Genomic DNA, 57,671 nt, shown 5'->3' on the forward strand with positions numbered 1-57,671 from the left:
AAACGCCGAGCTGCACGACGGGATGCTCAAACAGTCTCGGTTGAGGACTTCCCCACTCCCGAAGAACTCGATGCTATGACCGAAGACATTCGCCCTAGACCGACCTCCGGCGTCGATCGCTCTGATGAGGACGAATCTTTCTCGGAGAACGTATTCGACGACGACTCTACAGTCGGTTTTCAGTAGATTTTGGTAGCCGGAGTCCGTGAGCGATATTCTCCCCAGAGTTACCCCACTAAGTAGAAGCGCCTGAACACTGTGGGGTAACTTTCTGTATCGTCATCGTCGGATAGCCGAATCACTCACCGATCAGGACGTGGGGCGGTCTCGTAGCGCTCGATCTCGGCAGTCTTCTCAACCCGGTCGTAGATCTCTCGGAGCGTCTCCTCGGCGCGCAGCAGCTTGTGGTCCTCGAGGAATCGACGTCCATCCTCGCTGAGTCCGTAGAACGTGTACGGGAGATCGTTCTGCCGCCGGTCCTCGGGGAGCTCGACTTTCTCGACGATGCCCGCGTCGACGAGGCGCTGCAGATGCTGGCGGATCGTCGTCTGACTCCGGCTCGGATTGACGTAGTCCAGCTCCTTCAGCGTCGGCAGCCCCGACGGATGCCCGAGGATGTCCTGGATGAGCGAAAATCGCGTCTCCTGGGTGACGACGTTGAGTCGCTCGCGAACCGTGTCGAGATCGCTCGTGGCCTCGTCGGGGGTGCTCATCACACGCATCTTCGAGGAGTACGGGCTAAAGCGTTTCGCCGAAATACGAATCAGTCTGAAGCGATACGCTGACCGACTCGGTCGGCACACTGAAATCCCCTCGACGAGAGGCACGCCATATGAGCGAGGAGACGGAGACGGTGGAGGACCTCGTCGAGCGCGCCGAGGCGTACCTCCACGAGACCTCGCTCACTCCCGAGGAGTACGAAGCGCTGAAAGGGAGTGTCGCCGAACTGTCGCCGATCTTCTCGGCCGACCGCGCGTATTTCGTCCTCGGGAGTTACGGCCAGCCGGAGATCCGCCGGCTCCAGCTCGTCAAAGACCGGCTGAATCGACGGCCCGACGCCTACGCGTTTCTGATGGTCGACATCCGGAGCGAGTGGGTCAACACCTATCTCAAGTTCCGCCTACTCGCCGATTACACTGACTACATCGTCGGCGTCGCCGAACACGCCCAGGGCGGCTTCCTCGTCGAACAGGGCTACTTCACTGCCCTTGAGGAGTACTTCGCGAAAACACACGTCTGTCAGCGCGAGTACGACGGCATCGATCCCGACGACATCGAGACTGGCGTCGACGTCGAAAACCCGTATAGCGGGATGCAGACGGCAATCTTCGAGATGCTCGAGGACCACGGCCGACTCTATCGGTGGACTACCGAAGAGGATCTCGTCGAGTGTGTCGATAACATCCCCTGAGCTAGAAGATAACTGGAGCAGGCAGTACTGGCCAGAGTTACCCCACACAGTACATTGATTGTAGCTCGTGGGGTAAACGCTGAATCTCGAACCGCCCTGAGTACCTCAGTCGATCCAACAGTTCCATTCGACGAGGAGTGATGAAGTGAGGTATCAGTGTTCTGTCCGACGTCGTCGAAGATCGAATATCGGTTTTTCAGCCGTATCAAGGCGTATCAAGCCAGCTTACACTTCGATGACGGGGGGTGAACATCGTCAAATCTCAAAGTTACCCCACAGATTGATATAATACGCCACTCGTGGGGTAACTATGGCCGAAGACGTCCCGGAGAAACCGCCCGCACCGGAGTTGCCGAAGTATCTTCGCGAACCACTCGAAAACCAATCTCCGGAACGGCTGGAAGCAGTTGCGACGTACGCGGCTGATCTGGCGGAATGGAAACGACGACAGCGACACGAGAAACTCGAGCGTCGACGAGCCGAGGAAGAGGTCGATGAGGAAGAACTCGAGGAGCTCGACGAGCGCGAGATCTCGACGGATCCAGACGATTACGAAGACGTCCCGACGAGTGGCGCGTACATCACGGTGAAGGAGACGAAGCCCGGCTATCACTACTATTATTTTCAATGGAGGGAGGGCGATACGTGGAAAAACGAGTACATTGCACCAGTCAACCCAAAGCAGTGAGAGTCACTTCTTCAGTGTTTCCTTAGCGCGTTGGACGAACTCATCGGGTGTGGCATCTTGCCACAGTCCCTCAAATGACATGTGGCATCCCCAACAAAGCGTAATCAAATTTGACGGGTCATTCATTCTGGCGTAATCAACACCGTCATCAGATACGAAGGCACGAGCAGGTCGAATATGGTGGACGTTCAGCTCTATTTTCGCATCCTCACGTGATATTCCACAGACTCTGCACGAATTCCGATCGCGCTGGATAATGCTTTCGCGTCGTGATCCCCAGCCGGGGCCATAGTAATTGGTCCAAGATTCTTTGGCGCTCCGAGGAGGTTTGAATCCGGCTAAGCGAATTGCTTGGTTCCACGAGTCAAAACGTGCCCAGTAGGTTCCCGAGGAATACAAACCACAGTCGTCCATATCGCTGCAAGAAGGCACGTGACCGAGTTCATCATGCAGTCGCTTCAGTTCGTGTAATAGCTCGTCGGGTGTAAGATTTCGAAAGGTCGTCGGTTCAAACCCGGCAGCTCGAAGCGCCTGATTCCATGAGCCGAACTGCTCCGTGTAGGATCGAATACTATGCTGGCTGTGTGTTATCACGTCTTTAGAGGTCGGTGTCCGATCAACCCTGGCGGCCACGTTGTGAACATCGTCGATAAGATCGGACTGCTTCAAATCACGGTTGCGGTGAGGTTCTAGCCCTGCCGACTGTACAGCGTCAGTCCACGTCGAGAAGTAATTCTGATAGGTCGAAACGCTAAACGCCCCCATAGCGTCCATCTCGCCAGTTGTCGGAGGTCGACCGAGATCGTCGTTCAGCTCACGGAGTGCGGTGAGTAGCGCTTCTTGTTTCTCATCAGCAGGATGGTACCGGAAGTGGACACGGGCACCGTGCTTCGTGTCGAAGACCTCATCGCAGCTATCGACAGGACACTACGTCGAAGTTGTGACCTCACGAGTGTCGGTATGGTTAATCTCCATCCGGGTCAGTTAGAGCGGTATGTGATATGAAGCACAAGATGTGGCGGGAGGGCGATTCTTGGAAGAACGAGTATATCGCCCCCGTGAATCCACGAGAGTAGCGAGTGATCACGAAGGGGGTGGACACGATCCCTTGTCGATTACTCGGAACCCTCCCCCCCCGTCATCGATGTGTAAACTCTCGAGGGCGGAAGGGGGTCAGAGACGAGAACAGCCGAGAGAGGTCGGAAGCGCCACGAACAGGACGAAGAGACGCCGAGACAGGAGAATTATCACATATTCTACGACTATCACTAGTCTGACGAAGTTTTATATGCCACCCATCAGTACCATAACCGCAATATCGCTTACTGCGAAGGTTCGGAGGAGTGGAACTCCGACGTACCGAGCGGGGAACAGCTTCCTAATCGTGTTTGTTTTAGTGTCTCTTTCCCGTGAGACTGGGGCTCTCGTGGCCTCTCTGGCCGATCCGCCTCTTGCTCCTCGTCCTCTGTACCCTCCCTCTGGTGAGGATTTACACATCGATGACGGGGGGAGGGGGTTCACGCCCTCCCCGTAATCAAAATTCATCCGTGGATCGACCACCCGAGAACAATCTCGTCCAGTTTGATGGGGCCTTGCCGTGATTCGAGCGCTATCGACGTGTAACCCCGAGAAAATAACCGATTACACTTCGATGATGGGGAGTGCTGTATCCATAGAAACACCGTCACGACGTTGGAGATGGCTCTTACTTCTCGTGGAATTCGTTCAACTGAGCATTGACGACCGACTGGAGGAGCTCATCCTGGCCACCGATGGTTTCCAGTCTCGTGTCCTCGACGATCCGATCCATAATCGCTGTTGGATCACCCGTGAACGTGAACTCCATGTACATCCCACCACCACGTCCGCGGCTCTTCCTTGACGTCGAAATCAATCCATACGTGGAGAGCTCCTTCACGTACTTGACGTAGGTTTCTCGGGTCATTTGATCGGCATCAAGTTCGTCAGTGACCCACTGATAGACTTTGAACCCGACTGGACTCGGAACTGAACTCCCCGATCGTCTGGAGTGCCGGGCGACCGCTGCTGTCGCATACAGGGATATCTTCTTCTGGGTCGTCAACCCCTCGACGAGTTTCAGTGATCGGTCCTTGTCGATCTCCTCCTGAGATTCACGGACGTGTTCCTCGCGAACTTCCTCATCCCCGCGTTCGTCAGCGAGATCACCAGCACCGCGAAACAGATCGATGGCCTTCCGAGCATCACCGTGGCTTTGCGCTGCGAACGCCGCCACCAGTGGAATCACATCATCTTCGAGTGCATCTGGCCGGAAGGCGTCGCGCCGGTTTTTGAGAATCTGGCGCAACTGATTGGCGTCGTAATCGGGAAAGTAGACGTCTCGTGGATTGAATGAACTCTCTGCACGCCCGTCGATGTTCTCCATGAACTTCGGATCGTTCGTCAACGCCGCAACTGAGACCCGTCCCTCGATATCGTTCGAATTGCTCGCACGGGAGAGCTGGTAGAGAAGTTTCGAGTAGGCCGGCTCGTCGTTTGCGCGTCGACCGACTAGGAGGTCAATCTCGTCGAGAATGAAAATGACTGAGTCATAATTCTCGTTGATAAGTTCGTATAGGCGGCGGTACTTGCGTTTGGTCGACACTCCCGTCTCAGGAACACCGACCTCTGCGCCCACGTTCTTCGCGACGGTCTGAACGAGTTCGTAGACCGCTTGGTCGAGCGTATTGATCGGTTGGCAATTGATCGAGATGACGCCGAAGCGCTCTCCCTTCGATTTACAGAGATCGATGATTTGCTCTGTAACAGCTCCAATGATGAGGGATTTTCCGGTGCCTGCTGGACCGTACAACAGCATATTCGGCGGCCGATTCCCCTGCAGGGTGGGTTTCAGGAACGAGACGACAGACTCGAGCTGGTCATCACGACCAACGATCCGTTCCTCGTCGATGATCGTATCCGGCTCGACGAGATCCCTGTTGTCGAAAACCGATGCACCACCCTCCTCATCGAGCATATCGCGGATGGAGCGTTGCGTGTTCTCCGCTGAATCTCCTTCATCGCGTGCTGAAGCGGAGTTATCGGCGGCATCCACTTCGACGGCGTCGGTTTCAGTTTCTGCCGGCTGAGAACGTGTTTCTTCTTCTCCAAGGGTAGATTGATCCGTCCCACCCTGATCGCTACCGGCCATACGCTTGCTGCATTCTGAAGGCATAAAAAGATTCACCACCGTCGATGTCTATCCTGCCGCTACGACGAGTCTATTCCTCACATTCCACATCTTCGGTCCTACCGTGTCTGAACCGACGACGATGTACTATTCAGCCGTCTCGTCATCCGAGACCCCCCGTCGTCGATGTGTAACCGGTTTTCGCTACTCTGAGGTCGAATCTGCTCCTGATTTCACTAACCTGTCTGGTACACCCCCCGTCATCGATGTGTAAGCCGTGCGTCTGACGCCCCGTCATCGAAGTGTAAATCGTGCTCGACCACACCCCCCGTCATCGATGTGTAACGCCGCCGTCTTGCCATTAGATCTCACAGTCAGGAGAAATTGAATGATTGGCTACTCTTCATCAACGTGCCAGCGTCGCTCTCGCGCGTGGAATGAACAACGGTCTGGTTATGATTTGATGAGAGGGCCGCTTCCATCATGATATCTTCAGGTAGCATTATGTGGTAAAGCCGACACACTCCTCAGAAGGAATGTCTCGGCTTCTCTGTGGCCCGGATGCTGTTGCGGTCGATCGGGCAGCGTTCAACTGGGCCGCGACCCAATCGGGAGAAAATCCCGAAAGCGTCCTCTACATCGCGAATCAACCTCATCGCCTCCCAGAAATCGAAACGCAGTGGGAAGACATCGGTCGCCCGCTTGAACTCACTGCGCTCACACTTGATGAGTTCGTCGACCGGTGTTACGACCGCGAAGCGATCGGCGGTACTGCTTCGCGGATGGACCAGCCAACCCGCCTCCGACTCGTCGAACAGTCTCTCTCAGACTTATCCGCCAAGTGGTCGCTCATGGAGGGGGACGGACTGCCTCCGACCGGTCTCATCGAGCAGATGGAGGACCTCCTGAGCCTTGTCGAATTCGCCGGACTACTCTCACCAGAAGCCGTCCGCGACCGCCTGAGTGACGAAGGGCTGGTCAATCTGAGCGCCGAACTCGAGGCCATCACCAAGCGGTTCTACGATGGACGCGAGGGACTCCCCGATGGTTCAGCTACGACTCTCTGGGCCGAGCGGTACCGACGGGTGGCGAATTCCAATCCTGCTCAGTGCTTCCCACACACTGACGCCGTCATCATCGGTGGGTTCGACACGTTCTCTGTCCTCGCATCGCGCGTAGTCGAGACGATCTCGGAAACTTGGCCGACAGTCGCGACCTTCTCCCGGTTGACCGGAACGGACTCTCCGGGCGGTGTCGACGTCGCAACGGCCCCTGCATGGGAGTTCTTCGTCAACGACCTCGAATTCGAAACAGATGCAATCACAGCCCGTGAGTCTCGCCCACCCGCGAATCGACGGTTAGCGTCGGCACCCTTCCGTCCTGATGCCACCACACTCTCGCTTGACGAGACGACCGTCGAGACTGTCGTCCCGTCATCGCGTCCAGGAGAAGTACGGTATACGGGACGGCAGGTACAGGAACTCCTGGGTGACGGCGTTGACCCGAACAACATCGGCGTTATCGTGACCGCGCCATCGGCGTACGCCCATCGTCTCGCCAGTGAGTTCTCTGCGCGATCCGTTCCATATGCTGTCGCCCGGGACTACGATCTCGATGGAACGTCGGTCGGAGCTGCTCTCCTGACCGCGCTGGAGCTACTTGATGAGACAGAGATCACTGATGACCTTCGCAGCCTCCTCGATAACCCACTCGTAGAGCCGGTGCTGCCGAGTTGGGAGAACGTCGATAGCGAACAGGCACACGATGCGATCGCGGACGTGGAAGAATTCAGCGACGTCGAAGAGCCGTACCGAGCGGCTATCGACGAGCTTCTCGTCGAAGCAAAAACCGTGGCAGATGACGGGAGCATCGAAGCCTATCGCCACTTCGTTGAGTGCCTCGGAATCGAGGACACGGTAGAAGATCGAACGACGACCGGGTCGCAACGGGTCGTCTACCGTAGTGCCGAGCGAGTCCTTGACGCAGTCGAACGGACGGGAGACGGAGACGCCCTCAAACGCGCTCGGCATGCACTCGGTGCCGTCTCCGTCACCGACGATCCAACAATTCGCGATGGGAGAGTCGAAGTCCTCGGAGCGGCGGAACTCGGGATGCGAACGTTCGACCACGTGTTCGTCCTCGGTCTGACAGCGTCTCACTTCCCAAGTTCAGCGAATCGACTCGCACTTGTGAACGCCGTAACAGACGCACATCCGGACTTTGCCGAAGCCGACCAGGCTCGACGAGCAGAGTACCGCATCGCAAGTCTCGTCGCCGCCGCTGAGACCGTCACGCTCTCGCGGCCGAAACAACAACTCGACGGGACAGCGTACATCGATGCTGGAATCCTGGCCGAGTTCCGTCGAATCACCGAAACGGTGCCACAGCGACGGGATGAGTTCGGCCACCTCGTCGGGCAGACCCCGACCGGTCGGCGGGATAAAATCGGTGCGCGAGCTGACGCACAGCGAGCGTTCGCAACTGCTGGCGCTCGAGTCAGTCTAGACACACTCGGCGAGTACGCGACTACCGCGTCGGCGACGGGACTGTTCGTAGACACGGCGGGCAGCAGTGATCGACTCGATACAGAGGCAACACCAGGAGAGACAGCGATTGATGGCATTCGTACGGCCGCCGACCGTGGGTTGGCGCGTCCATCAGAGAATACGGGCTGGCTCACTTCGGGGACGGCGCAGGACCTCTCGTTCCACCTTGACCGACTCTCGCCGACGCAGGTAGAGCGATACGCCAGTTGCCCGTTCCGCTTCTACGCAAAGGAAGTTCTCGGGTTAGAGGAAGAGGACCGAGACGAGGGACCAATCAATCGTGGGCACTACGTTCACGAGATTCTGGAGCGGTTCTACACGGAACTCCGAGACGAGGTTGGGTCTCCGGTTTCGCTCGCAGGGTTCGATCAAGATGATCTGGAGACGCGACTCCTCCGTGTCGCGGTCGACGAACTCCAAGCCGTCGACGACGAGTTCGACGACCGCTGGCTCTTCGAACTACTGGCCGGTCTCGGTGATGCTGATCAAAACGAGTACTACAACCGGACCGCTGTCGATGGGCGACCTGCGGGTATCCTCGTGCGGTTCCTCGAAGAAGAGCTCGCATTGTACGTCGACCCGGACAATCGGCTTCAGAACGGTCCACTGACGGCAGCGCCGGCCTGGTTCGAGACCAAGCTCTCCTTCGAAGTGGACGGAACCACGATCAGCGGTGTTCTCGACCGCGGCGAAATGACGTCCGATGGGAGAGCCATTGTCCGTGACTACAAGACCGGGTACACTTCTTCCGAACGCGACACGCTGGACGGACTGAGCTTCCAGCTCCCGATTTACGCGAAGATGCTGGAGGCGAACGTCGACGAGGTTACCGAGGCCGTCGGAGGTGGATACTACCGGCTCAAGGAACCCGGGAAGGTGAGCAGCACCGCTGGTCAAATCGGGTTCGTCGGTGATGACCCGAAGAACGCGAGCTGGCGCGGTAACTCATATCGTGACGGATACGGCGGAACACCGATGGTCTACCAGAGTTCGGACAAACCTAGCATCGAGACTCGAGCAGGCTTCCGGGAGTTCCTCGATGACGTCGTTCCGCAACGACTCAGCGATATCGTCTCCGGCATCGAAGCCGGAACGTTCCATCCGACAATCAACGACCCCGACGACGCCGGGTGTTCAAACTGTCCCTTCCGCGATGCCTGCGACGTCCGGTCGTACCGGCGCCAACTATTCATGGAAAATATGGAATCCGAGGGACGAGATGCGTACGTCTCACCGATTGCTCGCGGCGTAGAGTGGGCTCCTGCGGTTGAGGAGGGGAACTGATGCGCCGAGACGACCTCACTGACCAGCAGGACGACGCCGTCACAGCGCTCTCACAGAACTATCCACTCACGGCCGGTGCCGGGACCGGGAAGACGACGACGCTCTCGTTCCGGTATCTAGCGCTTCTGGAGGATCATCCCGACGCCCTCCCCGAGAACGTTCTCGTGACGACGTTCACGCGACGGGCTGCGCGTGACCTCACAGAGACCGTCCGCGAACGCGTCTTGGACCGACTCGCCACCGCAGACGCCGACCACGAACGCTGGCGCGACGTTCTCAACGGGCTGGACGACGCATACATCCACACGCTGCACGCATTCTGTCAGCGCATCCTGTCCGAACACGCGACCGCAGTCTCCGGACTCGACCCCGGATTCGATACCCTCGACGATGTCGAAGCGAGTAGACTCCAGCGGGACATCGTCGACGAACTCATCGAAGAAGAACCCCGAGAGGTCGAGCTCCTCCTGGACGCGTTCTCGGAATACTCTCTCCGCGAGGTTCTCGAGGACCTGTTCGGTGAGCGCCCTGGCAGCGAAGCCTGGGCCGACATCTGGAGCGCACCCGCTCGTACTGTCGACGACTACGTCACCTACGTCGAAGAGGAACTCCACCCCTTCCCCGCCGACGAGGTGGATGCACTCTGTGCCGACGAGGAACTCCGAGTGCTCGTAGAGGACCTCCAAGAACTCGTTGCCGACCTTGACGAGACTGACCCCGGCGGACGGACCGAGCGCGTCTGGACTGCAGTCAAACTCTTCGATGAGCCCGACGGACTAGACGCTCTGGATTCCGTTCGTGACCGCCGAGATCGGATCTACGACGTGTGTGACGAACTCACCAAGTCCGGGCACGACGAGTACGCGAACTACTCCCCGGTGAAAGGGGACTGGAGCGGGACCGACGAAGACGCTGACCGTATCGGCGACATCGTCACCGAGATCGTTGAACGACTCGATGCGACACATCGGTCTGCGGAGGGTGACGGTCTCGACATGGCCGTCGACCGCGAGGGCGCGCCGTACTACTTCGCGTTAGCTCGTCTGTTCGATGAAGCTGCCCGCAGATACGCCGAGCGGAAACACGAGCGAAACGTACTGGATTACACCGATCTGGTCCAGCAGACACGTAACCTTCTCCACCCGGAGCGTGGGAACGACGCCGTTCGGGAATCGCTCGCTGACCAGTTCGACTTCGTCATGATCGACGAGGTTCAGGACACCGACCCGAACCAATGGGACATCGTTCAGTCACTCACCAGCCTCGCCGCCGACGATACGCCGTACAGCGCGCAGAACGTCTTCGCGGTCGGCGACGAGAAACAGTCGATCTACCGCTTCCGGAACGCCGACGTCGCTGTCTTCCAAGAAGCGCGGAGCGCACTCGTCGGCGCGAACGGGAGCGAGAACACCGCAACGACAGACGGAGGAGACGATGTTGTCGGCTACCAGCTTCAGGACAACTTCCGAACACTCCCACCTCTACTCCGGTTTCTGAATAGTCTCTTCGAGGATGTCTTCGACGACGACGCGGACGACGCCTTCGAGGCAGCACCACAGCCTCTCCGTCCCCGACGAGACAATCCTCACGACGTAACGCCGACGATGGAGTACCTGTTCGTTCCTGACGACGACCTCCGACCGAACGTCCTCGCTCCTGATCACCCGCTGAACGACGCACCCCCCTCCGCGCGACGGTGGGCGGAAGCTCAGTCCGTGGCAGCGCGCGCTACGCGCCTCGTCGACGACGAGACACAGGTCTACGAGCCTGATTCGGACGACGGCCTGGAAAGTCGGCCGGTGACGTACGACGATATTGCGGTCATCATCCGGAAGCGAACCCATCTCGACGAGTTCAAGCGTGCGTTCGACGATCACGAGGTTCCCTACACCGTCGTTCAGGGAGAGGGATACTTCGAGACGCCAGAGGTTCGGACCCTCACGAACCTGTTCCGCGTCCTCGCCGACCCAACCGACGACATCCGCCTGTTCGGACTGCTTCGCTCCCCGATGTTCGGCTTCACTGACGACGAACTCGCCCCAGTCGTGGAGGGTGGCAACGTCTGGGCGTCACTCAGTGAAACGGACGACACCGCGCTTACACGCGGTCATTCTTTGCTCGCCGAGTTGCGAACGCTCGCCGGTGCCTCTGAGGACGCCGCCGGTCCCCAGGTTGACTCGTGGGCAGAACTCCTCGACATCGCGCTTGACGCGACCGGTTACCTCGTGAGTCTCAGTGCGGATGAACGGCCGCAACAGGCACTTGCCAACGTCGAACAGTTCGAAGAGTACCTGCGTGAAGCCGTCAGCGACGCCGGTAGTCTGCGCTCACTCGTCACGCGCCTTGACGAACGTCAAGAGTTCACTAACTACGACCCCGAAGCGGCGATCCCGGACGGCGAAACCGGCGTCCAGATACTCACTGTCCACGCCGCAAAAGGCGAAGAGTTCCCCGTCGTCATCGTACCCGGCCTCGGTGACAAATTCAACACTGATCCACCACTTGCCGGCGGAACCGAGTTCGAAGACGTGAACGACCGCCCAGCACTCGGGCTCTCTGTTCCCGACAGCGATGACCTCTTCGACACTACCGACACCGTCGCTAAGAAAGGGCTCCGGTCACGCCGTCTCGCCAAGCTCTGTGCCGAAGAGAAGCGGACCCTGTACGTCGCCTGTACGCGCGCTCGGGATCATCTCATTCTGGCCGGCACACACGGAACCGAAGACGACGAATCACTCACGACGCTGGAAGACCCGGAGACGGACGAACCCACACGGTGGAGCGACTTCGTCCAGGAGTCACTGCTCGGTGACGAAGAGTTACTCGCCGCCCTTGAGGCAAACGGGGAGGTGACCGGTCAGTTGCACGTTGATTCGCTCACCCGGAGCGAGGACCCCGAACAGGGTGGCCCCAGCTACTCGGTTCGGTTCCCACAGCAAGCAGTGATACAGGACGAGGACGTAGATGTCGAGGCCCCTCCCACGGCTGTCGAAATACCGCAGCGACAGCCCGCCCCCATCCAGTATCGCCTCTCGCCGTTCCAAGTCGCGGACGTTCTGAGCGACAACCAAGACGGCGAACTGGTGTTCGACGAAGCGAACCGTATCGTCCACTACCGACGGGGAGCTGACGACGACACCGAGTGGGACGAAGAGGACGACACGCCTGCCGAAGAGGGAGACGGGTCGACCGGGCTGTCGGGTCGGTTCTTCGGCGAAGCGGTCCACCGAATCTGCGAACTCCAGCATCCTCCCGAGCGCTGGGCCGACATTATCCATGACGCGCTCAGATCGATGGACTATGAGGGAGCGGTGACTGCAGACGACCGCGACCGCGTCGCTGAACACGCCCAACGTGCGAACGGCTACGTCCGTCATGTGGCTGACAGCGACGACGTCGTCTATCGCGAACTCGAAGCAAGCGTGGAACTGGCCCACGGCTCCATCTCCGGTATCATCGATTGCCTCGTACTTGGTGACGAGACAGCTACTGTGGTCGACTACAAGACCGGTCATGTCGACGAAACGAAACTGGAGCAGAAGACCGAATACTATCAACCACAACTCGAGGCGTACGCTCTGATGGTCGCGGCCTTCGACGACGACCGTCCGGTTACGACGAGCCTCTACTTCACCGAAATCGAAGCCGACACCGGCGTCGAATTCAGCACTGGGAGTGGCGACGGGTCGCTCGGAGAACTCAAATCCAGTCTAGACCGGCGACTTCGTGAGGAAATCGAATCGCAGACACAGGCAGAGTTCGACACAGAGGACAGGACGCCAGACCTCTGATCGATGACGTGGAGAGAGCAGTGGCCGGGTGAGCCACGCGGGACGGAGCTCGACGAGGGGGATGAAGAGGGCTCAGGTCCTTTCCGTATTGCTCTCAAGCCCTCTGCTTGTGAAGCCTCCCCAGAGATTGCGGCACTCCGAGAAGAGTCGGGGGAGGTACTTACGTACGAATCTGAAGGGGAAGCGGCGAAGATACTCGTCGACGACATCGATTGTCCCGGACTGCAATTCCAAGCAGCAGCTCCGAATGACCCCGCAGAGGTGGACGCATACTTAGTGAAGCTTCGCGATCCTGAACCGCCCTCAACGGAACGGGGACCCCCAGAAGACGGCTGGACGTTCAACATGCGTGCCCAGCAGGTCGGGGCACTCGCTGAAGCGCTGTTCCAAGCATACGGGTGGAACCCACCTCCAATCGTCACCTACGCTGCGAAGGATCTGGGCATTGACCCCGAAGAGTTCCGGGTGCAGGTAAACCCAGTACCCGATAGCGTCGGCCAGTTCGAGTTCAGTGGTGGCGACGGGACGTGGATTCCAGACTTCGAGTTCGTCGTCCACCGCCGAACTGACGACCACCCATTCGGCTATGGAGGTCCGGTACTGAAGCGATACATCGCTGAAGTCAAACACGGTTCCACCAGCTTCGAACGAAACCAGCGGGCACAGATGACCCAGTTGGCTCATGAAGGTGGGCCTAACTTGGACGTACTCATCATCCGTGTCAACCTCAAAGGTGCCCCACAAACGTACGATCTAACGATTCGATCAGTAGCTGAGGGTCTCCAGTAACAGCGACAGTCTCACCGAGTCGCTTCGTACTCCGTCGTAATCGCACGGTCGCGTCGGAGTTTCTTCTCGACGTTCTCGCTTCGACAGTCGACATCGAGGCGTTGGCGCTGCCAGTCCTCTCCGGACTTCCCGTTCCAGACACCGTACAGCGTCACCTTCGGCAACTGGAGCACGCCGAAGAGGACAGCGAGCGTGTAGAGTACGTCGCGAAGCTCGTCCCACGAGACGGTGACCTTACGCGGGATGTCAACGGGGAAGCTCACGTGTTGGGCGAGGACTCCCTGCTCTCGTGCGCGCTCTACAAAGCCGTGGTCGTTGCTGAGGAGGATCACGCGCTTGCGGCTGTCAGCGTCGTACTCTGCGTACGCGTCGACGATGGCCACGTCACCAGTGTCGCTCTCGATCGTGTCTGCGTAGCGGTGGTCACGGAGGCGACGGTACTCGTACAGCCCAAGGATACCCTCGCGGTTGGCACCCGCGGGCTGGTCATCGAGCCGAGCAAATTCGGGGCCAAACGCGTCTTGGAGCGAACGGGTTTCGTAGTGGTTGTAGTGCCAGTTGAGTTCCTCGTAGATTCCGGTCGTGAGGGCGAACCCGTTCACGGGCTTGCGTCCCTTCTCGTCGCTGTATCGTTCAGGGTCGAGTCGGAGAACATCCGGCAACCGATAGGCCATCAGGTTCGTATCGATGCCCAGCGCGACCGGCTGGTGACCAGCGTCTAGGTCTGGATATCCGTGCCGCCGGAAGAACGTCTCCACAGTTTCGTGGTTCTCGATGTCGACGAGCGTGCCGGCGACGAGAGCTCGGACGTACGTCTCCGCATCCGGAAGGTCGTTGTACGCTCGCTCGCCGTACTTCGTGTGAATCTCCTCACGAGTATCCTGGTACGTGAGGGCACCCTGAGTGAACGTGACCGTCGTGTCGACTGGGTCTGCGATGTCGATGCTGAGGAGCTCACCGATGTCGGAACAAGGGTGCTTCACACTGACTGTCGTGACTCCCTCTGTGTACAGTGCGTTGAGGAGGTGGGTCACATGATGACGAGCGAGTTTCATCCAAAAACCTCCTGGAAGTCGATGAGTTCGACCGTCGGTTTCGGAACGTCAGCGTAGATGCGTCCGTAGAACTGGCTTTCGGCGAGGTAGAGATAGAAGACGTGATTCGCCTCGAATTGAATCCCGGCTTGGAAGGCGATTGCGGACATGAATTTCCGACCCGGTGTGACGTCGACGGCCACTGTTCCACCGTCGTCGCGAACCTGGGAAATTGGTCCCCGGAAGTGATCGACGATTCGCTGGAAATCGGTCTCCTCGTCGAGGTGCGTCACGGATAGGTCCGGGTCGTCGCCCCCGTACTCGACGACCACCCGCTCCATCATGGAGGTGATCTCGTCGAACTGGTCACCGATGCCGGGATTCTCTAAGACGTAGAGCTCGTCCGGCAGAAACCCGTCCTCGCAGGCGGCAGCGAGCGGATTCACCACCGCTTCGAGGTGCGTACTCATCGTCGTTATCCAGGCCCGGGTCATACGGCATCCTCACAGTCCAACAACAAAACGATGGGCCAGGGTTCAACCCGCCGTCAGAGAGATTCCCGAACGATGTCGTCGAATGCAATCAGAATCTGCTCGGGAACGAACTGCTCGAAGATCACACAACCGTCCGGGAATCCAACCGTTACTCGAGGATTGAACGGACCCCAGCCATCCGACGTCTGAACGTCACTCGGTATAGAGATGATTCCAGTCGCAGAATCGAGTTCCGTGTCTCCACGTCGAAGTAAGTCCTCAACAATCGCATCAGCGCGAACGTCGGAGAGTTCCCCGGTCTCCGGCTCCTTGGAACGGATTTCGATCTCCCGGGTGTTGTCGTAGGAGTTCGTATTCTGGAGGCGGAGCGTGGAGTACCCATCGACGCAGGCATCTTCGAAGCGGCCTCGGAAGCCACCGTCGAGGAACGAAATCGGCGTCGACTCCTCTAACTCGAAGTAGCTCAGGAAAGCCTGCACCGTCGCATCCGCCGTACCCTCGTCAGGGGCCCGAACTGCGAGCAGTTGCGTTCTCGGTTCGAACGTCGCAACGGTCGTCGGGCGGTCTTCCTTCGTGAGCGTAAGCTGTGTCTGGGACCCAGTGTCGGGGACGTTGCAGACGACGTAGATGCGGTCGTGTTCGCTGACAACCGTCTGAACCTCGGACCCGTACACACCTGGAGACCCGACGTCACCGACACGACCAGTCGCGCCCTCAGCCGATACTTGGTGTAAGTCGCGGATACGATAGTAGAAGACTGTGCGTTCGCCCGCGAACTGGAGCTGCGACGCCGCTCGCCGTAGTTGGATTTGGGTGAGTTCGTCAAGGGCATCAGCGAAGCTCCGGTCGTCGACATCCATCGATACACCTGCTGCCTGGAGGACGCGCCTGCGGGCCGTTTGCGAGGGGAGACTCCGAATGAGTTCTTGTGGAGAGGCGTCGTTCTGTGTTGGATCGATTGGGAGTTCCATTATCTGATTACATCGAGGACAGCTATTGAGTTCTTTTCACTCAACTATCGGGACGACTGCTCATTTGGAATCCGCTGGATAGTTGGAGTCTCGCTACTCCTCGGTGCTGCTGCTCACGTAACGATTGATGAGGGCCTGTTTGATTCGCTTCTCCCGCTCTTCGGCGAACTCTGTGAAGTTTTCCGGCGTCATCTCGACATCGTCAGGATACAGATTGTCTTCACGGTACCGTCGCTGCTCGCCTTCTGAGAGGTCGTCGAGCCAGTCTTTCGGCCACTGTGTACCCTTCTCGCTGTTGTTCACCCGATGGTGGAGGAGTTGGAGGTTTCCGAGTCTGTGGATCTCGATGTCTTCTCCAGCAGCCTCTTCGACCTCGTCGTCCCTGCTGGCGGGGAAGATGTGGTCGACTTCGTAGTCACTGATGTTCCGATCCCCATAGATACCGTCGAGGAGTCCGAGCACCGCAGCAACGTTTCGGCTGGTGAACGTCACGGACCCGGTCGCGTTCGGGTTGTACCTCGCGTGTTCAACAACACGTTCGATGTCCTCGCGAGCAGGACTGACCCCAAGCGTGTTGAACAGCTCAAGCGCCGGGAACGACGAGAGGTCGCCCTTGCTATCGGACAACACCGACATCATCACGCGTGCTTTCGTCCGTCGGAGCAACCCGTGACTCTCGTTCAGGAGGAGGAGAATCGCGAAGAACTTGAAAATGTCATTCCGGATTTCCGCCGCCGTGTGGTCGACGTCCGGATTCTCGTAGAAGAACTTCGCCAAGAGCGCGATGTGGCTCTTCGAGTTCATCGTATACTCCGATAGCCCGATGTCCAAGAGGCTCTGGAGTGAGAGCTCCATCGCCCGGGGGAACCACTCAAACGGGGCATACGAGTACGCCGGCGGACCGTCCATCCACTTCGTCCGGAGTGTCTCCAAATCTGTGTCCGAGAGGTTGTTGACAGACGATTTTCCGGCGAGGTCGTCATCGAGAAGCATGTACGAGTACCGCATGAACAGGTCCCGGTCAATCTCCGTCTCGTACCCCGCATGCTCGCGCTTGAAGTCCTCGACCCAGTTCTCGACCTTCTGTCGGGGGTTGAACGGACGGTCTTCCATATACGGCCACGTGCTCATCAACTTCGACAGCATGAGCTGATACGGGCGTGGCTCCTCCCCCTGGATGTTGATGCGTTGGAAGATTTCCTTGATATGGTGGTTGTCTTTCTTGATCGTCTCGACGGGGAGTTCGCTCTTCATCACGTTGTGATAGAACTCGTCCATCACCAGCGAGGCCGCGTCTTTGAGCGCGTCGCGAGTCTCCTCGTCGGCCTCCATGGTCGTCGACCGAACTCGCTCCCGTGCGAGTGCGCGGAGGTCAGACTGCTCTAACAGGAGGCCGTCGCTCGCGATGGCGTCGGGGAGTGGGAACCAGTAACGGTGCGTCCCGGCTCTGTTCTCGTACCCAAACTCGTCGTCATCACCGAACAGACTCGACTTCTTGAACGTGAACTCGTAGTCGCCGGCGAGCCCTTCTTGATCGTGCTGCGGATGACCGAAGAGGTTCACACAGAGCTTCTTTTCGTCCCAGAATCGGGATTCGTCTCTCGTTCGACCGCTCCCACCGGTGTACGTCGTGATACTACCGTAGAGGCCGATATAGAGCGAGTTGAGACGCTGTTGGCCGTCGATGACTAACGAATCAGCGTCAGCGTCGTCGACGCCTTCGTTGTTCCGCGTGAAACCCTGATCGGTAATCGGTCGAGGGACTCGCCCGTCGTCGGCGATGTAGTTCGGGATGAACTTGTATGCGAAGTAGTCGTCTCGGGCACGGCGGATATCCCATTTGAGGAGTACGCCGATCGGGTACCCACGAATGAGCGAATCGAACAGCGTCTCTATCTGATTAGGTGACCAGACAAATTCACGTTGGAGCCCCGGGAGAAAGACATCTGAGTTGATGTCTGCGAGAAGATCCTCGATCGTTTCGGACATACTGAGTGTGTCAAATCCTACTGTTGTGAATATTTCCCTCAAGAGAAGAGATAGCAGTCTCCCGATTGCAGTTGAATTAGGCGACCCCGAGTCGGTAACGACAGTCGGGAAAGAGACAGCCTACTAACATCACCCCACTATTGACTTGGGTATCGAGGTTCGATCCTAAGTTCGACGAGTCTCTCCACCTGTTTTCGCATCGTCCGAGAACCAGATACTTCGATCCATGACCACTCTGTCCACTCCCACATCTCACCACCTTCCGTCGGCCGGTTCAACCCAGAGTCTGCTTCGACATGCTCACGAACGGTGTTACTCCCCGATCGCAGACGCGTGTGATGGTCGTATAGTCGCTGATGGACGTTTTTCGCTTCGCCAACGTAGAGGGGTTCACCAGATTCGCCATCGTAGATAACGTACACCCCTGGATGTCGGGTCAAATCCGATTCCTGCGCCAGCAGCTCTTCCGCCGCCTCCTGAACGTCGTCGGGAAACGCGATGTCCTCCATCGGTAGTCGACCTAATGTTCAGCAGACGGGATATTGTTTTCACAGTGGACATACTGGTCGCCGGTATGACGTTTTGGCTGATCAAGTCGGGGAAGCCCGATATGTGGAACTATTGGACCGACGACGAGGTAATCTCGGTCGGGTGGGACGTCGGCCCGCACGTCGACAAATCGTGGAACGATCTCCGAAGCCGGATAATGGACAAGTTCGACAAGGATGCAAACTGGGCAGGAAACGCAGTAGGGTCGGTCAAGTCTCTGGCTGGGACTCACCGGGACTCTGGACAGCAGATGAGCTCCGATGACGTCGCAATCATCATCGGGACGAAGAGCGTGTACGGTCACTCCGTAGTGCGGGGCGTCGTCGAAGTGGGAGAGTACGAGTTCGACGAGGAGGGAATCGCTCCGTCGGGGGATCACACCTACATGCGCGAGATAGACAAATGGCTGTACGGGAATCCCTCGTCCGACACACCCGACGAAGGCCCGATTCCGAAAACCCGACTCGGTGATCAGTTCCAGCAGGGCGGGGACAACAGCCTCCACATCGCCTCGACAATCAAGCGGTCCAAGTTCCACGATACCGACACGCTGGAGACGCTGGTCGAGCAGTTGCAAGAGGCCGAAGCGGTGGAGGAACCGGAGTACGATCTCAAGGTAAATTCGGAACGGGCGGTCGAGGAGTACCTCCTGGAGAACATCGGACGACTCCACGACCGGATCGACACCGGGTCGATTCACCAACAGCAATTTCTGACCGAGGAGTCTCGCGTCGACCTCTACTGTTACGACCAAGAGACGTCCGACCCCATCGTCGTCGAACTCAAGAAGGGAGAGGCGGGAGTCGGTGCGTACGATCAACTGAGTCGGTATCTGAACGCGGAACGAGACAAAGGCAAGGATGTCACGGGGCTGCTAGTCGCCGAGAGCTTTTCGCCCTCCGTGACCCAAAAAGCCGCCGAGAATCCCCATATCCAGCTTCGGCAGATAAAAATCGATCTCCGGTTCGAGCCAGTTAGTAGCGAATCAGAGATGGAAGAGTAACGTTCGGGAATACCATCGGACGTGGTTCCGGTGGCAAATCGCTCTTCGATGCAGGATTTGAACTGGTAGTTACGTATTTTTATATGGCTCCTGGGGAAAGGCTCGGTAAGGCTGACTCATGTCTAAGCAGGAACAATCTTCCGAGTCGGAGGGGCGGTCTGAACTTCCCATTGAGCGCGGCTTTCCCATTGAGCGGGTGAACGAGATCGCAGAGAAGGAAGGCCGAGCTAAACAGTGGTACCGGCCAGTATATACGATGCACAAGTGGTGGGCACGAAGACCGGGCTGTCTCTTCCGTGCAATCACTCTTTACTCTCTTCTTGATGAGAATACAGATGTCGAGGACATCGAACTGTACGAACCTGGTGCGAACCAGACACTCGGTAGTAACGGTTTAAGCAAAGAAGATCTGATCAAAGCCATCGGAGATGTCTCAATAGACGATCCTGAACCACTCTGGGACTTCTATCCTAAAGACGTCCGAATAAAAAATAAGAAAATTCTCGATCCCTTTATGGGTGGGGGAACGTCGCTCGTGGAAGCATCGCGGTTCGGTGTAGAGTCACGAGGTATGGATCTAAACCCAGTCGCTTGGTTCGTCACAAAGAAAGAATTGGAAGCTGGACAAGTAAATGTCGAAGAGCTAGAGCAGGCCTTCGAAAAACTTGAAAAGAAGGTTGCTGACGAAGTTCTTCAGTATTACCGGACACCCTGTCCAAATGGTGATCACGACGCTGACGTGATGTACAACTTCTGGATAAAGGAACTGGATTGTGTGGCTTGTGGACACACAGTTCCTTTGATGAAAGATTATCGTGTCGCTGCCGGCCGTTACGAAGATGATGGAAAATACTACGTTCTCTGTCCCGACTGCGGAACGATTACACTGAGTGACGATTGGCACGAGGCGACTCACTGCCACGAGTGTGACCACGAATTCGTCCCAGAAGACGGACAAGTTACTCGAGGAGGTTACTACAATTGTCCGGAGTGTGGTCAAAAAGAGTCTATCACAGACGGAATTGCCGAGCAGGGGAAACCGGGTCAGCGACTCTATGCTGTCGAATATTACTGTGAAGAGTGCGACAACCAAGGATTGCCGAAGAGTTCCTACAAAGGGTATAAACAGCCAGACCCCGAGGACAAAAGACTGGTCGAAAAAGCAAAACAAGAGTGGGAGACTCGAACTGATCTACATGAATATGTCCCCAAGGAATCAATTCCTGGCGGGCATATGACTTCTGAGAGAAACCCCCTTTCGGATCACGGGTTCGAAGAATGGACGGATATGTTTAATGAACGCCAATTACTGAACCTGGCGAAAATGATGAAGGCCATCGACCAAATTGATGGCGAGGAAGGCGATTACCTGCTACTTGCGCTCTCTGACTCGATTATGTTTTACAACCTTCTAACGATGTACAATTTGACGGCTAACAAGATTGAGTCTGCACTTCATCGGATGAAAGCCTTCCCGCCCCAGCATGATCTCATTGAGGGTAACCTGTGGGGTGCCGAGTTCGGAAGAGGAACCTTCCGAAATATGTGGGATATGGTAATTCGAGGCGTTGAGTACGCGAATGCTCCGACAGAGCGGTATGTCGAAAATGGAGAAAATAAGGAGACTTCCGAATTCGCACAGCCGATTGGAAGAAACTCTGAGGTATCCCAAGGAGACATGCGACTTATTAATGCAACAGATGAGTACGATGCGGTCATTACTGATCCACCGTACTATGACAATATCATCTATTCTGAGGTCGCGGACTACTTCTATGTCTGGCAAAAAATTCTTCTTGAAGACAAGTACCCTGGATTCGACCAAGAAAAAACACCACGCGCCGGCTCAATAGTTACGAATCCGTATCTCGGGAAAACTGCGGAAGACTTCGAACACGAGATGGGTGAAGCACTCGCGGTAATCAACAAGGCGCTCAAGAGTGACGGTGTTCTCGCCTTCACCTACCACCACAGTGATGAGGAGTCATGGGGCGAACTCCTCGAATCACTCTGCAATAATGGATTTGAGGTAACGGCGACTTATCCGATTAACTCCGATCTGACTAAATTCATTAGCGGGGAGGCAGTGGCTTTCGATATCGCAATTATCGCACGTCCAACGGAAGAACGAATACCGACTTCGTGGCGTCGCCTCCGAATCGACATCATGAATCGGCTTGAGGAAATCCAAGAAAGCCTCGAAGAACACCGTGACCTCACTGAGGGTGACATCGGTGTGGTCGAGATGGGTGCGTGTTTCTCCGAGTATTCGAAGCACCACGGCGAAGTCCGCCGGGGTGGAGACATCATGACCGCCAAGGAGGCCGTGCAGGAGATCTACGGCATCATCCAGGACAACGCGCTCGGTGAGCAGGACCTCTTCCTCTCGCTCCGTCGGAGTACGTCGCCCAGCTACAACGACTTCAACAAGCTCCTCCGCCGGAGTGAAGCCTCCGAGGAGGAGATGCGCGAGAAGGCGCTGTTCCGCATGGACGGGAACGACTTCATCCTCGGCGACTGGAACGACGAGAAGCGACAGGCCTACGTCCGGAGCAAGGTCTCCGAGGCGAGCAGCGATCTCAGCGTTCTGGACAAGGCGCACTTCCTGCGCTACCGCTACGAGGAGGACAAGTCGACCAAGGAGTATCTGGAGCGCTGGAACTCCGACGACCTTCAGGAACTCTGTGAAGGCCTCGCCGAGGCGACGGGAGACGAGACGTACCTGAAGATGCTCGGCGTCGACTTCTCCCTCAGCGAGTTCGAATCCCAGTAGAGTTCGTCTACGAGTTCCTCTTTTCACTCGTCTTAGGTGGAAGGTGCCCGCCGAAAAGACCCTATGAAGAGCAAACCAACATTACTATGTTTCTTATCAAGTTTTAGAAGCTCAATTGTCGAGATATTTTTGATAGACAAAATTCTCTGCCGCTTCTATTGCGCACTTTGATAAGTACTCCATCCATCGTGTCAATCATACATGAGCGCTGAAGGAACTCCCAAGTCCATCGACGACATCTTGACGCTCAGTCCGGAACTCACCGAAGGTGATGGCCTCATCAAGGGCCAGATCCGGCTGTACGATGTCGAAAGTGACACGGAAACGTTGGAATCCGACGCAGAACGGTTCTTCGACCGCACGCTGCTGACCGGCGGGCTGGAGGACTCGATGAAGCGCCTCCGGGACACACTCAACGGTGAGGACAACATCCGCATCCACGAGATGTACGGTCCGTACGGGACCGGTAAGTCTCACCAGATGGTGGCGATGTACCACGCGTTCAAGTCGCCCGACGCTGTCGCTGACTGGGCCGAGGACCGCATCGAAGGCCTCGGCGACGCGCTCCCGAGAGACGCCCTCCCCATCGTCGTCTCTCTCCAGAAAGAACAGTACGACTACCTCTGGGAGCCCCTGTTCGAGCAACTCGACTACGAGCCTGACGAAGACGAGTACGCCGAGGGAGGATACCCGACCATCGACGTCATCAAGGACGCCGTCGGTGACCGCACCGTCGCGTTCTTCATGGACGAGCTGGAGGACTTCTTCCAGTCGCTGAAAGGCCGTCGCGAGGGCGCGAACAAGGGGTTCCTTCAGGCGCTGCTCGAAACGACCTCGCGTCCGGACACCGAACTCTACGCGATCATCTCGGTGCTGCGTGAGGGCTCCGACGTCCACGATATCCTGGCTCGCCAGCAGCGCGTGGAGGTCAACATGTCCAACCAGGTGGACATCCGGGACGTCCTTCGCCACCGGCTCATCGACTCCATCGACGACCGCTCCGCGATGCGCTCGCTCGTCGACGAGTACATCCAGGCCTACGCCGACACGGACTACGTCGACCTGCCGGACGGCCTCCGCGACGAGATGTACGACACGTACCCGTTCCATCCCGTACTCATCGACTCGCTGAAGACGCGCTACTTCGCCGAGACCGAATCCGGTGCGACCCGGGGGATGCTCTACCTCTTCGCCAAGGTGCTCGTCGACCAGTACCAGGACACCGACCTCATCACCCACGGGGAGGTCGACGCCGTCGAGTACAACGACGAATTGGGTCGGATCAACGTCGAGCATTATCGCCCCGACCGGTGTTACGACGACATCACCGACCGCCTGTCGAAGACCGACATCACGTACGGCCGCCCGATCCTCAGCACCGTCCTCATCTACTCGCTCACTCCCGGCCTCGCGGAGGGTGCGACGACCTCGGAAATCGTCATCGGAACCTACCACGCTGGCGACCGCATCAACGACATCATCGTCGACCTCGAACGGCTCCAGGGCGAGGTCTACCACCTCTGGCGCTCTGACGACCGCTACGTCATCCGGGAGGACGAGAACCCGCGCTCGCTCGTCAAGAACGCGGCGCGTGACGTCGACGACGAGGACGCGATGGAACTCGTCGGTGAGACTGTCGAGAAGCTATTCGGAGGCGGCTCGTACGCGGTCGGATTCAACACCGACGGGAACCTTGAGAGCGTCGCTGACAGCCAGAACATCAAGGTCGTCGTGAAGAACGGCCCGTGGGACGAAGACAGCGTCGCGGAGATCATCAAAAATCAGCCCGCCGGGCGACAGTGGCGGAACACGCTCGTCTTTGTCCAGCCCAAGAACGGGAAGTCGATTTCTCTGGACGACCAGCGAGAGAAGTTCGTCGGTAAGGCCAAGGAGGTAATCGGTGCGGAAATCCGAAGGGGTGACGAGAACTTAGCGGAGGAAATCCGTGATGAGATCGAAGACCTCCACGAAGAGTACGAAGACGAGCTCCTAAACCGTCTGGAAAGCGCGTACGGCGAACTGATCGACGGAGAGGACCTCCTCAACGAGTTCGACTACGCCGCCGAAATCTCGCTGGAGAACATCGTCGCCACCGAACCGGTCCTGAACGCCAAGAACATCGTCGGAGCAGTCGAGGCCGACCCATACGACCTCCAGCGCCACGTGTGGGACCTCGTTCAGGACCGATTGAGCAGCCGTTCGGAGACCACCATCGACGATATCTACGAGCAGTTCCTGATGAGCCCGACGTACCCCATCCCAGGGAGCGTCCAATCAGTCGTCGATGCGGTCGAGAACGGGCTGGAGGGGAAACCCGTCCTTGCCCACGATGGAAGCGGGTTCAAGGACGAACTTCGCGGACTCACGCAGGATACGGTGCTCGTCCTCGAGAGCGATGTCGAGAAGTGGTCCACAGACGAGGTCGAATCCGAACTCCGGAGCCGGTTCGGTGCAGGGACGAAGGAAGTCGACTTAGCGTCGTTCGAACTCGACCTCACCAAGCGGACGGACGTGTGGATTCACGACCAGAGCCCCGAGGATGCCGTCAAGATGGCCGCTGGTCGACTCGCAAGCGCGGACCACTACGTCCTCGTCAGCGGCAGTGAAATCCTCGATAAGGTTCGCTCTGACGCGACGCTCCGCGACGTTTCGGACGCCGAAACCATCGGGCCGGACGAGGTTCGGTCACGAATCGAGGAGACGGTTCAAGCCGCTGGAGAGGCCGACACGAGCCAGGTTCTCACGGCGATTCGCAACGATACGGAGGTCTACCTCCCGAAGGACAACACCGAGTCGGCGTTCCGTAGCGCAGTCAGCGCGCTTCTCTCTGACGGGTACAAGCTCAAGACCGGTGGCGACTACGTCAGCACTCTCGGTGACCGTGAACCGACCTCCGTTGTCGTCGCGCCGATGGTTCCGGACGATATCGGTGACCGCATACTGAACTACATCCGCGACCTCGACGAGGAGGAGACGTTCAAGGTACAGTCGATTCAGGCCGACTGTGCGCCCGGTGAGGCAGAAGCTGCTGTCAAGCACTTCCTGCTCGCGAACCTCGGGAAGAACGACCCGCACTACGTCGTCGGGGCGACCGGCTCGGACGACCCTGCGGACTGGTTCCCCGGTGCTGGCTTCCGTATCCCGCCTGAGGAGGGGTGGACGTTCGAGTACCAGGGTGACAGCCCGGCCGAAATGCGGAATGAGTGGAGCGATACCCACGAGTCAGGCTCCGTCTCGTACGGTTCCCTCTCGTTCAACACGAACGGAGACGGTGCTGCTCCCGGTGGTCTCCAGAGCGTCGCTGAATTCCAGCTCGCACACGCTGACCTCCAGCTGGAGCTCGGCCAGTCGCACGAGGTCGTCGCGGACATCCTTGAGAACATCCCCGAGTCCGCAACGGGTATCGACATCACCATCCAGTTCGAATGACGCGCACGTTCAAATACGAAGACGAGGCCATCGGTGACAATGCCTGACCCGGACACCGACTCGCGGGAAGAGCTTCCCATCGAGCGAGGCTTCCCCATCGAACAGGTCAACGACCTCGCTGACCGCGAAGGCCGGGCCAAGATGTACTATCGGCCGCTCTCCACGATGCACAAATGGTGGGCCAGACAGCTCGGCAGCGTCTTCAGGGCGATTTCGTTGTACACTCTGGTCGACGACCCATCTGCTGTGACCGTCCAATCGCCGGGTCGGGAAGAGATGAATCTATCCGACTTTGAGGACAAGGAAAGCAAATCAGATACCACGGCAGACGTCTCTCAGCTTCTGGACTCAGTGAGTCTCAGTAATCCAGACGCGCTCTGGGAGCTGTATCCGAAGGACGTCAGAGTGAGTGATAAGGCCGTTCTCGATCCCTTCATGGGTGGGGGGACGAGCCTCATGGAGGCGATTCGATTCGGCGCAGACGTAACGGGTGTCGACCTGAACCCTGTCGCATGGTTCATCACGAAGAAAGAGATGGAGGCCCACGAGGTCGACAAAGATGAACTCCGGGATGCGTTCGAAACGGTCCGAGATGCGGTCGCTGAGGACCTCCAGTCGCGATACAAGACGACGTGTCCGCATGACCACGATCACGTCGCTGACATCGTCTATGCACTCTGGGTTCGGAAACTGGACTGTACCTCCTGTGGCGAGACGATTCCGCTGTTCAAAGACTACCGTGTCGCGAACGGCCGGTACGAGAACGACGACAAGTACAACGTCTACTGTCCCGGGTGTGACTCCGTCTTCCTGACAGACGACTACCGGACGGAGTCTTCCTGTACCGAATGCGGCCACGAGTACGTTCCAGCGAACGGCCCTGTGTCCCGAGGTGGCAATTACGGTTGTCCGTCTTGCGGACTCAAATACTCCATCGTCGACGCGATCGCAGATGGGCAGTCCTACACGGAAGACCTCTACGCGATCGAGTACTACTGTACTACCTGCGACGACGAAGGAAAAGACCGATCGACAGTCAAGGGGTACAAAGCGGCTTCCGATGAGGACCTGGCTGCGTTCAACCAAGCGAAGTCTGCGTGGGAGTCGTCAGAATCGCTTCGTGAGTACGTTCCAGATGGAGAAATTCCTGAGGGCGCGATTACGGCGGCATCACGAATCAACGGGAACGACGTCTTCAGCCACGGCTACGAGACGTGGCAGGATATGTTCAACTCTCGGCAGCTCTACTGCTTGTCCACGCTGCTTTCTGCGATAGATTCTATCGAGGATCAGCAGATCAAGGAATACCTCCTGCTGGCCTTCAGCGACTCCCTCATGTTCCAGAATAACTTTGCCCTCTACAGCATTTCGGGGACAAAGATAGAGGGAATCTTCAGACAGAATTCCTACACGCCGCTCGTTGAGTACGCTGAGAACAACGTCTGGGGAACCAGAGCTGGCCGGGGGACGTTCAAGAACACCTGGGAAAAGATCGTTAACGCAGTTGAGTTCGCTCACCATCCGACTGAACGGCATCTCGAGGATGGAGAACTCAAAGAAACCGAGCCATTCGATCATCCCGTCGGTGGGGACTTTACCCTCCACCAGGGAGACATACGGAACGTCGATCTTGACGAGAAGTACGATGCCGTCATCACGGATCCTCCATACTATGACAACGTAATCTACTCCGAGGTCGCTGATTTCTTCTACGCGTGGCAGCGGCTTCTCCTGGCTGATGAGTATCCCACCTTCACTTCCGAAGAGACGCCTCGACGCGAGAGTATCGTTGCGAATCCGGCTGTCGACAAGGACGGCGACATGTTTGAGGCCGAGCTGAAGCAATCGTTCTCCCGTATTCGCGAGGTTCTGAAAGATGACGGCGTACTGACCTTCACCTATCGTCACGGAGGGAAGGAGTCATGGGGGGCGCTACTACAGTCTCTCTGCGACGTTGGATTCGATGTCACCGCGACGTACCCCATCTCTGCGAATCTCAGTGAGTTCGTGATGGGTGAAGAACTGAGTTTCAGCGTGATTGTCGTCGCACGACCTGCGACGAGGCGCGAACCTGTTAGCTGGACCTCTCTCCGACGACGAATGCACAGAGAGGCGCGCAACGCGAGAGAGGCGATTCGCGCGAATCAAACGCTTTCAGAAGGCGACATCAGTGTTGTCGAACTCGGCCGGTGCTTCCGTGAGTATTCGAAGCACCATTCCAAGGTCCATAGAGAAGGAGCGGTGATGGAAGCCGATGAGGTGGTTGAAGAAATATATGACCTCATCACTGGTGACGTCTCACCCGACCAGATCTATCTCGACCTGTTGGCGATGGATTCACCCACGCTGGACGACGTAACACGTCTCTGTCGTGGGACGAACGTCAAACCAGACGACCTCCGTAGCCGACGACTCTTCAGTACGGATGATGGGTTTGCACTTACCCGATGGAGTGACGAGGAGCGCCAGCACTACCTCCGAAACCAAGCTGTCGAGGACCTTTCTGCACTTGAGCGCGTCCAGTTACTCCGATATGAAGCCGAGCAAGAAGTCACCACATCTGACGATGTTCGGGGGCTGGAGGTCACAGGGGAGATGATCGATATCGCGACCGAGCTGGCGAACATCACCGGGGATGAGGAATTCCGACGGCTCTTACAGGACTAACGTATTTCACAATCCCGTGAGAGGTTCGGGACAACATGAGCGATATCGATGCAGTTGCGGGTATGTATAATATCATCGTCAGCAGCGAGCGAGAATCCGCCGAATACCGAGTGCCAGTTGAGGAGTTCGTATCGAAGCTGGAAGAGAGAGATCTTCCAGAGGAAATCTGTGTTGCTGGACTCAAAGACGTCCTTACAGAAGATGAGGATCTCCGAGAAAGGCTAGTTTCGGTTATGCGCCAAGAGATGGACTACCTTAACAGCCAACGTCCACTACCAGCGATTCAATTCGTCGTAGATGGCGAATTACAAGGCTCTGGTGACTCGTTCGATTTGGAGATTGATGGAGAGTTCTACTCGTTACAGCCGGTCTTTGGGCGTCAGATCAAAAAACGTGATTCCGGATGGCTTGTGGCTCCGTTCCGTGTTTAGACAGAGGTTCTACTTACATCAGCGCCCACGGCCCTTCCGTTCTCACGATGTCCCCGTCTTCTGTTGAACGAATGAAGTACAGAGTGACAGTCCCGTGTTCAGCATCTCCGTCTGGCGAATAGACAGGGACACACGTCGTTTCGTGTTGGGGGTACCGTGGATGACCTTCCTCGTCGGACTTCTGGCACGCGTCTTTGATACGGGATTTCGTCCACCGACCTTGGTCGTCTAATTCGGGCTTGTTTGGACCGTACGAAGAGAAAACAATTGCAGAAATGACCCGGTCAGCGAACGTGGCCGCATTACTGATACTGAACGGACCACCGGTGTCGTACACCTGTGAGAGGTCGGATTCCGACGTTCCGCTGAGACACAGATGGCCAGTTGTCGCGGCATCGAACGCTAAGAGCTCCGGATAGCTCCCGGCCAGGGTGCTCAGAATGTACTCTCTGATTAGGTCCCGATACTCTTCGCAGGTGAATTCATCCTCCGGCGAAATGACCTCGATTTCCGCGTCAGTGTCTTGAACTGGCAACCGGACGTGGCGGTACTGAGGACAAAGGAACGCCATTCGGTCGCAATCGGTGAGGTAGGCGTAAGCGAACATCCGCGATCGCGAATCAGAATCATTTGCCGGGTTCTTCCCTTCCTGATAGTACTTCGAATCAAGGACTGCAAGAGTGTCCCCCGAGTTCGTGAGGAGGTGATCGGGCTCGTGCCGGGCATCGGAGTTCCCCTCAAAAGGATAAATCGGGTACTCTGGCTTGCAGTTGACTCCCGATAGCTGATCGAGATAATCGATTTTCCGAACCGACTCGATTTCTTTGTTCAGGAGGCGATGTGAGTAATCCTGAAACAGAGTATTCATACTAAGTGCATAATCGACGAGGAGTTCCTGGGGGCCACCTCCTGCCTGTCCGAGTAGGGTCGACGAGAGTAAGGACTGAGCTGTGTGAAACGCTCGCCGATAGTAGTGGCGCTGTCGCGGGAGGTCGTGAAGCGACAGCCGCCGATAAGTGCCGATATGCTTCTGGCTACTTTGAATTTCGAGCTCCTCCATCCGTTCAACCTCTTGATGGACCATCGAAAGGAGGACATCTTGACGAGGGTGTCGACGGCCTTCACGGTCCTGTTGGAGCAATCTCAGAAGGAGCTTTCCGGCCATATGAATCGCCGAATTCACCGGGTTAGAGTACTCCACTTCTGTCTCCACCCAAGACGGCGCAGGGTTGCCGGTCGCGTGGTTCATCAACGTCTGCTCAACGTCGACAGAACCGATACCCTGGAATCCATTTCGGCGACGGATGTTCAGGTCCCGGATGAACCCATTGCGACGGACTGTCCGGAGACCGTGAACGTAGTTGATTGCCAATATAGCAATTATACGAGTGGACTCGACCCCGCTTGAGACCAACTCGTCGAGAGGAACACCGTAATAAGACTGTGTCCGTTCGATGTCGTAGACTGTGAGCAACATCTCGATGACGTGGTTCCAGTCTATTTTCGGTTCGACCTGGACACTCATTCCCGGAACCAGTCTGACGATACCGACCACGTCGGATGGCTCAACGTGAAGCTTGTCGTCGACGACACGAACTGTGAGTACTTGTAGCCCTGTTGGATCCGAGTTACTTCCATTTGGTCGCGATCGGAGTCGGGGCCGTTTCTTTACGAACTTGCTCCCCTTCCGGATGAAGTTCGCTGCACGGAGTTCGTCTTTAATTGTCGTTGGATCACACTCTTCGACGATGAGCTTGCTACTCTCCTGTACCGAACACAAGGAGGTTCCGTAGTCGTAACGAACAGCCTCACTCATAGGCGCTGACGCCCATCTCGCGCTCCTCAGCTTCGGCTTGCCGATTTGCGAGGTCTACTGCCGGACTGAGATCGAACGCCTCGAACTGATCGTTGAGCGTCTCATAGTGACTCGCCAAACGGTTGATTTGGGGGAGCGCGGCGGTGTTCAACAGGCGGGGAGTGATGTACGTCGCGAATGCCTGACCAACCGCGATAGCCTCCTCTCCGGAGTATGGGCCGTCATCTCCACACGCGTTGGCGAGGAACTGGGTGACATCCCTGTAGTGCATTGGACCGAATTCCATAATTCCGTCTTCGCCACTTGTCGTGGTTCCTTCGTTGATTCCCCGGTGATGGGTCTCGAACAGACTCCGGAGTTCGTTGGAATCGATGTCGACTTCCGAACTGAGCTCACCGATCCAGCGGTCGAAGAGCTCTGCCCTCTCTTTGTCCCCATACCGACTAAGCTCAATCATAGCGAACCGCCGCGTAATCGCATTATCCAGTTCGTTTACCGTTCGGTCCGACATATTCATCGTACAGATGATTTTGACGTTGTCGTTGAGGGTGAGAGGAGTCCCATCGTCGTCCTTGAAAATCACCTGCTCTTCATCTTCGATAGCTGTGTAGAGTGGACCGAACACCTGAGAGATATCGGCGCGAGTGATTTCGTCGATGATAACGCCCCAATTGTCGTGATACTCATTTGCTTTCTGAATACCCTGAGAGACGCATCCTGCGCGACGGTGGTACTGTATTTCTCCCCCCTCAGCTTCGGGTTGAATGCTTCCCGTAATGTCTGCTGGAGTCCACGTCGGGGTGGCCGTATGGATAGAATAGTCTAAGCAGGTTTCCAGCGCGAGTTGTTTTGCGAAGTACGTCTTGCCCGTCCCAGTTGGTCCATAAAGTACAATCGGCTTGCCCACCTTAATCGCAGTAAGAGCGTTCTTACGGACCGTATCCGGAACGAGTGGGTCACCGAGGTTATAATTCCGCTGTGCGACGGTTTGCTTGACATCGAAGGGGGCGACAGTAGACGTGAGAATTGCTTGTTTTACTTCGTCTCCACTCCCGTGGACGCGAGCGTCAACTTCAAGATCAGAAACGAGGTACCGTATGGCCCCGGGGTCGGTAGTCCGATTGATGAAGTCCGTCGCGTACGTCGAATTGTTGACTATGATGTTACTGAACTCTTCGGCCTCCTTTCGATCATAGTTCTCGAAACTCGGCTTCCCACTACTCATTATCTGGTGAATATCGGGGGGCCACAATAAAACAACATGTGCAATCAAAACCACGTCTGAAATCACTCCGGATATCGCCGAACCCCACCTGAAAGAAGCATTATTATGTGTTTTACTTGCCAATATGCTGGTATCGATGACGTTTGACCCGGAGTCCATCACGTCTGGTCACACCCTGATTCAGCGACTCGATGAGTACAATCCGTGGTGGAGCACTGGGAAGAACGAACTGTCATCCGATGGGTTCTCGTCTCTCAGACAAGTCTTTCATCAGCTGTACAGTTCCATTCACGACGACGAACAGCGATTGTTGGCTCTAGCTGGTCCCGACAGCTCCGGTAAGAGCCTGCTTCTCAACCAATTGATTTCGGCCCACATCGACCCCGACTTCGTAGAGAAGTTCTTCCGAATTGAATCGCAGCGTGAGGCTGCCCACGAAAATCTGGTACCTGCCTCGAACGTCCTGTACGTCCCTCTACGTGATGATCCTCTCTTCCAGTTACGACCCGAAGAACAACTACGATCAGCCGTCGATCACTTCGGGACACACGTCCTCCGAAAGCACAAATCGGACACTCACTACTTGTTTTTCGACGACCTCCATCTCGTCGAACGACCGAACAAACGGGGAAATATCGACGTTGGTCGCTGGGAACAGTTGCTTGCGGAATTACTAGCGAACCACGACGGACGGCATATCGTATTCTCGGGGCTCTCAAGTGCTCACAGTAGAGAGCGGCTGGAAACGATTGAAGTCAGCAAACGGGCCGAATCGCCCCCAGAACCCGTCAATATCTATCCACTCGGGTTTGCCGATTTCCTTCGAATACGGTATCGCGACATAGCGCTTGCACCGGGTGAGGAACGGTTCGACGAGACCACTATTAGAGAATCACTGCGACGGAATGTGGATACGGAAGCCGCCAGCCATCTGGTTTCTACGATTCAAGAGCAGGAGATCGCATCGGTAATCGATCCATCTACCACTCGACGAGAGATCGCCAACTACTGCACTACGGGAGGAATCATCTCGCTTCAAATTGCCAGCCGAGGTGTCCGACTTGACGATGAACAGTTCTCTGATGTGATCCGTCGGCGTGGCGATTCTGTGCTGGAGTCCGTCCAACAGCAATCACTCGATCATCTCAGGAACGGTCTGCTCCGTGCGGCCGCCAACCTCGGAGGAATCAAGGATGCCTCTGGTTTGGAACGTCTCTGTGCCCTCGCCAGTCACACGCGCCCGACTGACGATGTCTTATTCGACGACCTCACCGCGGCTCTCGATGTCGACCGCCGAACCCTCCGGGACAAGTACCTCGGTACTCTCTCACAACTACACCTTCTCTCAGCAGCACCGGAGTACGACAATCAACGGCCGCGAAAGATTCGAATCTACATGCGCGACCCCGGGATAACGAACGCGTTCTGTCGGAACGATCTCAACGATGTCCTTCGACGACAACCAGGGCTGGACGAGGAACTCGCAAAAGCGGTCGCATTCGATCATACTGTCAGACTCTCCAACGAGTTCAATCATCGCTTAGACCCGAAACGTGGGGTCGTGAAATTCTGGTCTGGAACGAAGGGGAGTGTAGACTTTGTTCTCAAAATCGATGGTAAACCAATCCCCATCCTCTGGTCGTACAACCGAAGCGTGGACGAACTGCGACGGAGTATTGACACCCCGGACTTTGACGCACTCTGCGACCTCCTCACTGGTGACGCTCATAAAACAGAGCGAGACCGAATTGACGAGCTAAAGTTCAACGACGTGGATGATAACTTTGCAGCAAAACGACGTGAGTACGTTCAGAGAGAGGAATATAGCGGCCAGCTTGGTAACGACGAAACAGCGGTATTTGACGGTGAACCACCCTTTGGGATGGTACTGACGAATTCAAGAAATGCAGTGGACGAAGGGGTCTCGGTAGTAGAGGTTGAATCAAAACCAGTCATTCAGCTCCCGCTTTGGACATATTTACGGCTCTCGTCTTGAGGGAAGCGAGCACTCCCCTCGAAGAACTAACAGTGTTGTCTGTCACTTCTGCATAATCTATTTGAGCGCATACTGTTTCGCTTGACACATGGATGAACAGGACCTCGTCGACATCGAGGTCACTCACGATGATCCCGACAATCTCGTAGACGCGTATACGTCGGGCATCGCAGAGTTCTCTTTCCACCGGCAGACTGTTGTTGCTAATCGGCTGCTCTCAGGACAACCTGATACCGAACTCCGCTCTCTCGTCGGTGTTGATGAAGAGCAAGTCAAACTGCTCGAACACCAGGTCAACGCGGCTCATCGAGCACTATTTGAGATGAACGGGAAGGCACTTCTCGCAGACGAGGTCGGCTTGGGGAAGACCATAGAGGTCGGGATGATTCTAAAGGAGATGCACTACCGGGAGACCGACGGGTCAGTTCTGATTCTCACCCCGGCCCAGCTAGCCAAACAGTGGCAAGGGGAGATGCGAGAGAAGTTCGGACTCGAGTTTGTGTGCAACTACGATGACGAGTTCCAAGGCTTCGATGCACACGACCGTATTATCGCGAGTATCGACACCGCGAAGAGTGAGCGTCATCAGGCCACCGTGCTCGCAAGAGACTGGGATGTCCTGATATTAGACGAAGCCCACTACGTGAAAAACGAGGAAACAGACCGGTACGACCTCATCAAGAAGCTCAACTACGATTACGCGTTTTTCCTCACGGCGACACCGATTCAGAACGAGCTCACCGACCTCTACAACATCGTCTCTTTGCTCCGTCCCGGCCTATTCGGGAGCCGCGACACGTTCCATCACTACTTCGTGAACAACAGTCAGGAGACGCTTGTGAATCGTGACGAGCTACAGCGGCGCTTGGGGCAGGTGATGATCCGAAACAAGCGGAAAGACACGGATATCGACTTTACAGAGCGCATCATAGACACGCGAACCTTCGAACCCAGCGAATCCGAGAAGGAACTGTACGACGCTGTGACTGAGTACGTTCGGGGGGCGTACAGCCAAGACCAGGGGCAAAAGCTTGTTCTGATGCTTCTCCAGAAGGAGGTTGTTAGCAGTCCTGCTGCCCTCGAACAGACAATCCGAAAGCAGCTCGACGATCAAAATGAGCTCACACATAGAGACGAGCTCGAGACTATTATGGACAAGATCGACGCTGTCGAAACCGTCACGAAGCAAGAGCGGTTGTTCGATATCGTCGAAGAAGTCCGTGAGCGAGTTGAGATGGGTCGGGTCATCGTATTCACTCAGTTCCGACCAACACAGCGACAACTGTTGAGCGTACTATCTGATGAAGGCTACACGACCCACGCGTTCCATGGCGGGCATTCGAGCCAGGAGAAAGAAGACATAGTCGACCAATTTCGGGAGGAGGGCGGAGTTCTCGTTTCCACCGACGCGATGAATGAGGGACGAAACCTCCAGTTCTGTAACATAATGGTGAACTACGACCTGCCATGGAATCCGATGAAGGTCGAACAGCGTATCGGCCGGATTCACCGAATCGGGCAGAAGCGCAAGGTCTATGTCTTCAATATGGGGCTCAAGGGAACCATCGAAGAGTACGTCCTCGAGCGCCTCTATCACAAAATCGACCTCTTTCAACAAACCGTCGGCGAGCTGAGCACCATTCTCACCCGTCTAGAAGACTCCGGTCGTACGTTCGAGGACGAAATCTTCGAACGACTCGTCAATGCCGACTCGGAAGTCGATCTTGAGAACGACTTCGATTCGATGGCAATCGATCTAGAGGAACAGCAGGATCTCTCACAGAAGGTTGAACAGTTCAATAGTGGCGTTTTCGAAGGATTTGACCTCGGTGCTAAGAATGACTGACGCGACCCACTCAGTGACCCAATCTGCATTAGAAGCACTCACTCACGAGTATCTCAAAGGACTTGGTGGCACAATCAGGGATGACGGAAACCGATGGCACGTCCATCTACCTGCTCACGTCAACGTTTCGTTCACAGACAGCCAGGAATTCGAGATTGTACTGGGTACACGAGAGGATCCTGATGTAACAGACGAGAGGCTTCTTTCTCCTGAAAGCGACTTCGCGCAGCAGGTCCTCGACGAAGCAGCGAAAATGGCTCCTGTTGGGCAGGTTTCGTTGACCAGTGAGACTGTTGAAGAGAATTACGAGTATCCGTCTTGGGTGACAGAGAGTACTGCTACGGTAGACCACGCTTCCTTTACTCCGTACTACGACAAGACTGGCGTTTGTGTGTTTGTTCGACTCGGTGTGGAAACGGTCAGCGAATATCAGACGCAGTTTTTAGAAGCGGTCGCGTTGGATGTTGATTCTAAAACCCCTTTCCCATATGCCGCGGAGATACTACTGAGCGAGTTCTTTCAACCGAAACAGTCCCCTCCCGGTGGTAACTCGAATAGAGAGCCATCGGTTCGATCGGACGAGCTTGAGAACGCCGTATCAGTAGGACAGAAACGTGCTGTTGAGGGTCTTCAGGATGAGCTGGATTCAATCCGTGAGTCGGCATCACGCGCTGCTGACTCGGAGTTTGAAGAATACCAGCAGCTGCAAGAACAACGGATCAATGAACTCCAGAAGGAGATCAGTTCCCTTTCTGAACGTCTCCAGAAGTCGGCTAGTACTGTCGACGATGCAGACTCTCGGAAGCAACGGGTCGAAGCTCTTGAACAGCGGAGAGAACTCAAAGACGAGAAAGAGCAAGCGGAGGAGGAACTCTCCGAACTCCTCCAGCGGAAAGAGAGGGGTTACGCTCAGAAGCGCCGAAGCATATACGACAGACATTCGATCGAGATACAGACAAAACCCCTCGCAGCAACGCTCGTAAACTACGAGCGGGGAGAACTCACGCTGGAGTTGAGCGAAGGAGGTCGTACTGCAACACTCCGTGTTCCATATGCAGTTGGCGCAGGTGCGACGGGCGAAGTCGACTGCAAAAACTGTGACGAACGGTTGTCAGGCGAGAATCCGGTGTGGGTGTGTGTAGATGGGGCTCAGTGTCGAAAATGTCGCTGATGACTTGCTACCCGTGCCTGGTGATACCGTGCTTAGGAAGTCCCGAGAATCTATGGACTGGAATCTGTTAAGCAGAGATCCCACCGGCTAGCAAATGAGTAGGAATAACCAAAACGGAAGATAACAGATGCTCACATCGTCCTTCTCGACAACCAGTGACCCGTTTTCTCGCACCTCTTTCGGGAGGCTATCCGTGATGATGAAGCGGTATGGTGCTTCGTAATCGAGTTCACGGAGATCCTCACTATCGTCCTCAGTATGCTGCCCGACACTGGGGTCGAACTCCGTCGCGATTTGCTCTGCAGACTCAGTATGTGGATGGTAAGAGAGAATGAACGGCAGCACTTTCCCCTCTCGATGGAGAACGTAATCAACTAATCCCGCGTCAGTCGGACAGTACTCGACTTCGTATGCTTTCACCGCGAAGGACAGACGCATCGCGTGGTCGAACGCCACAGTCCGAGCCAATTTGTACTCGAAGTCGAAATTGAGGTCGTTCTGCTGACTGTATTCCTCGAATCCGAAGTGTTCCTGGCGCTGTGAGAGTAGCACAACGTGTCGAGGATTGCGGAGATAGAGTTGCGTTCGTCGGTGGCGCCGCAACGAATAGTCGTGAGACTCGGTTACTGCGATTCCATCGTCGAGGATGTCGAGGTAGCTATCGACCGTTCGTCTGTCGACGCCGATTCGGTCGCTTATCTCTGTATATTGGAGTTCCTCGCCCCCCTGACTGGCAGCAATCGAACTCAGCCGATGAAGGTTCTCGGGATTCTGAATGGAGCCGTATTTTGCTAGTCCTTTGTAGAGGTATAGGAGGAAGTGCGAACGGACAATCTCGTTTCTGACGGAGGAGCGATCAGTCTGGTGCAGTGTACCACCTTTTCTCAAATAATCGCGCGCAGCGTCGTGCAGATCGTCGCGTTCGGAAGAATCGAAGAAGTCGAAATAGAGCGAGCTGAGTGACTCGACTGCGGAATCAATGCCTGTGTCGGATGATTTTAGGTTGAGTTCTCTCCGAACATCTTTGATCGGATTCGGGCCAGATCTCCGATCAGATCGGAGGGATTCAAGTTGCTCTCTAAACTCGTGGTTGAAATCAACACTCAGTCCTCCCTCATCTTCTGGATGCCCGATGGTGTCGACGAATTTCATCGGAAGAACTCCCCAGGGACGTTCGACGTGATCGATCTTATCCGCCTTCGTCAGCTCACGAAGATTGACTTGGTCCCTGACGATCCCTGTCAAGAACAGATACGTGTCCTCATTTACGAACTCTAAGAGAGTCTCCTTCTCATTCTCATCGAGATTGAGAATGTCGACATCGTCGAGGAGAATATATTTTCTTCCATGCCGGGGAGCAATGTGAGAATAGAAGTAGTCTATCACCTGTTTCAGCCGTTCTATTCCCTCATTAGGTCGTTCTAGATGATATTGGGATTCCTCGAGAGGGAGATAGAGTATTTGACGTGGAGAGGTAGAAGAGACTATGTCGAATTCAGGGTCTTTTGGAGGAAATTCGGTAGTCCCAATTAACGCTGCGATGAGCTGATACAGGAGCGTCGTCTTGCCAATTCCAGTTGACCCGTAGATTGGATAAACTAAGTTGTCGGTACCCTTTTTATCCTGTTCGTGTATCGCTTCCAGAACCTTGTGGAAGTCTGAACGAGGAGTGAGGTTTGTAGCCTCTTCCAGATCTTGCCCTACCCCCTCGCTCCACCATTCGTTATGACGCTCGGCGTCGGCGATGAAATCCTCGGCTCGGGATTCCTCAGTCATGTTGTCTATACTTATTCGGCCAATCATAAGTATTACTCCATCCTGATGTCGCTATCTGCGAGAGTACGCCATTCGCCTACGAGTACGCTGTGTAAATAGCGTAGAATGGTAGAAATAAAATCACTGATTTTTGCGGATGGGACCGATCTGATGTGAATGTATCCGCGCAGCTCTCCGGGAGAGAACAGAGCTGTCTGTATTCTATTTCTACTATTCTAGAAATAGCGTAATCGAACTTCCGCTAGTGAAAAGTTATTTGTCGGTGGTTGCCCATGTCGTTAGTAGATGCCGACGCAGGCCGATATCGAGGATGGGGAACGAATCGACATCACGGTCCAGGTGGTGACTGAACTGGACCGTCCATCGAGTAAGATGGCCAAGCGACTCAAGGTCCGCGACACCGCGGACAACGAGTTCCCACTCGCCATCTGGAAAAACAACGCGCTGAGTGACTTCGCTTGGGAGTCGGGCCGCTGGTACGAACTCGAGAACGCTAGGGGAAACGAGTACCGTGGCAAGAAGAGTCTGAACGGGTCCTCACGACTACGCGCCGAAACCGTCGAACCCCCCGTGGATGACGATGAGGACAGCAGTGACTCAGAGAAGACGTCCGAGGGCCAGCTCTTCGACACGCTCCAGAACGGCCTTCCGTACCTCTCGCTTTTTCCATTCGACCGCGACTTCGAGACGCTGTCTGTCTACGAGTATCGCATTGAGGCCGACGACGCGTTCGAGGACAGTCCGATGGACGCGACGTACAATCTTGCAGCCTACCTTCGCTCGTCTAGTGACGCGGCCGTCACGCACGCAGGAGTGATGTCTCTCATCTCCACCGAGCCGTTGGAGACGTACCTCCCGGACCCGTTCACCCTCACGGACGAGACTCGGGTCATCCTCCGAGCCAACGAGACGGCTGACAACGAGACGGTGGTTCGTCTCCTTCAGCAGCTGATCAAGAAGAGCATCAACACCGACGAATACGAAACAGGGCGAGTGGATCGTATTCGCACTAAGGCTCCCATCATCAGTGGATCCGGGGGTCTCTTCGAGGCGTGCCTCGCATACCGAGTGGGTATCGAGGTGCTTCCATCCGGCGATGCCTACGTCGGAATCGAGGTCAGCCACCACGCCCGCAGCCAAGCGACTGTCGACGAGTACATGGATCGAGTGAACGCGACGGTGGACGAACTCGTCGACACGCACGTCGAACACGACCCAGAAACGTACTCGACGCCCGGGAGCGGGCGACTGAAAGGCCTTACAGACCTTCGGTTCACAGACCCGATTCAGGACTTCGGTAATCAGTCGCTCGCGGACTGGTACGAGCGAAAAGACCGCGTCTCGGACGAGATGCTGGAACAGCTCCGCTCGGAGAACCCGCGGCTCGTTGAGGTACAATACAATCCAAACGACGACGAAACAAGTGTCCACGTCCCCCAACTACTCCGGGTAGCCCCTCGAAAAGAAGTCGTCAAACAGCTGGCTCCGCGATTCCATCGAGAGTGGGACAGCCGCGCGAAGATGCTTCCCGACGAGCGATTCAAAAAGGCGACAGAGTTCGTTGCTGGACTGGATGCGCTTCCGGCAGTCGATGCACAACTCGATCCGACACCCGTCGGGCCGAGTATCTCGTTCATGTCTACGGAAGTCGACCGAACAGACAATCTTCGGTTCGGCAACGACCGAACCGCCGACCTCCCTGGTACCGGCCTGAGTCGGTACGGCGTCTATCGTCGTCCCTCCTCGTTCAGGCTCCACTATCTCGTCCCGGAACGGTACACGGACGAGTTCGGCGAATTCCGAACCCGGATAGAGAACCAACTCAAGGGCATCAATTGCTCGCCGGACGAAACGTCCTACAGCGAGTATACGTTCGGTCGTGAGATCGAGTATAGTAACGCAGCTGCTGCCATCAGCGACGTCGACGTGGTCCTCGCCGCCGTCCCATCGCCGACAAACGAGTTCATCCAGGACGGAACCATCGACGACCCGTATGGGGAGTTCAAGAAGGCGCTCGGAAAGCAGACGATCCCGTCGCAGATGGTCCGAGTGGACAACCTCGACAACAAGTGGGTCGTTCGCAATACCTCGCTCGGTATCGTTGCTGGCGCTGGCGGCGTCCCTTGGCGCGTAGACCAGATGCCCGGTAATGCCGACTGTTTCGTCGGTCTCGATGCTACCCGTGACCCAGACACTGGACAGTTCCTTGGAGCGAGCGCGAACGTCGTGCTCGCAGATGGGACCGTATTCGTCTCAAAGACGCAATCCATCCAGTCCGGAGAGACGTTCGACGAGGATGCCGTCGTCGACGTGCTCAAAGACGTTCACAGGGAGTTCGTCCGGGTGGAAGGCGACACACCCAACAGTATCGTGGTCCACCGCGACGGTCGGCTATTCGAAGATGTCGACGCCATCCTGACCCCGTTCGAAGGAACGGGAATAGATATCGACATCCTCGATATCCGAAAGAGCGGGGCCCCCCGTGCGGCGTTCCGGCGAGACGGCCAGTTCCGTGTCGATCACAAGGGTCGCATCTTCATCGCGCGGAATGACGACTACGGATTCCTCACGACCACGGGTCGGCCTGAATTCGACGACAGCGATGGACTCGGGACACCGCGAACACTTCGCGTCGTTCGGCGAGCGGGTGATACACCGATGCAGACGCTGCTGGAGCAGGTGTACTGGCTCAGTGAGAGTCACGTTGGGAGCGCCCAGCGGAGTACACGGCTCCCGATAACGACCTACTACGCCGATCGATGTGCTGAGGCTGCACGGAAGGGGTACCTCGTTAACGGCGAGATCATCAGAGGTGTCCCGTACATCTGACTACGTCCAGACAGACAATCAATACGACAAACAAGAATTCGATTCAAATGGGAAACTTCGACGAACACTTCAACGCGGGGAAGGCCGCCGGACTACTTGCTGCCGTAGTCGGAGGACTCCTCGTTCTTGACCGCGGTGGAGGCATCGAAGAAGCAATCATCGTCGCTGCCGGTATTGGTGGCGTCCTTGTGGTGGGTTCGCTACTACCGGACATCGACCATCAGGCGTCGAAACCACGACAAGCTGCTGGCAGTCTGGGGGTACTCACGATTGTTGGGGGCGTTATCGGACTCGTAATTTTCGAACCGGACAGCGTCGCGCTACTCGGAGGGATTGTGAACTCTCTCGGATTCGGTGGTAGTCCGTCAACCTTGGGTATCAGTGTTCTCGTGGTCGGCGCTGCCGTTCTTCTAGCCACCGGTGGTGACACGTTCGATTCGCTGACCACACATCGCGGATTCACGCATTCCCTGCCGTTTGTCGGCCTCGTTGGTCTCGGGGCCCTGGTCGCTAGCCAGCAGCTCGCCAACCTGGGCGGCATTTTCGGAGTCTTCCAGGGACAAAACGGTGTTTTAGTGGCTGTTGCAGCTGCTGCCGGGGTTCTCGTTCATCTCGTGGTGGACAGCTAGTTACACTACCGTGAATGATACCGTTCCACTGGAAACATCGTACCAAATCAGATGAAATTCGATATACCACTCAACACGGACGAAACAGACGGCAGCCACGTGGAGATCTTCAAGAGCTGGCGGTCGTTCTCGGATGTCTTCGAAGGTGCAAAGCGAATGCGCGTGGTCACCTACTGTGATTCGCCTGAGTTCATCCTCGATCTCTTCGAGGACTTAGAGAACCTGGAACGGCTGGAGGTTGTGGTCGGCGATGTCGACGACTATCGCGAACGCCTCATCGATAAACCGGATCTCGCGGACCGACTTGAGCAACTACGTCGGGACGACAAACTGGTCATCTACCTCTGTGAGAACAAGGAGGTCCACTCGAAGCTCTATTTGATCGAATACCCGGATGAGGACCTGACCGATGAGGAAGCCGGAGACGACGACCAGATGACTCTCGGCGGAGAAGCGACCGCGGAGTCGGACCCGACAGACCAAGTCAGTGCAGCACCGGCAAAGGTCGTTATCGGGTCTCCGAACCTGTCCCGCAACGCTTGGTCGAATCAGACGAACGTCGGGGTCGTGTACGACACGACGATAGAGAGCGACCTGTACGCACGGTTCGAAGACCTGTACCAAGACCACAGGGACTCCTACAACAAGGGTGGTCCTTTTCTGGAGGACCTCTCCGAGCAGCTTGAACAGTCGGATGACGACCGCGAGGAGGTCATCAAACTGTATACGGAGGGACGGGTCGGGACACAAGATGAACTCGGAGAGGTACATGGCCGTCTCGCTGACCATATCGACGCTGAGGTAGAGGCGGTAGATCTCGCGCTCGATGGCGGGACTCCTTCCGAGGATGAATGCACTCAAGTAGCAGATGATGTCGAGGGCACCGATGAGTCGCCAGAGGACGGAGATCCAGGATTAGCTGACGCACCGCAAGACCGTATCACGCTGTCACTCAGGGGGTACGACGAGTCGACGGTGAGCACACTGTCTCAGATGACCGACTTCGACGCGACGGTGTCGAACGATACGTTGACCACAACCCCAGACGCGTTCCAGCGGTACGCCCAGCAGGTCTTCGACGTTCCGACGATGCACCTGAACGAGGATAACGATCAGCTCAAGTTCCACTACGACGGCACGGTCTACCGCGTCACGCAACCACCGAAGAGTCCGGAGAAGGTAGACGAGGCACTTGCGGAGATTGAGAACTACTTCGCGACCGTCGACGACTACGGGAATTCCAATAATGCCACGGCAGTCAAGGCACATATGTACGAAGCGCTCCTCTGGTTCTTCTGGGCGCCCTTCGCGAACCGTCAAGCAGCTTTCTACCGTCAGCACGGTATCAACCTCGACAAAGCACTCCCCTATCTCTACATCTTCGGGGAGTCGAACGGCGGGAAAGGCACGTTCTGTCGGTTCGCTCTCTCACTAATTAGTGGAAACCGCGTCGAAGCACCGGTAGACGCCGATGAGATTGGAAAACGGAAAGTCCGGAATCTCCGGTCGGCACACACGTCATTCCCCGTAGTTGTCGACGACATCACCAAGCAGAAAGTGAACTCATTAGATACACTCCGGAACTACTGGAGCGGATGGATTGGGGAATCCTCATATCCAATGTTTGCGTTCATATCCAACGACAAACGGCCCGGTGAGTGGTTCCGGAACCGAGCTAAGATCCTCCGGTTCGACGTCAATTTCATGACTTCCCACCAGGGCGAGGCAGAGGTAAATCGCCTTATCGACACGGAGAATCCGATCTTCCAGTGGTTCGGGCACAAATATCTGAACCGTGACCTCATACTGGGAGAGGATTCGGACGCACTCCGTGAGGTCAGAGAAGCGATGCTGGACCTTTACGAGTTTGCTGATCGGTCCGTACCGGACTACTTCCCGACTGAGCCAGCCGAACAGGCATACGACACCGGTCGGGAGCGATGGCACAATCTTATCGATCGGGAAGACGTCGAAATTAGCAAAGACGGAGACACGCTTCAGGTGACGTTCCCGGAATCGATGAACTTCGAGCTACACGAGTACAAGCGTGATCCGCCGATGACGGTTCGGATTGAAAAGCGAGGACTCGATTTGATTATTAAGACGCCGGACGAGTTCTTCGACTGGCTTGGTGAGACGACTACCGACGATCCACGCGAAGGATTCCTCTCACGCGCTCGTAACCTTCTGAGTCGGTAGCCAGGAAACAGCCAATCACAATATACGATCATATGAATCGAGAATCGTCCGTGGAGCAGACAATCGAGTGGCTGAGGGATCGTCCCTACTACGAAGGCCAAATCACCTATCAAGAGCGAACGCCGGGGAACTCTGCCGAAACGCCACCAGTCGATATTGACCCTCGGTTGGCGAGCGCACTTTCGCGTCGCGACATCAACGAACCGTTCCAACATCAAGCGGACGCAATCGAAGCCGTCCGTGACGGCGACCATGTCGTATTCGCTACTCCATCGAGGGTGTCATAGAAGAGTTCTCACACCGTGATCACGGTACTTCCTGGATTGTCTCCTCGTTCGTAGTTGGTGATAGCGACGACGAGGCGAAGGCACAGCGCGAGGAACACCTGCGCTCGTGCGTGGACGCGGCCTCGGGCGTGCCCGCCGGGGCGAACGCGTCGAACTCTTCGAGAAACTCTAAGCAGAGGTGCTCAAACAACGCTAGCGTCTCGGTCTTCGCGACATCGAACAACGTCTCTACCGAAGGATCGTCTTGCAGGGTCGCTGAACTCATTCCACCTCAGCGTTCATCCTGCTCTTTGGTGTGGTAACCGTTCTATGACACCCTCACTACGAACCTACACGATGATGTCCATCACATTTTATGCACTTTCCGCCCCCCACTCCCGTGCTGCTTCTGCCAACAGTTCTGGCTGATGATAAGCAAGAATGAGTGCCAGCTCCCGGAGATCGGTCAGAGGAACGTCTCCATCGAGTATCTCATTAACCTCCTGCGAGCAGGCTGCCTCGAGATCAAGCACGCTTGATTGCAGGAAAAACGTCTTCTTCTCCGCCCGCCCGTCGTTCACGCCATCGCGTCCGAGTGCCCAGGCGTGGGGCTTTTCGTAAGTCTCGGGGACGAACTCACGGGCCAGTCGCGCTGCGTCGATCTCCGTCTCGGATTCGACCTCGAGCATAACCCCGTCGTCTGAGCCGGCGGCCTCATCCGTCTCGCCCGTCCTACTGCGTGCACTGCTTGCTCCAGTGCTCCCGTTACTGTCCGACTCGGTACTCGTCACCGGCTCACTCTCTGCTTCCTGTACTTGCTCCGACCGGCCTTCTTCCGCCTCTTCGTTCTCCTCCTCGTCGCTCGCGAAGAGGTCGTTCGGATCATCGCCGGCGCCGGATTCGAAAGATCCACCCATCTCAGTTCACCCCCGCAGTCTGGTCGATCGTCCCATCGGTGACGTCGGCGTCTGCGAACGGAATCTCAACATCTCCCCAGAAGTCGTCGCCCGTGAACAGCTTCTCGCCGTCCCAAGCCTCCTCGAGAAGCGGGTTGCCGAACGTCGCACAGATCGTCGCGACCAGCGTCCGATACTTCGGTAGGATATTGCGCTCGGACTTCCGGATTCGGCTCCGGTGTTCGTTGAACAGCTGGAAGATGGAGACGTACTGCTCCTCGGCCGATTCGAACGCGCTCAACGATTTGAAATAGACCGGCGCGTCGTACTCGTCGCGGAGTTTCCGTGCGTAATCCTTGTGATCGCCCTTGCGAGTATCGACCATTGTGGGGATGACCGCTGTACGTCCGATGTTGATGTCCTGATTCTCAGCGAAGCCTTGTGCGCTGTCGGCAACCCCATCGATGCTCTCGTAGCCCGACCTGGTCGGCACGGCGGGAATGACTACGTTCCGGGTAGCGTATAGCGCCATGTAATATACAGTATCGGCCTTCGCGTTTGGATCGACGATCACCACGTCGTACTCACTCGGTACGCCGTTCTCCTTGAGAACGGTCAGGAGCCGTTCGTATCGGGGATACTCCCAGTCGTCGGGCTTCGTCTGCCCGATGTAGTTCTCGTGGGAGTCGAGGAACTCGTCGACGCGGTTGAGCCGCTTGTGCGATGGAAGGACGTCGACGTTGGGCTCGGCCGTGCGGATTAGATCGCTGAACTCTCCCTGTCCCTGCTCAACGAGGTGGAAGGTGAGATCGTCGGCTTCTGGATTCCGTTTGTTGTCGTCGACTCCGAGGTAATTGCTGAGGCTACCGTTCTGTGCGTCCATATCAATCAGCAACACGCGCTGACCCACCTCGGCGTGGGCCGCTGCGAGATCGCGAGCGACTGTGGTTTTCCCTTGGCCGCCCGACTGGTTGTAGACGGTATAGGCTTGCATGGCCAAGCGTTCGGCACAGTCACTCATAAAGTTCCGTCAGACAAATCATCCTGTCTAACTACATGTGATGGTCGATAAGAGTGGGTACTAAGACTGACTGATTGGTCTGACCAATCACTCTTAGTCATTAGTCCTAGTAGACAGTCTCAGTAGTTGGTCTGGTTGATTAGTGCTTATATACGGTATGATGGGTCATTATGATCCAGCAGACTGATCGGAAAAATCGGCATACGGAGGCGGATTACCAACCAGCTCGAACTTGGTTCTCAGTCTGCCGGCGCGATGTCGACGGACGCCAGCGGGGTGTTATCGAGGTGCGGCCCGACCTCGCGTCTAGCGATCTTTTCGGCGGTATCTGGATCCTCGGCATCGACTACGACCTCGAGGAACAGTCCGACGAGCGCGGTTTCTGAAACCAGTAGGAGTGCTTCAGATCCGGTGCCACAGCTGTGGCATCCGATCTGCTGGACACTGATATCGACGCTGCGCGTCCGTTCACCCGGCGCTCCAATACGTCTCCCGACCTCACTGACGGCGATATTGATCGCGTCCTGCCCGGTTTCGGCTCCTCGGACGACCCAGCCGAAGGAGAGCACGACGGTATAACCGCCAGGAAAGCCATTCTCGGTAGTCGATTCGTGATCTCTCTCGTCGTCTCGGTCGTCCCCCTCACTCTGGTCGGTGGAGTTGAGGTTCCAGGCCGGGGCAGTTTTTGGACTTCGTTCGGCCATGTCTGCTCACATGGCAACTGAGTTGAATTATGTATCTCCCTAAACACTGTAACGAGTCGTGCAACGAATTTTCCACAGTTGATCCCCTGTTCGTACAGCTTCTGAGAACCGCTCGGACTCGTTCTGCTCTACGTTAGTTGTGAGTACTGCGGCCTTTCGCTTGCTTTACAGAAGGCGCATCGGGAGGATTTCCCTCAGCGTACTTTGTATCGAAGAGTGCTGTCGCCCACCTCACCACTGCTGAATCGGTCGATTCGAGTCCTGCTGCCGTTGCATCCGTCATCTCTGTTGTCGGTGCCGGGGCGAGAATTACGCGCGTCTCATCACAGATTGCGAGGTGGACCGAGAGTGGGCCAGTGACGCACCGAATCGTTCCCCTCTGCCGTGTTGCCTCTTTTTCGACGTACGAGCCGAACTCCTGCAGGGCTTGCACGGTAGCGCTTCCCCCGGTGAACGCGGCTAAGACGGGTTCGGTGAAGACGACTCTCGCGTCAGTACCGCTGTTTTGGAATAATGGCCAATATGCGGCTACGAGAGCCGGGCTCGCGATCGTAGACATCCAACGGAAGATTTCGATATCCGTGTCGACACACTGGGTGAGCGCGCTAAGCACGTTGTGTGGTTGATCCGGTGCGTTCCGGATGACTCTCGCTCCATCGAAGGCCTCGATCGGGAGGGTATCGAGCGTCGACGGTAGCCACCGCAGGACGTCCCGTTTCTCGAGTGCTTGGGTGATCACGCCACTGAATTTCGTATACGCGTCTAGGAGACGATGTCCTGCTCTCGTCAACTCGCACGCACCAGCCTGCTCACGGACGTATCCCCCGGACGTGAAGAGGTTGAGTATTCGATGGATCGTCGTTCGTGAGGGCCCGTTTTCTCGCGTCGCCGTTGTTGCGAGCGTCGCTTTTCGGGCTGGGGTGCGTTTGAGCGCTCGGAGAACCCACTGTTTGTGTGGTGACCGAGCGAGTTGGACGAGACCGTTGCTATCGGTTTCGTTGCAGAGGTCGTGGTAGGTCCGTCTCACGACCTCACCAGAACACGTAAGCGCGAGTCTTGCAGGCCCAGAACGAATTAATCCGGCTTCTTCGAGCGGCTCGCAGGCTCGATATGCTGTTTGACGAGTTACGCTGATTCGGTCTGCGAGCTCTCGAACTGAGAGTTCCTCTTTGCGGAGCGCATCGAGCGTTCTGATACGGGTCGGGTCAGGTATTTTATCCGGAGAGCAAATACCCGCTTTCCCCCGCGAGTCGAGGAGTGAACGGAGTAACTCGTCGGGGGTCATCGTCGATCACTGCCTACGGAGAGGATGTGAGTGCGAATAGCCGTTGCGCCGAGAGCAGGTGAGACTACAGTGGGTTTCGTGGGCTTACCTACCGACAAGTCAACGGTGGCATCTATTCCGGAATTTCGTACCAGCAGAATTCGGTCGCGTCGCACTCGGGACAGGTTTCGACCTCGGGAGTAACCGTCATCCCACAGTGACGGCACTCGACTACAATAGTCGGCCCAGCATCACCGAGTAGTTGAGCGAGTACTGTCCGGATGCTCATCGCCGGGATTCGAGTTGCGAGGGAGTTAGTTTTGGCGGACACTCAGGTACTAGTCCACACAAAGCTTACACCAGAAGATAGCTCTACGGCCAGTTGGAAGGGAAATTGTCACACGCTCCCTTCCCTCCCCTAATGACCAACAATAGTCGGACACATGGGCGATGCCCCGAGTGTGATGAGGTCATTTCTGCCGCACATATTTTAGTTGAATATGAGAAAAACAACGGAGCGACCGGTATCTGGGCGGAGTGTCCCCTCTGCGATGATGTCGTGAGTCCCGAGTGAATTCAGAGTACGGCAACGACAGCAGAGTCAAGTGTTCTGCTCTATTACGCTACCCAGAGGCTACTAATGGAGATCTCCGAAGAACTTGAATGTCTGTTTTCAGCTTCGATTGGGGAACAGGACGGGTCATATGTAATCCATGTTCCAGAGCGCGAACTACAATTGGGCGATCTACAGCAAGGAGAAACATATCGCGTCGCACTCGTCTCTTCCCCGACACAGAGCGAACCAGAACAGAGTGAACAGGCCGAAACGAGATCACAGACCCAGCGTGAGTCACTGGAACCACCGGTCGAAGAAGGTGAGACTCGGGAAGTTGAAATTGAGGATATCGGCGAACAAGGCGATGGCATCACTCGAGTTGAGCGTGGCTTCGTCGTGATCGTTCCCGATACGAAAGCGAGTGAGCGAGTCAAAATTGAGATTACCGATGTACGGCAGAATGTTGCTTTTGCCGAGGTTGTCGATCGCTTGAGTTACTACGAGTAATTTCGTACTTTTCGCTACGATCAGCGGACGAGCTGGAACCCGCAGGTACTGACAGAATGGGCCTCCTGCTAGTTTTCTACGCAGAGTTCTATAACACGAGATGGGGTTGCTGAAACGCACTGCCAGGCCACCGCTGTAGTTGCGGATGCCAAAATTGCTGTACGGGATTCGAAACCAGTGAGTGAGCCGTTGAGACGGGCATTGACAAGTTACATCTACTCGACAACTTATTGTCCTGAAGGTCGTAAGGGTCGGTACGATGCGGCGGAACCGGGGAGCGGTGAACTACGCAGCAGGGACAGCTACGTCGAAAGCCGGCCTCGTCAATATGTACATTCACGGCGGGGCGATCATCTCAGCACTCACGCTACTGGTGGGACTTGTGGGTGCTGGATCGGTTGACGCAGCAATCCAAGTGTGGTGGGGTTCTATATGTCGAAAGTCCTGCCGTGGCCGATTGACGAGCTGCTTACTGCAGCCGGGCTTACCGACCTGGTTATCTCCCACGCGATCACGATCGGTATCGGGTTGATGTCCGCGACAAGCAAGTGGTGGCTTCGTGTCTAACAGGGAGTGATCTGCATCGCCTGAGGTTTATCCGAAATTGGATGTCACTCCAAATTAGAACTGACTGACCGCCCCACTTCATTGAACTTCACCAGAAACATGAATTCATCAGATTTGTACTCCCCCTCACCGATACCTCTCCGTACCCGAATCAGGCTCACATATTATGGGTATATCAATAGGTACACGGAATATGAATCAGAACCTAGTGAGGACTCCCTGAGAGGTCAAGTCCAAAACGAAATGGAGATCTACGATTCTGGTGCTGGAAGGCTTGTATATGAACTTCCTTCTGACTGGGTACTCGGAGAGGGACGATACGTTGTGAAACTGGTTCGATCAAAGAAGAAAGATGGGTTTGATGACTCTGGCTTACTCCAGAACTGGCGGGAAATACTTCTCTCTCGCTACGGGCCTATACAAGACCACGTCGTTCCAGTCGTGGGTAGTGGGGAGAACGGATTATGGTTGGTAATGCCCTATGCAGAACAGTACAACTTAGATTGGGACCACGACGCGATTGATGAAAAAGTTGATATGATCAAATCAATGGACGGGGTTGAGCCCGTTGCACGTGGGGGATTTAGCGGATCGCTTGATTTGAATTGGACTGAAAATTGGGGTGCATACAATGGGGAGTACCGACTGTTGGACTATGGTGGGATAGCGATTACGACATCAATTCCCCAGTACGAAAATGAATTAATATTCTCTGATCCCTCTAACAGACCGTAGTGTTGTGGCAAGAATGTTCTGTTATTATGATCTACAGCAAAGAGTACCGAGTCTGCCTATACACTTCACCGGCTCTGTTAAAATCCTATTCTTCAAACATATCCGCGTCTGTAACGTCTGGCCGCTGAAAACTGCGAATTTATAGCGGTGTTTAAGATGATAGCAGGCATACAATCATTAGGAGAAGAACGATGGCACTTCAAAATACAATTCGAAACCAAACCGTTACCATACTCATCATATTGGGGGCATTAGTCGGAGCCGCTGTCTGGTACGTCAGTAATATCCCATACTATGAATCTATTCCTGCAGGTGCAGTAATCGGTCTTATCATCGGTATCGGGTTGTATCGGCTTTTGAATCCCGACTCTGACACTACAAATACAGCCTAAACCTGTCCCTATTCCTATTCAAAGCCGAGTTGAAACACGTTAATTCTGAGATTGGACGTACCACAGATGGATGAGCAAACCGGGGATGCCGAGAAATCCTAAGACAACGCCTCTAACTTGAGGGCGCGACAGGCCCTGTTCCTTTGATTTCTTGTAGACATAATAGCCGACAGTCGGCCAGAAAATCAAGAGGTAGAGTCCGTAACGGATGAGGATACCGTTGTAGGTCGAAAGGAATTCCATATCCAATATCTCTCTTGAGCGGAGATAATCATTTGGTTGCTCTTTTGTACCGAACGTTGGTCACCTGTACTTACCGAATCTGCTCACCACATCGAGGCGGGTTCTCCTCAACTGATTTGGTCTGAAACAGCCGCTCAGTCGGTGTGCGTATTGACCGCTAAAAGCTCTATAGTCCATAGGGTTTTGTGAACACCCGGTGAAGTGTATGGTATGAGTGAAGAAGAACTCGATACAGTCGAACAACTCCAACGGGTAGGGATCGGACTGGTACTCGGTGGGTTGGCCTTCGGCGGGCTGTCGTTCGGTGTCGATGCGGTTGTGAGTGGTATCGTGCTGCTGGTTGCTGGTATCATCGTCTGGTGGGGTGAATATCGCCGGGAGTTGACTGTCGGAATCGGGGTTGGAATCGGGATGGCTGGACTGGTCGTTCTCATCGACGTAGGAACCGACACTGGTTTCAGCGGACTCCGGATGGCGGGATTCATCGTTGCACTCGGTGTCGCGGATTACGTGCTTGCACCTGCCTACGGTAAAATCCAAGACGCCGGTGAACGGGCTAGCGGAAGGTAGGAACTCTGTATTGAGCGATCTCTGACTTCCCTGTACTGGGCGGTCCGTGAGTCCCCTCAATAAAGCGGATTGTAGTTAGTTCACAAACGACGAGTGATTTCGTATGCGATTGATGTTGGGAGAAGAATAGCGAATATAACAAGCGTGATTTCTTCTATAGTTAGACCAGATTGCGTGAGGGCGGCATAAAAGTAGAGCGCACCGGTAGCGATCACGCTAACGATAGCCGCAACGTATCGGGGGTCACTCCATGAGGACGGGAACTTAGTGGCGGACATCTACCCTTATTACTTATATCTATATGAAAAAGTCTGCCTCTGCACTTACCGCAGCTACTCACCACATCGAGGCGGATTCTCACCATTCGATTTAGAGTGAAACAGCCGGTAAGTTGGGTTGCGTATCGGTCAAGTATAGGATGCACTGGTACCAGAGCGAATTTCCATCTATGGAATAATACTACGCTATGGACGATCAGCCGGCCAATATCAAGGTATTCTTCATAGGCGCGCAAGCGACGTTACTGGGGCTATTCGTTTTGGAATTTTTTGGGTCAGACCACGTATTCGCTCCTCTCAGTATTCTTCTTGTTTCGGCAGGTGTGGCAATTACTGCTTACGGCGTGAATCGCTGAATACACACTCTGTACTGGGCGATCTATGATCTCCTGTATGAAACGCAAACGAGCCTAATTCGACACCCAATACCAGAACTCCACGAACGAATTCGGAAGATTCGGAAATGACACACTTCCATTTAATACGGTGGCGGGTTGTGTCGACAGTCCATGATAACGGACGCCCGCGTACTCCAGCCGGAATTCATCCCCAGCGAGGTGAAACACCGAGATGCCGAGGTCAACACGCTGTCCAGCGTGCTGCGCCCGCTCACCGACGGTGCACGAGCTGACCCCGCATTCCTCTACGGGCCGTCCGGAACCGGGAAGACCTGTATCGCGCAGTTCACCGTTGAACGACTCCGCCAAGAAGTCGTCGACGTGAACTACCAGTACGTGAACTGCTGGGAAGACTACAGCCGCTTCAAAACCCTCTACAGCATCCTTGACGGTATCAACGACACCATCGACATTCACCGGCAATCCACGCCGAAGGACGTGCTGCTCGACCGGCTCAAAGACTACACCGGCCCACCATACGTCGTTATCCTCGACGAAGTCGACCAACTCCAAGACAAGAGTCTCCTGTACGATCTCTATCGTGTCCAGAATCTCACGATGCTTCTCATCGCCAACAAGGAAACCGAGGTCTTCGCAGAAATCGATGATCGTCTCACCAGTAGACTCACCACTGCAACACGCATTCACTTCGACCAGTACTCCAATTCGGAGTTAACTGCAATCCTCGATGATCGCGTCCAGTGGGGTCTCGCACCGAACGTAATCACTCAGGGACGGTTGAATCAGATTGCTGCGAAGGCGGCCGGCGATGCACGGATCGCCATCGGTATTCTGCGGAACGCTGCGCGGCACGCGCACGAAAACAGCCTCGATGCAATCCCGGCAGACGTGATCCAAGGCGTGGTTCCGGAAACGAAATCGGAAATCCAACAGCAAACCATCGACCGCCTCACAGACCACCAGCAAATCCTGTACGACATCATTACCGACCACGGAACTATCGAACCGCAGGCGCTCTACGATGAATACCAAGACAGGGTTGCTGATCCGAAGACCAAACGCACCGTTCGGAATCATCTCTCGAAGCTCGAACACTACAATCTCATCGAGTCCGAGGGAAACACGAAAGGCCGTATCTACCGCGCCTGTACTTGATAAACCCAGCAGAGTTGCCGTGTATGCTGGTGGGTTTCGGAAGTCACACGCCGATCCATAACCCGGACGGTCACGACGTGTTCCTGTACGAATGCCGCCGAGCAACACCAATACCGAGACCGAACCAGACCACGCGGTCCCGAAAGCAACTCGTGACACCGTTATAGAAGCGATTTCGAACCGTGGGTTCAGCGAGTGGTACGATGAACGACAAATCGAGCAGAATCTACTCGATGGGAAGCCGTATTTCAACGGCCCGTCACCGCCGAAACCACCGGATAGGCACACGCCGAGCAACTTGTTGCAGTGTCACCGGAAGGCGATGTACGCCCGGCAGAACGCACCGCGAGAAGGCACCACACCGGACGGGATCTTCTGGATCGGATCCACGTTCGAAGAGGACATCATCGTCCCATACCTACAGGACGTAACGCCGGACGGTCTGTACATACAGAACTCACTATGGATCGATACCACCGTCGTAGGTGATGGTACTGAGTTACGGGTGCGTGGGGCAACCGACCCTGCTGTCGTGACTACAGACGGCGACCCGGCACTCCTCACGGAGATTAAAACGACAACTAACGTTGACCACCTGACCGAGCCGAAACCACATCACAAGGCGCAACTCCACGCCTACCTACACGCCCTCAACGACAAGCACGACCACCCTGTCACAGAGGGACTCGTCATCTACGGGTCGCGGAAAACACTCGACCTTCGCGTCTTCCAAGTCATGTTCGACCCGGACTTCTGGCAGCGCGTCGTCGACTGGATGGCCACGCAAACCGCCTACGAGCAGGCCAATAAGTTACCGCCAGCTGACCCGGAACAGGACTGGGAGTGTACGTACTGCTCGTTCAAGCATCGCTGTGGGCAGGCCGACACGCCGTACCAGGACATCGGACCGGAAGGGTTACTCCCGGTGTTCGACGGGTACGATCGGGACGCACTCGTCGAATACCTCGACGCGCATACGGACGCGGATGCGCGGCTCACACCGACCCTCGCCCACACATACCCAGACTTGGCTGCCGAGTACGGCACGTATGACTGGTCGTGCCCGCGGTGTAGCGAGACGTACGCGTGGGATGCCGTAGACTGGGACGGCGACACGTCAGACCTGCCGCTCTGCCCTGCCTGCGCTCGTGAGAACGACTTAGTGACACTGAGCGGCCCGGAACCCGACACCCAACCCAACACCAGTAAGGACTAACCCGGTTACGAGTCAGATTCACCGTCAGTTTGACTGGACTCTGTCTCACCCGCAGGTATATCTTCGAACGTACCTTGCGTCTTCTCTTCGCCCGATGTCTCAGCGTCATCTGGTATCTTATCGCTGGGAGATAACGGCCGGTCAGATGATTCACCACCAGTCTCCGTCTGGTCATCCGTATTATCGGTGTCGGACTTCTCAACGTCGTCACTACCGGAACTGGTCTTTTCGTTAGAGTCCTCTCTGGCAGCCCGTGCTTTCTCTAATTCCGGTGGTAATTCAGTGTCTTCCCTGGGTGCGACACGTCCTTCTTTTCCTTCAGGGAAATGCAGAAGTTTTTCCGGGTGCTGTTCTACCCAGTCAGCGATTTTCTCAGTCTTCTCTTCAATCGTTTTCTGATGATCTCGCATCTTGTGGTAGCTACTGGTGATGCCTTCATGCGCCATCTGGCGTGTTAGGTACTCTCCCATCTCGGTCAACTTGTACACGTGTTTCGTGCCGTGCTCGTCACTTTCCAGATCGGTCTTGAGTAAGTTGTGGTGATTCGCGTCGATGCGTCGGCGTGAAATGGTTGATGAGGTAATCTCGATTTCCGATTCCAGTTCCGAATACGTTCGCGGTTTCTCATACAGCAAGGCTAACAGCCCGACACTCCCTTTTAACTGTAGGAATTTCCAAATCGTTTCACACGGTTCGTACTCGTCGCTATCCGCCATTACGCTGTTACACGACCGCTGGGTACAAGTGAATCATAGTTAACTCCAAATCGAAGCTGTTTCCAAATTTCTTGCAGTTCCAATCTCGCGGCAGTTAGGATCTTGGAGAAGCAGCCTCTCTGCGGTCGTTTATATGGATATATTCGGAAAGTACACGCGGATGTTTAGGCTCCAAACTGGAGTAAAGACTGACGGAATCGCTATGCACACGATACAAAACACCTGTCCGCCGGCACGACTGGCCTATCACCGCGGTTACGGGGTGGTGGGCAATGAGTGACCGGCCGAGTATCGATGACCTCGATCTGGAGCGGGTACTCACTTCACTCGCCAAGCAGGCCGACGACGTGATCGAAACCGGGACAGACTGGCCGGAACTCGCCCGGGAACTGGACGTATCACAGTACCAGCGGCGAGATCCGTACGCAGAGTGGCACGACGAAACGAACGACTTCGCGCCGATGTTTCTCGCGGTGTTGTGGGCGAAAACTGAAGACAAGTCCGTGACCGGCATTTCTGACCGCCTAGAGGACAACCCGGAGATTGCTACGGCATTCGGATTCGATGATCTAGACGACATCCCGCACGGTGATACGTTCGCTCGTGCGTGGCGCGAACGCTTCGAAGACATGCAAGACACGATTGACCGTACCGCAAAGGATATTGATGAGATTGCTACGGAATGTGGCAGCCCGATCGGCGGGCACACCGGGTTGAATCCTGAGGAAACTGGTGGGATGTCGAAGCGGACTGAGCAGCGGTTGCTGCGGAAGAAAACGAAGGAAGTGCTGGATCAAATGGCTGACGTTGTCTTCCCAGCGCTGGATCTGCCACGACCCGAGGAAGCAATCTACGACGAAGAGGATCTGTTGGAGTTAATGACTGTGATGGGGATTAACGGGTCCGCTGCGCATGGCGCTGCAGAGACGAACGGTGACCGCCTCGCCGCACAGAAAGACATCGCACTCGATGCCCCATTCCACGAAGAGGGCCCGGACGGAGAAACGCTTCTAGACCCGATCCAAGAACTTTCCATCGAAGCGATTACCAAGATGGTGAACCGCGCAGCTGAACGCGCGGTCACGCGCATCAAGCCGCATGCGGAATTCCCTAACCCGGTGTTCATGGCAATCGACATTACATACGTCGCCTACTACGGGGACCGCGAGGAAATGGAGTGGGTGACAGGAACACCAGACCACAAACAGTACAGTTGGTGTCACAAGTTCGCTACAGCAACACTCGTCGGTGACGGCGTCCACATGGTCGTGGGTATGCTTCCAGTCGGGAACGCCGAGCAGATTGCTAACGATGCGTATTCAGGCGAGCAAGAGAAGACCGTCATTCACGGTGATGTTGTCCGTGAATTGGTTGGGATCACGTCAAAGTACGTGACGCCACGATGCGTGTATGCTGACCGGGCATTCGCCAGTACCGATACAATCGCCGCATTTGAGGAGCACAATCTCCGGTATATGATGCCTGCACCACGGAACGACCGGACGAAGCGCTGGTTAGAGCGGAATGTGGACGTTGAACGTGGCATCATCGCAACTGAACAGGACTGGACAGTTCGGGGTGCGGTGAAGCACGGCGTGTCGAACGACAGCGTCACGACGAATCTCGTCGGAATGCCGGGCAATCCTGATGAGGAACAGTACGGGTTCGGTGAGAAGCAGGATTCTGACGAGGAGACCGGCGAAGCTGATGGGGATACCCGTGAGCCGGTGCCTTTCTATACG

At 55.9% G+C, this 57,671-nt stretch carries 40 protein-coding genes and 2 pseudogenes (2 of these 42 cut by a window edge); 24 read left to right on the forward strand and 18 right to left on the reverse strand.

Translation table 11 applies throughout. The annotated features are described in order from the left end of the window. Positions 1–186, forward strand: the 3' end of a protein-coding gene (locus RBH22_RS14655) for an AAA family ATPase (RefSeq protein WP_306677977.1). It extends 1,401 nt beyond the left edge of the window; 186 of the gene's 1,587 nt are visible here — the last part of the coding sequence; its start codon lies off the left edge, out of view; its stop codon occupies positions 184–186. 116 nt (positions 187–302) lie between these two features. On the opposite strand, the gene RBH22_RS14660 is transcribed toward RBH22_RS14655, so the two are convergent. Then, positions 303–713 (reverse strand): helix-turn-helix domain-containing protein, encoded by a 411-nt coding sequence (locus tag RBH22_RS14660; RefSeq protein WP_306677978.1) that lies wholly within the window; start codon positions 711–713, stop codon positions 303–305. Positions 714–832: 119 nt separating this feature from the next. Here RBH22_RS14660 and RBH22_RS14665 point away from each other — a divergent pair, with 119 nt between their 5' ends. Both RBH22_RS14665 and RBH22_RS14670 read left to right on the forward strand, forming a co-directional pair. Continuing rightward, on the forward strand, positions 833–1,411 hold the full coding sequence (locus RBH22_RS14665; RefSeq protein WP_306677979.1) for a hypothetical protein: 579 nt from the start codon (positions 833–835) through the stop codon (positions 1,409–1,411). 310 nt (positions 1,412–1,721) lie between these two features. Then, entirely contained in the window at positions 1,722–2,099 is a 378-nt protein-coding gene (locus RBH22_RS14670; protein WP_306677980.1) for a hypothetical protein, read from the forward strand. Positions 2,100–2,102: 3 nt separating this feature from the next. Here the strand turns inward: RBH22_RS14670 and RBH22_RS14675 are convergent, their stop codons facing one another. From RBH22_RS14675 to RBH22_RS14685, 3 genes and pseudogenes are all read right to left on the reverse strand, one after another. After that, positions 2,103–2,768 carry an HNH endonuclease gene (locus RBH22_RS14675; RefSeq protein WP_306678022.1) on the reverse strand — a complete coding sequence of 222 codons (666 nt, stop codon included), beginning with the start codon at positions 2,766–2,768 and terminating at the stop codon, positions 2,103–2,105. A 30-nt stretch (positions 2,769–2,798) separates the two neighbouring features. After that, positions 2,799–2,930 (reverse strand): annotated as a pseudogene (locus RBH22_RS14680) (HNH endonuclease); the annotation flags it as partial. A gap of 874 nt (positions 2,931–3,804) precedes the next feature. After that, positions 3,805–5,094 carry an orc1/cdc6 family replication initiation protein gene (locus RBH22_RS14685; protein WP_306678023.1) on the reverse strand — a complete coding sequence of 430 codons (1,290 nt, stop codon included), beginning with the start codon at positions 5,092–5,094 and terminating at the stop codon, positions 3,805–3,807. 689 nt (positions 5,095–5,783) lie between these two features. Between RBH22_RS14685 and RBH22_RS14690 the strand changes: the two genes are divergently transcribed. Genes RBH22_RS14690 through RBH22_RS14700 form a run of 3 tightly spaced genes read left to right on the forward strand, consistent with a single transcriptional unit; the run spans position 5,784 to position 13,657 of the window. Then, entirely contained in the window at positions 5,784–9,077 is a 3,294-nt protein-coding gene (locus tag RBH22_RS14690; protein ID WP_306677981.1) for a PD-(D/E)XK nuclease family protein, read from the forward strand. Next, positions 9,077–12,868 (forward strand): UvrD-helicase domain-containing protein, encoded by a 3,792-nt coding sequence (locus tag RBH22_RS14695; protein WP_306677982.1) that lies wholly within the window; start codon positions 9,077–9,079, stop codon positions 12,866–12,868. Before RBH22_RS14690 ends, RBH22_RS14695 begins: the two co-directional genes overlap by 1 nt. Positions 12,869–12,871: 3 nt before the next feature. After that, complete coding sequence (locus RBH22_RS14700) at positions 12,872–13,657, forward strand: hypothetical protein (RefSeq protein WP_306677983.1); 786 nt, start codon at positions 12,872–12,874, stop codon at positions 13,655–13,657. An 11-nt stretch (positions 13,658–13,668) separates the two neighbouring features. Here RBH22_RS14700 and RBH22_RS14705 read toward each other — a convergent pair whose 3' ends face one another. The 5 genes from RBH22_RS14705 to RBH22_RS14725 all read right to left on the reverse strand — a co-directional run bounded on the left by RBH22_RS14705 (position 13,669) and on the right by RBH22_RS14725 (position 18,654). Further along, entirely contained in the window at positions 13,669–14,712 is a 1,044-nt protein-coding gene (locus RBH22_RS14705) for a hypothetical protein (protein ID WP_306677984.1), read from the reverse strand. After that, a complete protein-coding gene (locus RBH22_RS14710; protein ID WP_306677985.1) occupies positions 14,709–15,185 on the reverse strand; it encodes a hypothetical protein in 477 nt (158 codons plus the stop codon). The genes RBH22_RS14705 and RBH22_RS14710 overlap by 4 nt, the downstream gene beginning before the upstream one ends. Positions 15,186–15,238: 53 nt before the next feature. Then, the gene (locus RBH22_RS14715; RefSeq protein WP_306677986.1) at positions 15,239–16,156 is read right to left on the reverse strand and encodes a hypothetical protein; all 918 of its coding nucleotides are present in this window, start codon (positions 16,154–16,156) and stop codon (positions 15,239–15,241) included. Positions 16,157–16,249: 93 nt separating this feature from the next. Continuing rightward, the gene (locus RBH22_RS14720) at positions 16,250–18,145 is read right to left on the reverse strand and encodes a DUF262 domain-containing protein (RefSeq protein WP_306677987.1); all 1,896 of its coding nucleotides are present in this window, start codon (positions 18,143–18,145) and stop codon (positions 16,250–16,252) included. Positions 18,146–18,282: 137 nt separating this feature from the next. Continuing rightward, positions 18,283–18,654 carry a GIY-YIG nuclease family protein gene (locus RBH22_RS14725; RefSeq protein ID WP_306677988.1) on the reverse strand — a complete coding sequence of 124 codons (372 nt, stop codon included), beginning with the start codon at positions 18,652–18,654 and terminating at the stop codon, positions 18,283–18,285. 65 nt (positions 18,655–18,719) lie between these two features. On the opposite strand from RBH22_RS14725, the gene RBH22_RS14730 reads away from it, so the two are divergent. From RBH22_RS14730 to RBH22_RS14750, 5 genes are all read left to right on the forward strand, one after another. Beyond that, positions 18,720–19,697: an endonuclease NucS domain-containing protein gene (locus tag RBH22_RS14730; protein WP_306677989.1), complete on the forward strand. Its 978-nt coding sequence runs from the start codon at positions 18,720–18,722 to the stop codon at positions 19,695–19,697. 118 nt (positions 19,698–19,815) lie between these two features. Continuing rightward, positions 19,816–22,470: a DUF1156 domain-containing protein gene (locus RBH22_RS14735; RefSeq protein WP_306677990.1), complete on the forward strand. Its 2,655-nt coding sequence runs from the start codon at positions 19,816–19,818 to the stop codon at positions 22,468–22,470. 201 nt (positions 22,471–22,671) lie between these two features. After that, positions 22,672–25,899 (forward strand): DUF499 domain-containing protein, encoded by a 3,228-nt coding sequence (locus tag RBH22_RS14740; protein ID WP_306677991.1) that lies wholly within the window; start codon positions 22,672–22,674, stop codon positions 25,897–25,899. Positions 25,900–25,938: 39 nt separating this feature from the next. Next, a complete protein-coding gene (locus RBH22_RS14745) occupies positions 25,939–28,566 on the forward strand; it encodes a DUF1156 domain-containing protein (protein WP_306677992.1) in 2,628 nt (875 codons plus the stop codon). Between the two features lie 35 nt (positions 28,567–28,601). Further along, positions 28,602–28,997 carry a hypothetical protein gene (locus tag RBH22_RS14750; protein WP_306677993.1) on the forward strand — a complete coding sequence of 132 codons (396 nt, stop codon included), beginning with the start codon at positions 28,602–28,604 and terminating at the stop codon, positions 28,995–28,997. Positions 28,998–29,010: 13 nt separating this feature from the next. Here RBH22_RS14750 and RBH22_RS14755 read toward each other — a convergent pair whose 3' ends face one another. Both RBH22_RS14755 and RBH22_RS14760 read right to left on the reverse strand, forming a co-directional pair. After that, positions 29,011–30,813, reverse strand: coding sequence for a hypothetical protein (locus RBH22_RS14755; protein WP_306677994.1), 1,803 nt, complete (start codon positions 30,811–30,813; stop codon positions 29,011–29,013). Continuing rightward, positions 30,806–32,038, reverse strand: a complete 1,233-nt coding sequence (locus tag RBH22_RS14760) for an AAA family ATPase (protein ID WP_306677995.1) — start codon at positions 32,036–32,038, stop codon at positions 30,806–30,808. The genes RBH22_RS14755 and RBH22_RS14760 overlap by 8 nt, the downstream gene beginning before the upstream one ends. 136 nt (positions 32,039–32,174) lie before the next feature. Here RBH22_RS14760 and RBH22_RS14765 point away from each other — a divergent pair, with 136 nt between their 5' ends. The 3 genes from RBH22_RS14765 (at position 32,175) to RBH22_RS14775 (ending at position 37,051) form a co-directional block, all read left to right on the forward strand. Beyond that, complete coding sequence (locus tag RBH22_RS14765) at positions 32,175–34,034, forward strand: AAA family ATPase (RefSeq protein WP_306677996.1); 1,860 nt, start codon at positions 32,175–32,177, stop codon at positions 34,032–34,034. A gap of 88 nt (positions 34,035–34,122) precedes the next feature. Beyond that, complete coding sequence (locus RBH22_RS14770; RefSeq protein ID WP_306677997.1) at positions 34,123–35,880, forward strand: SNF2-related protein; 1,758 nt, start codon at positions 34,123–34,125, stop codon at positions 35,878–35,880. Further along, entirely contained in the window at positions 35,873–37,051 is a 1,179-nt protein-coding gene (locus RBH22_RS14775; protein ID WP_306677998.1) for a hypothetical protein, read from the forward strand. Before RBH22_RS14770 ends, RBH22_RS14775 begins: the two co-directional genes overlap by 8 nt. Before the next feature lie 87 nt (positions 37,052–37,138). On the opposite strand, the gene RBH22_RS14780 is transcribed toward RBH22_RS14775, so the two are convergent. Then, positions 37,139–38,827, reverse strand: coding sequence for an AAA family ATPase (locus RBH22_RS14780; RefSeq protein WP_306677999.1), 1,689 nt, complete (start codon positions 38,825–38,827; stop codon positions 37,139–37,141). A gap of 285 nt (positions 38,828–39,112) precedes the next feature. Here RBH22_RS14780 and RBH22_RS14785 point away from each other — a divergent pair, with 285 nt between their 5' ends. From RBH22_RS14785 to RBH22_RS14795, 3 genes are read left to right on the forward strand one after another with little or no spacing between them, the layout of a single operon-like run. After that, entirely contained in the window at positions 39,113–41,656 is a 2,544-nt protein-coding gene (locus tag RBH22_RS14785) for a Piwi domain-containing protein (protein WP_306678000.1), read from the forward strand. A 47-nt stretch (positions 41,657–41,703) separates the two neighbouring features. Beyond that, positions 41,704–42,285, forward strand: a complete 582-nt coding sequence (locus RBH22_RS14790; protein ID WP_306678001.1) for a metal-dependent hydrolase — start codon at positions 41,704–41,706, stop codon at positions 42,283–42,285. A gap of 51 nt (positions 42,286–42,336) precedes the next feature. Further along, positions 42,337–44,484: a tyrosyl-DNA phosphodiesterase gene (locus RBH22_RS14795; RefSeq protein WP_306678003.1), complete on the forward strand. Its 2,148-nt coding sequence runs from the start codon at positions 42,337–42,339 to the stop codon at positions 44,482–44,484. 295 nt (positions 44,485–44,779) lie between these two features. On the opposite strand, the pseudogene RBH22_RS14800 reads toward RBH22_RS14795, so the two are convergent. From RBH22_RS14800 to RBH22_RS14820, 5 genes and pseudogenes are all read right to left on the reverse strand, one after another. Then, positions 44,780–44,902: pseudogene (locus RBH22_RS14800) on the reverse strand (IS5/IS1182 family transposase); the annotation flags it as partial. A gap of 222 nt (positions 44,903–45,124) precedes the next feature. Then, positions 45,125–45,667: a hypothetical protein gene (locus tag RBH22_RS14805; RefSeq protein WP_306678004.1), complete on the reverse strand. Its 543-nt coding sequence runs from the start codon at positions 45,665–45,667 to the stop codon at positions 45,125–45,127. A gap of 1 nt (position 45,668) precedes the next feature. Continuing rightward, complete coding sequence (locus RBH22_RS14810) at positions 45,669–46,640, reverse strand: ParA family protein (RefSeq protein ID WP_306678005.1); 972 nt, start codon at positions 46,638–46,640, stop codon at positions 45,669–45,671. A 266-nt stretch (positions 46,641–46,906) separates the two neighbouring features. Then, positions 46,907–47,371, reverse strand: coding sequence for a DUF555 domain-containing protein (locus RBH22_RS14815; protein ID WP_306678006.1), 465 nt, complete (start codon positions 47,369–47,371; stop codon positions 46,907–46,909). Positions 47,372–47,504: 133 nt separating this feature from the next. Then, positions 47,505–48,656, reverse strand: coding sequence for a MarR family transcriptional regulator (locus RBH22_RS14820; protein ID WP_306678007.1), 1,152 nt, complete (start codon positions 48,654–48,656; stop codon positions 47,505–47,507). Positions 48,657–49,275: 619 nt separating this feature from the next. On the opposite strand from RBH22_RS14820, the gene RBH22_RS14825 reads away from it, so the two are divergent. The 6 genes from RBH22_RS14825 to RBH22_RS14850 all read left to right on the forward strand — a co-directional run bounded on the left by RBH22_RS14825 (position 49,276) and on the right by RBH22_RS14850 (position 55,213). Continuing rightward, positions 49,276–49,698 (forward strand): TRAM domain-containing protein, encoded by a 423-nt coding sequence (locus RBH22_RS14825; RefSeq protein WP_306678008.1) that lies wholly within the window; start codon positions 49,276–49,278, stop codon positions 49,696–49,698. 810 nt (positions 49,699–50,508) lie between these two features. Then, positions 50,509–51,000: a hypothetical protein gene (locus RBH22_RS14830; protein WP_306678009.1), complete on the forward strand. Its 492-nt coding sequence runs from the start codon at positions 50,509–50,511 to the stop codon at positions 50,998–51,000. Between the two features lie 845 nt (positions 51,001–51,845). Continuing rightward, a complete protein-coding gene (locus RBH22_RS14835; RefSeq protein WP_306678010.1) occupies positions 51,846–52,205 on the forward strand; it encodes a hypothetical protein in 360 nt (119 codons plus the stop codon). 466 nt (positions 52,206–52,671) lie between these two features. Further along, complete coding sequence (locus RBH22_RS14840) at positions 52,672–52,839, forward strand: hypothetical protein (RefSeq protein ID WP_306678011.1); 168 nt, start codon at positions 52,672–52,674, stop codon at positions 52,837–52,839. Between the two features lie 153 nt (positions 52,840–52,992). Beyond that, a complete protein-coding gene (locus RBH22_RS14845) occupies positions 52,993–53,997 on the forward strand; it encodes a Cdc6/Cdc18 family protein (protein ID WP_306678012.1) in 1,005 nt (334 codons plus the stop codon). A gap of 91 nt (positions 53,998–54,088) precedes the next feature. Then, positions 54,089–55,213 carry a PD-(D/E)XK nuclease family protein gene (locus tag RBH22_RS14850; protein ID WP_306678013.1) on the forward strand — a complete coding sequence of 375 codons (1,125 nt, stop codon included), beginning with the start codon at positions 54,089–54,091 and terminating at the stop codon, positions 55,211–55,213. A 5-nt stretch (positions 55,214–55,218) separates the two neighbouring features. Here the strand turns inward: RBH22_RS14850 and RBH22_RS14855 are convergent, their stop codons facing one another. Further along, entirely contained in the window at positions 55,219–55,929 is a 711-nt protein-coding gene (locus RBH22_RS14855) for a winged helix-turn-helix domain-containing protein (protein ID WP_306678014.1), read from the reverse strand. 272 nt (positions 55,930–56,201) lie between these two features. Between RBH22_RS14855 and RBH22_RS14860 the strand changes: the two genes are divergently transcribed. Continuing rightward, positions 56,202–57,671: the 5' portion of a transposase gene (locus RBH22_RS14860; RefSeq protein ID WP_306678016.1), read on the forward strand. 309 nt of this gene lie beyond the right edge of the window; 1,470 of the gene's 1,779 nt are visible here — the first part of the coding sequence; the start codon lies at positions 56,202–56,204; its stop codon lies off the right edge, out of view.

It is taken from the genome of Halobellus sp. H-GB7, from assembly GCF_030848585.1.
GTDB classification, from domain to species: domain Archaea; phylum Halobacteriota; class Halobacteria; order Halobacteriales; family Haloferacaceae; genus Haloquadratum; species Haloquadratum inordinatus.

What these genes read in the sequence shown, in the direction of transcription:
- RBH22_RS14710 (WP_306677985.1), bottom strand. Translation starts at nt 15,185, where the DNA reads ATGACCCGGGCCTGGATAACGACGATGAGTACGCACCTCGAAGCGGTG.
- RBH22_RS14795 (WP_306678003.1), top strand. Translation starts at nt 42,337, where the DNA reads ATGAAATTCGATATACCACTCAACACGGACGAAACAGACGGCAGCCAC.
- RBH22_RS14670 (WP_306677980.1), top strand. Translation starts at nt 1,722, where the DNA reads ATGGCCGAAGACGTCCCGGAGAAACCGCCCGCACCGGAGTTGCCGAAG.
- RBH22_RS14790 (WP_306678001.1), top strand. Translation starts at nt 41,704, where the DNA reads ATGGGAAACTTCGACGAACACTTCAACGCGGGGAAGGCCGCCGGACTA.
- RBH22_RS14855 (WP_306678014.1), bottom strand. Translation starts at nt 55,929, where the DNA reads ATGGCGGATAGCGACGAGTACGAACCGTGTGAAACGATTTGGAAATTC.
- RBH22_RS14770 (WP_306677997.1), top strand. Translation starts at nt 34,123, where the DNA reads ATGGATGAACAGGACCTCGTCGACATCGAGGTCACTCACGATGATCCC.
- RBH22_RS14705 (WP_306677984.1), bottom strand. Translation starts at nt 14,712, where the DNA reads ATGAAACTCGCTCGTCATCATGTGACCCACCTCCTCAACGCACTGTAC.
- RBH22_RS14840 (WP_306678011.1), top strand. Translation starts at nt 52,672, where the DNA reads ATGGACGATCAGCCGGCCAATATCAAGGTATTCTTCATAGGCGCGCAA.
- RBH22_RS14780 (WP_306677999.1), bottom strand. Translation starts at nt 38,827, where the DNA reads ATGACTGAGGAATCCCGAGCCGAGGATTTCATCGCCGACGCCGAGCGT.
- RBH22_RS14850 (WP_306678013.1), top strand. Translation starts at nt 54,089, where the DNA reads ATGCCGCCGAGCAACACCAATACCGAGACCGAACCAGACCACGCGGTC.
- RBH22_RS14700 (WP_306677983.1), top strand. Translation starts at nt 12,872, where the DNA reads ATGACGTGGAGAGAGCAGTGGCCGGGTGAGCCACGCGGGACGGAGCTC.
- RBH22_RS14775 (WP_306677998.1), top strand. Translation starts at nt 35,873, where the DNA reads ATGACTGACGCGACCCACTCAGTGACCCAATCTGCATTAGAAGCACTC.
- RBH22_RS14665 (WP_306677979.1), top strand. Translation starts at nt 833, where the DNA reads ATGAGCGAGGAGACGGAGACGGTGGAGGACCTCGTCGAGCGCGCCGAG.
- RBH22_RS14735 (WP_306677990.1), top strand. Translation starts at nt 19,816, where the DNA reads ATGTCTAAGCAGGAACAATCTTCCGAGTCGGAGGGGCGGTCTGAACTT.
- RBH22_RS14805 (WP_306678004.1), bottom strand. Translation starts at nt 45,667, where the DNA reads ATGGGTGGATCTTTCGAATCCGGCGCCGGCGATGATCCGAACGACCTC.
- RBH22_RS14845 (WP_306678012.1), top strand. Translation starts at nt 52,993, where the DNA reads ATGATAACGGACGCCCGCGTACTCCAGCCGGAATTCATCCCCAGCGAG.
- RBH22_RS14820 (WP_306678007.1), bottom strand. Translation starts at nt 48,656, where the DNA reads ATGACCCCCGACGAGTTACTCCGTTCACTCCTCGACTCGCGGGGGAAA.
- RBH22_RS14720 (WP_306677987.1), bottom strand. Translation starts at nt 18,145, where the DNA reads ATGTCCGAAACGATCGAGGATCTTCTCGCAGACATCAACTCAGATGTC.
- RBH22_RS14765 (WP_306677996.1), top strand. Translation starts at nt 32,175, where the DNA reads ATGACGTTTGACCCGGAGTCCATCACGTCTGGTCACACCCTGATTCAG.
- RBH22_RS14740 (WP_306677991.1), top strand. Translation starts at nt 22,672, where the DNA reads ATGAGCGCTGAAGGAACTCCCAAGTCCATCGACGACATCTTGACGCTC.
- RBH22_RS14695 (WP_306677982.1), top strand. Translation starts at nt 9,077, where the DNA reads ATGCGCCGAGACGACCTCACTGACCAGCAGGACGACGCCGTCACAGCG.
- RBH22_RS14725 (WP_306677988.1), bottom strand. Translation starts at nt 18,654, where the DNA reads ATGGAGGACATCGCGTTTCCCGACGACGTTCAGGAGGCGGCGGAAGAG.
- RBH22_RS14760 (WP_306677995.1), bottom strand. Translation starts at nt 32,038, where the DNA reads ATGAGTAGTGGGAAGCCGAGTTTCGAGAACTATGATCGAAAGGAGGCC.
- RBH22_RS14810 (WP_306678005.1), bottom strand. Translation starts at nt 46,640, where the DNA reads ATGCAAGCCTATACCGTCTACAACCAGTCGGGCGGCCAAGGGAAAACC.
- RBH22_RS14755 (WP_306677994.1), bottom strand. Translation starts at nt 30,813, where the DNA reads ATGAGTGAGGCTGTTCGTTACGACTACGGAACCTCCTTGTGTTCGGTA.
- RBH22_RS14835 (WP_306678010.1), top strand. Translation starts at nt 51,846, where the DNA reads ATGAGTGAAGAAGAACTCGATACAGTCGAACAACTCCAACGGGTAGGG.
- RBH22_RS14730 (WP_306677989.1), top strand. Translation starts at nt 18,720, where the DNA reads ATGACGTTTTGGCTGATCAAGTCGGGGAAGCCCGATATGTGGAACTAT.
- RBH22_RS14660 (WP_306677978.1), bottom strand. Translation starts at nt 713, where the DNA reads ATGAGCACCCCCGACGAGGCCACGAGCGATCTCGACACGGTTCGCGAG.
- RBH22_RS14825 (WP_306678008.1), top strand. Translation starts at nt 49,276, where the DNA reads ATGGAGATCTCCGAAGAACTTGAATGTCTGTTTTCAGCTTCGATTGGG.
- RBH22_RS14715 (WP_306677986.1), bottom strand. Translation starts at nt 16,156, where the DNA reads ATGGAACTCCCAATCGATCCAACACAGAACGACGCCTCTCCACAAGAA.
- RBH22_RS14745 (WP_306677992.1), top strand. Translation starts at nt 25,939, where the DNA reads ATGCCTGACCCGGACACCGACTCGCGGGAAGAGCTTCCCATCGAGCGA.
- RBH22_RS14690 (WP_306677981.1), top strand. Translation starts at nt 5,784, where the DNA reads ATGTCTCGGCTTCTCTGTGGCCCGGATGCTGTTGCGGTCGATCGGGCA.
- RBH22_RS14785 (WP_306678000.1), top strand. Translation starts at nt 39,113, where the DNA reads ATGCCGACGCAGGCCGATATCGAGGATGGGGAACGAATCGACATCACG.
- RBH22_RS14815 (WP_306678006.1), bottom strand. Translation starts at nt 47,371, where the DNA reads ATGGCCGAACGAAGTCCAAAAACTGCCCCGGCCTGGAACCTCAACTCC.
- RBH22_RS14685 (WP_306678023.1), bottom strand. Translation starts at nt 5,094, where the DNA reads ATGCTCGATGAGGAGGGTGGTGCATCGGTTTTCGACAACAGGGATCTC.
- RBH22_RS14750 (WP_306677993.1), top strand. Translation starts at nt 28,602, where the DNA reads ATGAGCGATATCGATGCAGTTGCGGGTATGTATAATATCATCGTCAGC.
- RBH22_RS14830 (WP_306678009.1), top strand. Translation starts at nt 50,509, where the DNA reads ATGGAGATCTACGATTCTGGTGCTGGAAGGCTTGTATATGAACTTCCT.